Source organism: Streptomyces sp. NPDC031474, from assembly GCF_055581185.1.
In genome coordinates this window covers 250,095-307,765 of sequence record NZ_JBVIJX010000007.1, presented here as the reverse complement: position 1 = coordinate 307,765, position 57,671 = coordinate 250,095, and the positions used below count along the sequence as shown (strand labels likewise).

The 57,671-nt window shown below is 70.3% G+C and carries 35 protein-coding genes and 1 pseudogene (2 of these 36 cut by a window edge); 18 read left to right on the top strand and 18 right to left on the bottom strand.

Features of this window, described 5'->3' with window-relative positions; all coding sequences use genetic code 11:
* Both ACZ5SK_RS16595 and argH read right to left on the bottom strand, forming a co-directional pair.
* Nucleotides 1-112, bottom strand: the beginning of a protein-coding gene (locus ACZ5SK_RS16595; protein WP_334583288.1) for an aldo/keto reductase. 860 nt of this gene lie to the left of the window's left edge; 112 of the gene's 972 nt are visible here — the first part of the coding sequence; the start codon lies at nt 110-112; the stop codon falls past the left edge of the window.
* Nucleotides 113-306: 194 nt separating this feature from the next.
* Nucleotides 307-1,734 carry an argininosuccinate lyase gene (gene argH / locus ACZ5SK_RS16590; RefSeq protein ID WP_334583289.1) on the bottom strand — a complete coding sequence of 476 codons (1,428 nt, stop codon included), beginning with the start codon at nt 1,732-1,734 and terminating at the stop codon, nt 307-309.
* Between the two features lie 201 nt (nt 1,735-1,935).
* Between argH and ACZ5SK_RS16585 the strand changes: the two genes are divergently transcribed.
* Entirely contained in the window at nt 1,936-2,859 is a 924-nt protein-coding gene (locus tag ACZ5SK_RS16585) for a hypothetical protein (protein ID WP_468576213.1), read from the top strand.
* A 120-nt stretch (nt 2,860-2,979) separates the two neighbouring features.
* On the top strand, nt 2,980-3,561 hold the full coding sequence (locus tag ACZ5SK_RS16580; RefSeq protein ID WP_334583291.1) for a pyridoxamine 5'-phosphate oxidase family protein: 582 nt from the start codon (nt 2,980-2,982) through the stop codon (nt 3,559-3,561).
* A gap of 189 nt (nt 3,562-3,750) precedes the next feature.
* Here ACZ5SK_RS16580 and ACZ5SK_RS16575 read toward each other — a convergent pair whose 3' ends face one another.
* Nucleotides 3,751-4,905, bottom strand: a complete 1,155-nt coding sequence (locus tag ACZ5SK_RS16575; protein ID WP_334583292.1) for an RNA-guided endonuclease InsQ/TnpB family protein — start codon at nt 4,903-4,905, stop codon at nt 3,751-3,753.
* Between the two features lie 392 nt (nt 4,906-5,297).
* On the opposite strand from ACZ5SK_RS16575, the gene ACZ5SK_RS16570 reads away from it, so the two are divergent.
* From ACZ5SK_RS16570 to ACZ5SK_RS16540, 7 genes are all read left to right on the top strand, one after another.
* Nucleotides 5,298-6,005, top strand: a complete 708-nt coding sequence (locus ACZ5SK_RS16570) for a L,D-transpeptidase family protein (RefSeq protein ID WP_334583293.1) — start codon at nt 5,298-5,300, stop codon at nt 6,003-6,005.
* A 68-nt stretch (nt 6,006-6,073) separates the two neighbouring features.
* Nucleotides 6,074-11,050, top strand: a complete 4,977-nt coding sequence (locus ACZ5SK_RS16565; RefSeq protein WP_468576210.1) for an HD domain-containing protein — start codon at nt 6,074-6,076, stop codon at nt 11,048-11,050.
* Nucleotides 11,043-11,435, top strand: coding sequence for a hypothetical protein (locus ACZ5SK_RS16560; RefSeq protein ID WP_334583295.1), 393 nt, complete (start codon nt 11,043-11,045; stop codon nt 11,433-11,435). The genes ACZ5SK_RS16565 and ACZ5SK_RS16560 overlap by 8 nt, the downstream gene beginning before the upstream one ends.
* Nucleotides 11,432-11,983 (top strand): hypothetical protein, encoded by a 552-nt coding sequence (locus ACZ5SK_RS16555; RefSeq protein ID WP_468576209.1) that lies wholly within the window; start codon nt 11,432-11,434, stop codon nt 11,981-11,983. Before ACZ5SK_RS16560 ends, ACZ5SK_RS16555 begins: the two co-directional genes overlap by 4 nt.
* A 107-nt stretch (nt 11,984-12,090) precedes the next feature.
* Nucleotides 12,091-13,473 carry a ferredoxin reductase family protein gene (locus ACZ5SK_RS16550; RefSeq protein WP_334583297.1) on the top strand — a complete coding sequence of 461 codons (1,383 nt, stop codon included), beginning with the start codon at nt 12,091-12,093 and terminating at the stop codon, nt 13,471-13,473.
* Between the two features lie 56 nt (nt 13,474-13,529).
* Entirely contained in the window at nt 13,530-14,684 is a 1,155-nt protein-coding gene (locus tag ACZ5SK_RS16545) for an FMN-binding protein (RefSeq protein ID WP_334583298.1), read from the top strand.
* Nucleotides 14,681-15,481, top strand: a complete 801-nt coding sequence (locus tag ACZ5SK_RS16540; protein ID WP_334583299.1) for an FAD:protein FMN transferase — start codon at nt 14,681-14,683, stop codon at nt 15,479-15,481. The genes ACZ5SK_RS16545 and ACZ5SK_RS16540 overlap by 4 nt, the downstream gene beginning before the upstream one ends.
* Before the next feature lie 163 nt (nt 15,482-15,644).
* On the opposite strand, the gene ACZ5SK_RS16535 is transcribed toward ACZ5SK_RS16540, so the two are convergent.
* Genes ACZ5SK_RS16535 through argC form a run of 5 tightly spaced genes read right to left on the bottom strand, consistent with a single transcriptional unit; the run spans nt 15,645 to nt 20,505 of the window.
* Nucleotides 15,645-16,190: an arginine repressor gene (locus ACZ5SK_RS16535; protein ID WP_319334998.1), complete on the bottom strand. Its 546-nt coding sequence runs from the start codon at nt 16,188-16,190 to the stop codon at nt 15,645-15,647.
* A gap of 7 nt (nt 16,191-16,197) precedes the next feature.
* On the bottom strand, nt 16,198-17,391 hold the full coding sequence (locus tag ACZ5SK_RS16530) for an acetylornithine transaminase (protein WP_334583300.1): 1,194 nt from the start codon (nt 17,389-17,391) through the stop codon (nt 16,198-16,200).
* The gene (gene argB / locus ACZ5SK_RS16525) at nt 17,388-18,332 is read right to left on the bottom strand and encodes an acetylglutamate kinase (protein WP_334583301.1); all 945 of its coding nucleotides are present in this window, start codon (nt 18,330-18,332) and stop codon (nt 17,388-17,390) included. Before argB ends, ACZ5SK_RS16530 begins: the two co-directional genes overlap by 4 nt.
* Nucleotides 18,329-19,480 (bottom strand): bifunctional glutamate N-acetyltransferase/amino-acid acetyltransferase ArgJ, encoded by a 1,152-nt coding sequence (gene argJ, locus ACZ5SK_RS16520; RefSeq protein ID WP_361701671.1) that lies wholly within the window; start codon nt 19,478-19,480, stop codon nt 18,329-18,331. The genes argB and argJ overlap by 4 nt, the downstream gene beginning before the upstream one ends.
* A complete protein-coding gene (gene argC / locus ACZ5SK_RS16515) occupies nt 19,477-20,505 on the bottom strand; it encodes an N-acetyl-gamma-glutamyl-phosphate reductase (RefSeq protein WP_079663432.1) in 1,029 nt (342 codons plus the stop codon). The genes argJ and argC overlap by 4 nt, the downstream gene beginning before the upstream one ends.
* A gap of 353 nt (nt 20,506-20,858) precedes the next feature.
* On the opposite strand from argC, the gene ACZ5SK_RS16510 reads away from it, so the two are divergent.
* From ACZ5SK_RS16510 to ACZ5SK_RS16495, 4 genes are read left to right on the top strand one after another with little or no spacing between them, the layout of a single operon-like run.
* Nucleotides 20,859-21,536, top strand: a complete 678-nt coding sequence (locus ACZ5SK_RS16510; protein WP_468576206.1) for a TnsA-like heteromeric transposase endonuclease subunit — start codon at nt 20,859-20,861, stop codon at nt 21,534-21,536.
* The gene (locus tag ACZ5SK_RS16505) at nt 21,536-23,821 is read left to right on the top strand and encodes a transposase (protein ID WP_468576205.1); all 2,286 of its coding nucleotides are present in this window, start codon (nt 21,536-21,538) and stop codon (nt 23,819-23,821) included. The genes ACZ5SK_RS16510 and ACZ5SK_RS16505 overlap by 1 nt, the downstream gene beginning before the upstream one ends.
* Nucleotides 23,818-25,101, top strand: a complete 1,284-nt coding sequence (locus tag ACZ5SK_RS16500) for a TniB family NTP-binding protein (RefSeq protein WP_468576203.1) — start codon at nt 23,818-23,820, stop codon at nt 25,099-25,101. Before ACZ5SK_RS16505 ends, ACZ5SK_RS16500 begins: the two co-directional genes overlap by 4 nt.
* Before the next feature lie 14 nt (nt 25,102-25,115).
* Entirely contained in the window at nt 25,116-26,951 is a 1,836-nt protein-coding gene (locus ACZ5SK_RS16495; protein WP_468576202.1) for a TniQ family protein, read from the top strand.
* A 132-nt stretch (nt 26,952-27,083) separates the two neighbouring features.
* Here the strand turns inward: ACZ5SK_RS16495 and ACZ5SK_RS16490 are convergent, their stop codons facing one another.
* Together ACZ5SK_RS16490 and ACZ5SK_RS16485 are read right to left on the bottom strand one after the other, a co-directional pair.
* A complete protein-coding gene (locus ACZ5SK_RS16490; protein ID WP_468576201.1) occupies nt 27,084-31,784 on the bottom strand; it encodes a DEAD/DEAH box helicase in 4,701 nt (1,566 codons plus the stop codon).
* Nucleotides 31,785-31,866: 82 nt separating this feature from the next.
* Entirely contained in the window at nt 31,867-34,860 is a 2,994-nt protein-coding gene (locus ACZ5SK_RS16485) for a hypothetical protein (RefSeq protein WP_468576199.1), read from the bottom strand.
* A gap of 206 nt (nt 34,861-35,066) precedes the next feature.
* Between ACZ5SK_RS16485 and ACZ5SK_RS16480 the strand changes: the two genes are divergently transcribed.
* Nucleotides 35,067-36,866: a sigma-70 family RNA polymerase sigma factor gene (locus ACZ5SK_RS16480; protein ID WP_468576198.1), complete on the top strand. Its 1,800-nt coding sequence runs from the start codon at nt 35,067-35,069 to the stop codon at nt 36,864-36,866.
* A gap of 10 nt (nt 36,867-36,876) precedes the next feature.
* Here ACZ5SK_RS16480 and ACZ5SK_RS16475 read toward each other — a convergent pair whose 3' ends face one another.
* Entirely contained in the window at nt 36,877-39,051 is a 2,175-nt protein-coding gene (locus ACZ5SK_RS16475) for a UvrD-helicase domain-containing protein (RefSeq protein ID WP_468576196.1), read from the bottom strand.
* 127 nt (nt 39,052-39,178) lie between these two features.
* Here ACZ5SK_RS16475 and ACZ5SK_RS16470 point away from each other — a divergent pair, with 127 nt between their 5' ends.
* Both ACZ5SK_RS16470 and ACZ5SK_RS16465 read left to right on the top strand, forming a co-directional pair.
* The gene (locus tag ACZ5SK_RS16470) at nt 39,179-39,877 is read left to right on the top strand and encodes a hypothetical protein (protein WP_468576195.1); all 699 of its coding nucleotides are present in this window, start codon (nt 39,179-39,181) and stop codon (nt 39,875-39,877) included.
* A gap of 78 nt (nt 39,878-39,955) precedes the next feature.
* Nucleotides 39,956-42,583, top strand: a complete 2,628-nt coding sequence (locus tag ACZ5SK_RS16465) for a GmrSD restriction endonuclease domain-containing protein (protein ID WP_468576194.1) — start codon at nt 39,956-39,958, stop codon at nt 42,581-42,583.
* Nucleotides 42,584-42,665: 82 nt separating this feature from the next.
* On the opposite strand, the pseudogene ACZ5SK_RS16460 reads toward ACZ5SK_RS16465, so the two are convergent.
* The 4 genes and pseudogenes from ACZ5SK_RS16460 to ACZ5SK_RS16445 form a co-directional block, all read right to left on the bottom strand.
* Nucleotides 42,666-42,794 (bottom strand): annotated as a pseudogene (locus ACZ5SK_RS16460) (phosphoribosyltransferase family protein); the annotation flags it as partial.
* 60 nt (nt 42,795-42,854) lie between these two features.
* On the bottom strand, nt 42,855-43,403 hold the full coding sequence (locus ACZ5SK_RS16455; protein ID WP_468576193.1) for a hypothetical protein: 549 nt from the start codon (nt 43,401-43,403) through the stop codon (nt 42,855-42,857).
* Nucleotides 43,400-44,272: a ParA family protein gene (locus ACZ5SK_RS16450; protein ID WP_468576191.1), complete on the bottom strand. Its 873-nt coding sequence runs from the start codon at nt 44,270-44,272 to the stop codon at nt 43,400-43,402. The genes ACZ5SK_RS16455 and ACZ5SK_RS16450 overlap by 4 nt, the downstream gene beginning before the upstream one ends.
* A gap of 300 nt (nt 44,273-44,572) precedes the next feature.
* The gene (locus ACZ5SK_RS16445; RefSeq protein WP_468576189.1) at nt 44,573-45,046 is read right to left on the bottom strand and encodes an ATP-binding protein; all 474 of its coding nucleotides are present in this window, start codon (nt 45,044-45,046) and stop codon (nt 44,573-44,575) included.
* Nucleotides 45,047-45,208: 162 nt separating this feature from the next.
* Between ACZ5SK_RS16445 and ACZ5SK_RS16440 the strand changes: the two genes are divergently transcribed.
* Nucleotides 45,209-46,084: a helix-turn-helix domain-containing protein gene (locus ACZ5SK_RS16440; protein WP_468576187.1), complete on the top strand. Its 876-nt coding sequence runs from the start codon at nt 45,209-45,211 to the stop codon at nt 46,082-46,084.
* Complete coding sequence (locus tag ACZ5SK_RS16435) at nt 46,081-46,284, top strand: DUF397 domain-containing protein (protein ID WP_468576186.1); 204 nt, start codon at nt 46,081-46,083, stop codon at nt 46,282-46,284. Before ACZ5SK_RS16440 ends, ACZ5SK_RS16435 begins: the two co-directional genes overlap by 4 nt.
* A 24-nt stretch (nt 46,285-46,308) precedes the next feature.
* Here ACZ5SK_RS16435 and ACZ5SK_RS16430 read toward each other — a convergent pair whose 3' ends face one another.
* The 3 genes from ACZ5SK_RS16430 to ACZ5SK_RS16420 form a co-directional block, all read right to left on the bottom strand.
* A complete protein-coding gene (locus ACZ5SK_RS16430) occupies nt 46,309-50,478 on the bottom strand; it encodes an Eco57I restriction-modification methylase domain-containing protein (protein ID WP_468576185.1) in 4,170 nt (1,389 codons plus the stop codon).
* Nucleotides 50,475-53,441, bottom strand: a complete 2,967-nt coding sequence (locus ACZ5SK_RS16425) for a helicase-related protein (protein WP_468576183.1) — start codon at nt 53,439-53,441, stop codon at nt 50,475-50,477. Before ACZ5SK_RS16425 ends, ACZ5SK_RS16430 begins: the two co-directional genes overlap by 4 nt.
* A gap of 126 nt (nt 53,442-53,567) precedes the next feature.
* Nucleotides 53,568-57,671 carry the 3' portion of a DEAD/DEAH box helicase gene (locus ACZ5SK_RS16420; protein ID WP_468576182.1) on the bottom strand. Its footprint extends 1,176 nt past the window's final position, so only the last 4,104 of its 5,280 coding nucleotides appear in the window; the start codon falls outside the window, past its right edge; the stop codon is at nt 53,568-53,570.

Below are 57,671 nucleotides of genomic sequence, written 5' to 3'. Positions count from 1 at the left end.
CGAGGTCCCGGTCGCGTCCGACGTTGATGTAGCCGGGGCGGCCGACGGCGGCGAGACCCAGGCCGATGTGGCAGGTGGGGGTCGTCGCTGAGGCGAGGCGGGCGAAGGGCATCGCGGGCTCCGTTCGGTGGCTCCTTGCGGCTGCCACCAACCTAACCCGCATGCCGCTGACAAAACGTGAGCCCACCCGCGAGGTGCGGCAACGGTCCGTTTCCGCGCCAGGCTCGACGAGCGACCCCGGGCAGGCGGGCGGGTTCCCGGTGCGGTGTCCGCCACCGGCTCCCCCGCCCCCCTGTCACTTCTTTGTCACTTCTTGGCGTCCGCCCAGCTGTGCTGCGCCGCCACGTCGGCCTTGACCTCGACGAGCTGGACGGCGACCGCGCTGGGCGCCGTACCGCCGCGGCCGTCGCGGGAGGCGAGGGCGCCCTGGACGTTGAGGACGGTGCGGACCTCGGGGGTCAGGTGGGCGGAGATCTTCGCGAACTGCTCGTCCGTCAGCTCGTCCAGTTCCTTGCCCTCGGCCTCCGCGGCCTTGACGCACTCGCCGGCCACCTCGTGCGCCACGCGGAACGGCACGCCCTGCTTGACCAGCCACTCGGCGATGTCGGTGGCGAGGGAGAACCCGGCCGGGGCCAGCTCCTCCATGCGCTCGCGGTGGACGGTGAGGGTGGCGACCATGCCGGTGAAGGCGGGGAGCAGGACCTCCAGCTGGTCGCAGGAGTCGAAGACCGGCTCCTTGTCCTCCTGGAGGTCGCGGTTGTAGGCGAGCGGGAGGGCCTTGAGAGTGGCCATGAGGCCGGTCAGGTTGCCGATCAGGCGGCCCGACTTGCCGCGCGCCAGCTCCGCGATGTCGGGGTTCTTCTTCTGCGGCATGATCGACGAGCCCGTGGAGAACGCGTCGTGCAGCGTCACGAAGGAGAACTCCTTCGTGTTCCAGATGATGATCTCCTCGGAGATCCGGGAGAGGTTGACCCCGATCATCGCGGTGATGAAGGCGAACTCTGCGACGAAGTCGCGGGAGGCCGTGCCGTCGATGGAGTTGCCGACGCTGCCGTGCTCGAAGCCGAGGTCCTTCGCGACCGCCTCCGGGTCCAGGCCGAGGCTGCTGCCCGCGAGGGCTCCCGAGCCATACGGCGAGACGGCCGTGCGCTCGTCCCACTGGCGCAGCCGCTCGGCGTCCCGGGACAGGGACTGCACGTGCGCGAGGACATGGTGGGCGAAGAGCACCGGCTGGGCGTGCTGCAAGTGGGTGCGGCCGGGCATCGCCACGTCCGGGTGGGCCTCCGCCAGGCCGATCAGGGCGTCCTGGAGCTCGGCCACGAGGCCGCCGATGATCCGGGCGTGGTCACGCAGGTACATCCGGAAGAGGGTGGCGACCTGGTCGTTGCGGGAGCGGCCCGCGCGCAGCTTGCCGCCGAGGTCGGGGCCGAGGCGCTCCAGGAGGCCGCGCTCCAGGGCGGTGTGGACGTCCTCGTCGGCGATGGTGCCCACGAAGGAGCCGTCGGCGACGTCCGCCTCCAGCTGGTCGAGCCCGGCGATCATGCGGGTCAGCTCGTCCTCGGTGAGCAGGCCCGCCTTGTGCAGCACGCGCGCGTGGGCGCGCGAACCGGCGATGTCGTAGGGCGCGAGCCGCCAGTCGAAGTGGACGGACGCGGACAGCTTCGCCAGGGCCTCGGCGGGACCGTCGGCGAAACGGCCGCCCCAGAGCCGTACGTCACCGCTGTTGCTGCTCACTTGCGTTGCTCCTCATCGCCGCACTGAACGTCCTGCATGATTATGCAGAGCTATGCATGATTCGTCAATTCTGGGGGCTCCGGCGAAGTTCGGTAAGAGAATTCGAAGCCGCCTTGAACAACAACAACCGCTTACCCGTACTTCACACCGACGCTGGCGCCGCGTTTGTAAACCCACTCCTGACCCAAGTGAGGCATCCCCATGTCCAGGGCTCTTCCGAAGTACAACAAGCGTCGCGTGGCGATCATCGGCGGCGCCGCCGCTCTGGCCCTGACCGGGGCGGTGGTCGTGAACCAGGCCCTCGCCGGGGAGTCGTCCGACAGCGGCAGCACAACCAACGCCAAGACCCTCGCCAGCCCCGGCACCATCACGTGCCCGGACGTGGCCTCCCAGCTGCCCGCGATCCCCGCCACCGCGCAGGCCGAGGTGGACCGGAACCTGGCGCTGCTTCAGACGCAGATCGACGAGGCCAACAAGCGGCTCGTCGACACCGTGGGCCAGGGCGGCCCGAACTTCGTGCAGAACGCGATCCTCGGCCCGCTGAAGGACAAGCGCGTGTCCACGATCGACCGCATCGCCATCTCGATCGGCCGCAAGGGCACCAAGCCGCAGGGTCTCGACGCGCTCGCTCCGTGCGCCCTCAACGCGGGCGGCGTCGCCGACACCGGTGCCGGGGCGGGAGCCGGGGCCGGCGCGGGAGCAGGCGCAGGCGCAGGCGGAGAGGCGGGCGCGGGTGACGCGGCCGCCGGGAACAACGCGGCGGGCGGGGGCGCGGGTGACGCGGCCGCCGGCAACAACGCGGGCGGCAACGCCGCGGGCGACGCGGCCGGCGTCGGCACGATCAGCTGCCCCGACGTCGCCTCGCAGCTGCCCGCGATCCCCGCCACCGCGCAGGCCGAGGTGGACCGGAACCTGGCGCTGCTGCAGACGCAGATCAACGAGGCCAACACCCGGCTCCAGAACACGGTCGGCCAGGGCGGCGCCAACTTCGTGCAGAACGCGATTCTCGGCCCGCTGAAGGACAAGCGCGTGTCCACGATCGACCGCATCGCCATCTCGATCGGCCGCAAGGGCACCAAGCCGCAGGGTCTCGACGCGCTGGCCGCCTGCACGTTGAACAAGTGACGTGACAGGCCCAGCGGCCGCCCCGAGAAGCGCCGGCCGGGGCGGCCGCTGCGGTGTTCCATCGAGGGAATCGCGAATTTCCTTAGACAGCCAAAAGGATTTCCCGGATAATCGTTAGACATGGGAAAGACCTATGAGCGCATCGACGGGCGGCTCCGCACGTTCATCGAGCAGCAGCCCCTGTTCTTCACCGCGACCGCGCCCCTGTCCGGCGACGGCACGGTCAACCTCTCCCCCAAGGGCCTCAAGGGCTCGTTCGCCGTACTCGACGAACACACCGTGGCCTACCTCGACTTCGCGGGCTCCAACGCGGAGACCGTCGCGCACCTGCGGGAGAACGGCCGGATCACGCTGATGTGGTGCGCCTTCCAGGGGCCGCCGAACATCGTGCGGGTGCACGGCCGCGGCGAACCCGTCTTCCGCGACGACCCCCGCTTCCGGGAGCTCCTCGCCCACTTCGCCGGCATCGACCCGACCCCGCACGGGCTGCGCGCGATCATCGTCGTGCACGCCGAACTGGTCCGGGACACATGCGGGTTCGCGGTGCCCTTCATGACCTACGACGAGGACCGCGAGCTGCACGCGAAGCGGTTCGCGCGGGAGGACGACGCGTCGCTCAACGCGTACTTCGAGAGCAAGGAGCACATCGCCACGAGCCTGGACGGACTGCCCGGACTGCCGTTGCCCCTGCGTCCGATTTGACGGAATTCCCCCTTCCGCCGCTCTCGTCCCCTAGCGTGGCCTCACACGTGCGCGCACGTGCGCAGGTGTCACCTTCTCGGCCGTGAACGGCCGAGCTTGTGCGCTCGGTCGTTCACGCTTCGTCGCGCTCCCGACTGTCCCCTACGACAGGACGGTCACGGGTCGCATCCACCCTCTCCCCAAGTGAGCTCAGGGGGAGGGTGCGGGTGCGGTGACAAGCACCCACGCCGAGCGGGCGCGGTTGCGCACGTTGACCCCGGCGACGTGGTCGGCGGGCCCAGCGAGGCCACACCGGCGACAGCAAAAATGTTCCCGGGTCGACCGATTGGCCTTCTCGGTGTGGCCGCAGCGCGGGCAGCGCTGCGAGGTATGGCGCGGATCCACCTCCATAAACGGCACCCCGGCTTGACGGGCCTTGTACCTCAGGTGCTCGCCCAGCTGTTGGAAGGGCCAGGAGGAGAGGGTGGCTCGCTGGTCGCGGCGAAGCCGTACCCGCTCGCGGATCCCGCCGAGTTCCTCGACGGCGATCCCGCGACCGGTGCGTTGCGCGACAGACACGATCTCCTTGGAAATCTTGTGGCTTACGTGAGTGGCATGACGCTGCTCCTTCTGCGTCCGCCGTGCGAGGCGACGGGTGGCCGGGCGGGTCTGCTTCTTTTGCAGTTCGGTGCGTTTGCGGGCCTGCCAGCGCCGGTAGCGCGACAGGCGCCGGCCCTGGTAGTTGGTGCCGTCGGAGGTGGTGGCGAGGTTAACGATGCCGCGGTCCACGCCGACGAAGTCCACCGGCTTGTACACCTCGGGATCGGGCACCTCGCAGGTGGCGATCAGATACCACCTGCCGCTCCGGCAGATGAGATCGCTCTCGCCGCGCCGGTACTGCACCAGTGTCTTGAGCTGGTCGACATGGCCGGTGTAGCGCAGGTTCTTCAGCCGACCCTGAACCGTCCAGATCGACACCGTGCGCGCGTCGTGCTGCCACGACAGACACCGGTCGTCGAACGGCTGGGCTGCCTCGGGCCGGAAGACGATCGGGGTGCCGGTGGCCTTGAGCCAGCGTTTCGAGCCGGGCTTGCCGAGGTTTCCGGCCGTCAGGTTCGCCTGCAGGGTGGCGTAGGCGTCGACGGTCTTCTTGATCGCGCGGACGGCGGGCTGGGCGGAGAGACCAAAGCTCGCCTTGATGTCCGTATACACCAGCTTCTGCAGCTCGTTGCGCCGGTACAGGCCCTGCTCAAAGGCGGTACAGGACACATGGTCGGCCGCGCGGTTGCAGGCGTGCAGGGTCGCCTCTAGTACCGACGCCTGCTCGGGCGTCAGCAGCAGCTTCACCTGCACCACCAGCTTCATGACATCGGACCGTAGTACGACCACCACACGCACAGGCGACACTTCTGCGAGCATCACCGATCTCGGCGACATGAGGAACGACTGTTCGCATAACCCGACTCCGTCGGGCAGCGGTACGGGCGCTCCGCGCCCACAGGGAATCGAAGCGGCGACGCTCCGCGTCGCGGTCGCGGGAGGCGATTCCTCCCCGGCGTGAACGCCGGGGCCTCCTCGCCAGAATCAGGATGATTGACCTGCTGCTGTACGCCTTCGAGGGCCGGTCGGACCAGCTCAACCCGCTGGGTCCGGTGACCTGACCGGCCGGCAGGGACAGGTCCCGGGGGAGGCGGCGCCGCGCACGGTCGGCCCACTCCGGCCTGCCGGCGTCGCCGCTCCCCTCTAGCGTCTGGATCATGCGCCCTCGTGTCGTCGCCGCCGCTGTCGTCTGTGCGTCGCTCCTGCTGCTCGGTGCGGCTGCGGGCACCGGCGCTCACCCGCCGCTGCCCGCGCGGATGGCGGACACCGGCGGCGGCACCCAGTTGATCACCGCCGTGGCCCCGGGGGCGGGCGCCACGGCGGGCACGCTCACCTGGTGGGAACTGCGCCACGGGCGATGGGTGCCGGCCGGTTCCACACCGGCCCGGTTCGGCGCGAACGGCCTGGTCGAGGGAGCCGTGCGCAGGCAGGGCACGAACACCACACCCACCGGCCTGTACGGCCTCCCGTTCGCCTTCGGCATCCGTGGGGCGCCGCGCGGGACGTCGTATCCGTACCGTCCCGTGCGGCAGGGCTCCTGGTGGTGTCAGGACAACGGCTCGCGGGCCTACAACCGGTGGACCGAGCCCCGGCCGGCCGACTGCCGTGCCGCCGAGTCCGAACACCTCGTCACATACCGCACCCAGTACGCGTATGCGCTGGTCATCGGGTTCAACTACCGTGCGCCGGTGCGGGGCCGCGGGGCCGGGATCTTCCTGCATGTCAACGGGCGTGGGGCGACGGCCGGTTGTGTCTCGGTGCCGGTGGGGGCGATGCGGCGGATGCTGGCCTGGGTCCGGCCGTGGGAGCGGCCGCACATCGCGATCGGCACGGCCGGCGGCCCGACGGCGATCAGCCGGTACTGAGCCACCGCGGGGTGGTTGTCGGTGCGCGGTGCCATCATGTTCTCCTGCTCGGGGAGGGGTACGGGGACATGGAAGCGGCACGCAGGGCTCTGTTGATCGGCATCGGGGACGCGCCCTCGGTCACCGACCTGGAGTCACTGGCCGAACCGGTCGAGGCAGACCTTCGGCTGCTGAGCACCGCGCTGAAGGCCTCGGGCTACGAGGTGGAGACCCTCCACGACGCCGGGCGCAGCCAGATCAGGTCGACGATCTACGAGGCGGCCCGGGAGTGCCCGCCGGGCGGGACCCTGCTGCTCTACTTCACCGGGCACGGCATGCGCGTCAACCGCACCGACTACCTCGTCCCCGCGGACGCCGTTCCCCCGACCGACGGCAACTGGCGGGAGCCGTACCTGGAGTCGCTGCTGCCCGTCAACATCAACCCGCTCCTCGGCGACTGCGCCGCGGGGACCGTGCTGTGGTTCATCGACGCCTGCCGGACGGACACCGCGAGCGACGGCGAGGCGTTCGCCAACCGGGCCGACACCGGCCCGCCGAACGGCGGGTTCGCGGTGATGGCCGGCTGCTCGGCGGGCCAGCGCAGCAGCTACACCGGGGAGGGAAGCTTCTTCGCCCGCGGCCTGGCCGACGCCCTGGGCCCGCTCACGCCCGCCCGCACGGTCGAGGACGTGCTCGCCGCCGCCCGCGCGAGAACCACCGAGGCGGCCTGGCGCCACCGGGTGACGCAGGTCCCCTGGTTCCACTACGGCAGCCACGCCGAGGAGCAGACGAAGAAGACGGAGATCTGCGAGGGCCGTCCCCTCCTCGAGGCGTGGCTGGACGCCGCCCGCACCACCCCGCTGTGGCGGCGCCTGACGCCCGGGGCCACCGTCCACGTGGACGCTCTGCAGGACGCGCTGAGCGGGTTCGTGGAGAGCTGCGCGCGCACGGTCCATCTGGCCCAGCGCCGCATGCCCTGCCCGGACCCGTGGGCCGACGACGCCTTCCCGGTCAGGCTGCTGTGCGACCGGCTGCCGCTGCTGCTGCCCGAGGGGGCCACGCTGTCCCCCGTCGAGGTGGTCACCCTCGTCGCCGCGCCGTTCCTGCACGAGGTGGCCTGGGCCGAGCGGCTCAGCCAGGCGGCGGAGCTCGGCCCGGACACGCTCGGGCGGCGCACGCCCGCGAACGCCCATCGACGGCACTACGAGCAGATCGTCGAACAGTACGGCCGCGTGGCACGCAAACTCGCCGACTGCCAGGCCCGCGACCGCACGCAGGACACCGCGGCCCTCACGATGTGGCTGGTGCACCGCTGGATCGCGGACCGCTTCCAGACCGACGACGAGGTCGTGCCCGCGCCGCCGGCCGAGGCCCTGGCCGCACGGCTGGGCATCGCCGACGGCAGGGTGCAGGATCTCGCGGAGCTGCTGCGGGCGGCGGCCTCCGCGGTCGGCCCCGACGAACCTCTCGACGAACTGGCCGGCTGGACGCCGCGCAAGGTGCTGCTGCCCGGTGGGCACCAACAGCTGCGCATCCGCCCGCTGGCCGCGCTGCTGCGCCTGGCCTCGACCCTGGCACTGGACGTACGCGCCCTCGCGGACATCGTGGCGGAGCATCTCGCCGTCTCCGACCCGGTGCTGCCGCAGCAGACGGTGGCGATCGCGCACGAGCTGAGCTGGCACCGCGAAGGCAGCGCCCTGCATCTGGACGCGCCCTGTCCGCATCAGGCGGTCCACGCCGCCCTCCTGGAAACGGTCGACGCGGCCGACCAACTAGCCGCCCGCATCGGGGAGATGGCCGACCGGATGCCGGAGTCCGAGGCCGGGCTGCTGGCCGCCGTGCCCGGCCGGGTCACCGACCGCGATCTGCAGCCGCAGCGCAGCGGCGGGCAACCGGCGTACGAAGTGCCCCTGTTGCGCTTCCATCTGGCGCAGACCGAAGTGCGGGACCTGCTGATGGGCGAGCAACTCTACGGCGGCGAACCTCAGCTGGCGCTGCGGGAGCTGTACCAGAACGCCATGGACGCCTGCCGCTACCGGGCGATGCGCTGGGACTACCTGGAGAGCACCGGCCGCCGGCCGGCCGACTGGACCGGACGGATCGTCTTCACCCAGGGCCGGGACGAGCGCGGCCGGTACGTGGAGTGCCGGGACAACGGTGTGGGCATGAGCGCCGAGCAGCTCAAGCAGACCTTCACGCGGGCCGGCAGCCGCTTCGAGCGGTCCGCGTCGTTCCGCAAGGAGCAGTCCCGGTGGCTGCGCCACGACCCGGCCCTGCGGCTGTACCCCAACAGCCGTTTCGGCATCGGCGTGTTCAGCTACTTCATGCTGGCCGACGAGATGACCATCGTGACCCGGCAGGTCAGCCCGGACGGCATCCCCGCGGAGCACGCGTTCCGGGTCGAGATCCCCAGCAGCGGAAGCCTCTTCCGCATCCAGCAGCACGACGGCTCCGACGACGGCGTCGCCGAGGGCGGCACCCGGGTACGGCTGTATCTGCGGGACGACGACAGCAGGAATCGGCGGCTGTCGTGCGTGACGGTGCTCCGGGAGCTGGTCCGGGTCAGCGAGTTCGCTCTGGAGGTGAGGGAAGGGCCGGGACACGAGCACGTGTGGGAGCCGGGAGTGCTCCAGCAGGCCCTGGGAGGTGGCCTCTCCGACGCCCTGGAGGCCGTAACGGGAGCGCTGTGGTGGGTAAACGGGGAGGGCGCGATCCTGTGCGACGGCATCGTGACGGACCAGAAGCCGTTCGGGTACGTGGTCAACCTGACGGGGCCCCACGCGGGAAAGCTCAGCGTGAGCCGGAAGGAGTTGCAGGAGTTCGACTCGGAATGGGTCGAGACGCTGTGGCGGCAGGGATCGGCGGAGCTGGTCGAGTGGCCGGTGCTGTCCCTGGCGTGGGTGGGGCAACTCGACCAGGAGAGCAGGGCGGCGGCGCGGGTTCTGGACGCGGAGTGGCGCGGAAAGGGCGTTCACGTTCAGGACTGGGACGGCGAACCCGTGGACTTCGACCACGTGGGCTGGTTCCACCTGGACCAGCCCATCGTCGGCGACGTTCGCCTGACGGCCCGTCAGGCCCTGTGCGTGCCCTGGCGGGCCGTGGTCCTCGGGCTGCCGCACGACAACCGTCGCGCGGCAGGCCCCGTGGATCTCTCCGGGTACCCGGTTCCCGCCGCCGGTGACGCTGAACTGGTGAAGTCAGCGCTGAACTCCTGGTGCGACGTGGTGACCCACGCGGCGACACAGCGAACGAGTGTCGAGGAGGTTCAGCGTCGGCGCAGGGCGTTGCGCGTCGTACACCGCGACTTCGCGCCGCTGCCCCGCGGAGTCGAGCCGTTGACCTGGATACCCGACGACAGCGACCGTGCCCTGATGACGGCCCTGTCGGGTGGCAACGGGACGCAGGTGTCGGACGGCGACGGCTCCCGTCACTGGGGTGGTCTGATCCTGGCGTCGCTCCAGCTCTCGGCGCCGCTGGGCGAACTGGTGGAACGGCTGGGCCGCTTCGCTCCCCTGCTGCCGTCTCCCGTTCCGGAGGTCCCCCAGGCCTTCCAGGACCACGTGTGCACGCAGGACGACCTGCAGAGCGTTTTCCACCGCTCGTCCCCGACCAGATCCCAGATCCTCTGGTCTCTGGCCGACGAGCCGTTGCTCGTGTGCGACGTCGCCGAGCAGTCCGGCCGTCCCGTGGCGGAGGTGCTGCGTCGACTGGCCGACCTCTCCTGGCTGGGCTGGACCGCTCCGACGAGTGAGGCGGTGGCTCCATGGACCCGCCTCGCCGACGACGAGATTCTCGATGAAGTGATCCGTCTCTTCACCAGAAGGCTCCCGGCGGGTGAGCGCGAGCTGCTCTGGGCGGCGACCGTGGACTTCGCCGAGGGTATGGACACCGATCTCGCGCACGCCGAGCGGCAACTCGCACGGGAAGCCGACAGGCTCGGCCTGCGGTACGAGCGGCGGTACGAGCGGAACACCGCGGCGAGCCGGGTCGAGCCGTCCTTGGACGCGGCACTGTCGGTCCGCCGCCTACAAGACATGGGGTGCGTCCTGGAACAGGGTCTGGACCTGGAGTCGCTGTCGATAGCGCGCACCGCCTCCAGCCACGAGTGGGTGACTTCCACCGCTGTCTCGGACCTGCGCAACGCGGGGATCCGAGTCCCGAAGAACACCGCGCTCGTCACCGAATGGGGCCGTCTGCCGCTGCGAGACCGCTACATCCTTTCGGGCAAGGAGCCCTCCCTGGACGAGGAGGACCACCCCGCCGCGGACATCACCGCCGGGGCCCTCTTCTACTCGGCGGAACGCCTCAACGAGACACTCCGCGAAGTCTGGTCGACGGTGGACAGGTACGCGAAGGGCTACGGACTCACCACGCCGTCGTTGCCCAGAGCCCTTGTCGGCCTGCGTCCCACCAGAGGCATGGCAGCCGCTCTCGTCGAACACCCCATCGACGAGCGCACCGGCTCCACCGGCACTGCGCGGTGGACCCGTCTCACCCCCCGGGGCCTGGCCGCCTACGCCCGCCGACGCGCGTCCGACGCAGCCGCCGCCTACGAGCGTCTGCTGCCCCTGCGCTCGATCGGCGCTCTGGTCCCTGAACTCCCCGCCGAAGCACTGGCCACGCTCCAAGGCCTCATGCCGGACGAGCACGACCTCGTCGCGCTGGGGAACGACCACCGGGTTACCGGCGAGGACGACCCCTACTGCGCGCTCGATCTGGTGAGCATCGCCGGCCGGCTGGGCGAGCCGCTGCCCCTGACCGTCGAGCGCATCACCCCGTACCTACCCCTGTGCCCGGAGCCGCGTGTCCTGCCGCCCGTGCCCGACGTCCTCCCGCGCTGGCAGGACCTGGCCCTGCTCACCGAGAACCTGGACGGCATGCTGCCCGCGCTCCATGGGCGGGTGAGCCGAAGTCATGTCCGGCGGGCCGCCGCGGCCACCGGTGAGAGCGAGGAGTGGATCACGGAGCGGCTGCGGTTGTACACGACGATGTTCGACCTGGTCGTCGACGAGAACGAGAAGGGCATCGAGAAGGACATCGAGGGGGACGGTGACGGCGATGAGTGAGGCACCGCGCGTGAACCATGGCCACGACCACGGCACGGCGTATCTGGAGACCTATGTGGGCGTGGTCACGGGCGTCTTCGTCCGGCGGGCCGCCGAGGGCGGGCCGGGGCTGCGGATCGAGGGCACCTGCCCGCGCTGCCAGGGAGGCACCGTCTCCGAGTACCCGTACGGGCTCGCCGGGACCGGCGCCAAGGGCGGCTTCTCCTGGCGACGGGGGACGGACCCGACGCAGGCGCAAGCGCAGAGCGAGGAGGCGGCGCTGCTCCGTGAGGTGCACTACTGCGAGTGCGGCCACCCGCATCCCGACCTGCCCGCCGAGGCCCCGTTCGTGGGCTGCGGGGCGAGTTGGCGGGTGACGGCGCTGAGCGTGGCGGACGGCGGATGAGCGCACAGTCGGACCGGCGCTGGGCGCAGCTCGCCCGGGAGCTGGAGTTCCACCAGCTGCCGGAGCTGAGGCGGCAGGCCGAAGGGTGGCGGGCGGGCCTCACCGGGCTGACGGCGCTGGTGGCCGTCCTGGTGACGCTCAAGGGGCGGGACGACCTCAACCAGGTTCCCGCCACGGCGCGGGAGACCGCCGGCGCCCTGGTGGGGCTCGCGTTCCTGCTGCTGGTGGCCGGTTCGGTCCTGGCGGTGCGGGCCGCCCACGGCAGTCCCGGCGAGCAGGTGCTGCTGGCCGGGCAGGCGCTGCGCGCGTGGACCCGGCGGGAGATCGCGCGAGTGACGCGTTCGCTGCGCTGGGCCGCCGTGTGCTGTGTGTGCGGGGTGGCGCTGGTGACCGCCGCCGTGGTCGTCGTCTGGACCACGACCGAGGCTCAGCCCGACCACCTGGTCCGGGTCGTGACGACGAGCGGGGAACGCTGCGGGGAGTTGCTGGGCTCGGGACGCTGCGGACGGAGGGCGAGAAGCGGACGCTGCTGCCCGTTCGGATGGTGACGAAGATGGTGCCCGTGGCCGCGTGCACGTCCTCCGGGTGATCGGCTGAACACTCCGCGGCTTGCGCCCGTATCTGTGGGCCAAGGGTCAAGTCCCACGGAGGAACCGTGACCACCACGATCGCAGGCGGACGCGCCGCCCGCCGCCAGACGATGCGCCGCATCCGCCCGCGCCGATCCCCGGCCGTCCCGCTGTTGCTCGCCGTATGGGCGGGCGCGGCAGGCGTGCTGTGGCTGTGGTGGGCCAACACGCCGAACATCGCGGACACCAACAGCAAGATCCTCAACGCGGGACGGATCACCGGTCTGCTCGCCGGGTACCTGATGGCGCTCGTCGTGCTGCAGATGGCGCGGGTGCCGGCGCTGGAGCGGCGGGTGGGCTCGGACCGGGTCGCTCGCTGGCACGCGATGAGCGGCCGGTACACGCTCTGCCTGGTCTTCGCGCACGTGTTCCTCATCATGTGGGGGTACGCGCTGCAGGCCGGCAAGTCGCTCGGCGACATCGTCCAGCAGACGATCGACTCCGTGAACCAGCTGCCGGACATGGGCAAGGCCGCCATCGGCACCGGCTTGTTCCTGCTCATCGGCCTGGTGTCGATCGGCCCGGTGCGGCGCAAGGTGCCGTACGACACCTGGTACCACATCCACCTGCTGACGTACGGGGCCGTGTTCCTGACGTTCTGGCACCAGATCACCACCGGCAACGACTTCGCGATCGAGCCGACCGCGAAGACCGTCTGGTACGCGCTGTACGGGTCGGTCACCGCGCTGGTCGTCTGGTACCGCGTCGTCACCCCGCTCCGGCTGAACCTGCGTCACCGCATGTACGTCGAGGCGGTCATCGAGGAGACGCCCGGCATCGTGTCCGTGCTGATCGGCGGCCGCAAGCTGCACCGCATCGGCGCGGAGGCCGGGCAGTTCTTCCGCTGGCGGTTCCTCGCGCCGGGGATGCGGTTCAGCTCCCACCCGTACTCGCTGTCGGCGAACCCTCGCCCCGAGCTGCTGCGGATCACGGTCAAGGCGATCGGCGACCACACCGCGGCGCTGCGCGAGCTGCGGCCCGGCACGAAGGTGTGGGCCGAGGGCCCGTACGGCGCGATGACCGCCTCCCGGCGCAGCCAGGGCAAGGTGCTGCTGGTCGCCGGCGGTGTGGGCATCACCCCGATGCGGACGCTGTTCGAGACGCTGCCGGGCGCGCCCGGTGACATCACCCTTCTCTACCGGGCCAACAGCACCCAGGACCTGGCCCTGTGGGACGAGCTGGCGAAGATCGCCGACGAGCGCGGGGCACGGCTGATGTACGCCGTCAACAGCCCCGACGGGGAGCGCCCCGACATCTCGGCGGAGTCCCTGCAGCGGAAGATCCCCGACATCGACAGCCACGACGTCTTCATGTGCGGACCGAACGGCTTCGCCCAAGGGGTGTTCGAGGCACTGCGCGGCGCCGGGGTCCCCGCCCGCCGTATCCACCACGAGTCGTTCGAGATGTGAGCGACCCGCACTTACGGGAACCTCGCCACCAACGGGAATCAGGAGCTCAGGAAGAGATGAGGAAGAGCCACCCTCTTCGACGCGTCGTGCTGGCCACCGCCGCCACCGTGTCCGGGATCGTGCTGCTGCTGTCGCTGAAGCCGTCCTCCGACCCGGCCTCCGCGCAGGCGGCGGGCTCGGGCTCGGGCACGGCGCAGGAGGCGGCCCAGGGCGGGGCCGGGGCGCCCGTGACGGGGACGATGACCGGGGACGCGGTCCAGACGCAGTACGGCAACGTGCAGGTCCGCATCACCGTCGTCAACAACAAGATCACCAAGGCGGAGGCCGTCCAGGCGCCCAAGGGGGGCACCAGCGACGAGAAGACCAAGCTGGCGGTCCCCCAGCTGAACGCGGCCGTGGTCGCCAAGCAGAGCCCGAACATCGACACGGTGTCGGGCGCGACCTACACCAGCGAGGGCTACAAGAAGTCCCTGCAGTCGGCGATCGACAAGGCGAACGCGAGCGCGGGCTCCTCCCAGGGTTCCGGTTCCGGTTCTGGTGCCGGTTCCGGTTCTGGTGCCGGCAGCGCGCAGGCCGCCGGCGCCTTCACCGGGGACGCGGTCCAGACGCAGTACGGCAACGTGCAGGTGCGGATCACCGTCGCCGGCGGGAAGATCACCAAGGCGGAGGCCGTCCAGGCGCCCAAGGGCGGCACCAGCGACCAGAAGACCGCACTCTCCGTCCCCAAGCTCAACCAGGAAGCCGTGGCCGCCGGCAGCGCGGACATCGACTCGGTGTCCAGCGCGACCTACACCAGCGAGGGCTACAAGAAGTCCCTGCAGTCGGCGCTGGACAAGGCGAAGGCGAGCGCGGGTTCGGCGTCGGGTTCGGCGTCCGGCTCAGGGTCGGGGTCGTCCGGCTCGGGGTCGTCCGGCTCAGGGTCCGCTTCGGGTGCCGCGCAGGCCAAGACCGTCACCGGCAGCGTCCAGCAGACGCAGTACGGTCCCGTCCAGGTGCGGATCACCGTCGCCGGCGGGAAGATCACCAAGGCGGAGGCCGTCCAGGCGCCCAAGGGCGGCACCAGCGACCAGAAGACCGCACTCTCCGTCCCCAAGCTCAACCAGGAAGCCGTGGCCGCCGGCAGCGCGGACATCGACTCGGTGTCCGGCGCCACCTACACCAGCGAGGGCTACAAGAAGTCCCTGCAGTCGGCGCTGGACCAGGCCCGGTGACGGACACCGTGGCCGAGTCGGCGCAGGCTCCCGCCGTGGTCCGTCATGCGGAAGAGGTCATGGGGACCGTCTTCTCCTTCGACGTCCGCGGCGGCGAGGCCGGGGCGGTGCGGGCGGCGCTGGGGGAGGCGATCGCCTCGCTGCACCGGGTGAACGAGGTGTTCAGCACCTACCGCGAGGACAGCCAGGTCTCCCGGCTGGTGCGCGGTGAGCTGACCGTCGAGCAGTGCGATCCCGAAGTGGCCGAGGTGCTGGAGCTGGGCGCCGAGGCGGAGCGGATCAGCGACGGCTGGTTCAGCATGCGTTACGAGGGCCGGCTCGACCCGACCGGCATCGTGAAGGGCTGGGCCGCCGAGCGTGCGGCCCGGCTGGTCGCGGCGGCGGGGGTGAGCGGGGTGAGCGTCAACGGCGGCGGCGATGTGCAGCTGCTGGGCGTTCCCGGGCCCGAGCGGCCGTGGCGGGTCGGGGTGTCCGATCCGCTGCGGCCGGGCGGACTGGCCGCGGTCGTGTCGGCGGCGGGCGCGGACGAACTGGCGGTGGCCACGTCGGGTACGGCGGAGCGGGGCGCGCATATCGTCGACCCGCGCACGGGGCGCTCCGCGGTGACGGACCTTGTGGCCGTCACGGTGGTCGCCCCTCACCTGACCTGGGCGGACTGCTGGGCCACGGCGGCCTTCGCGATGGGGTCGCGGGAGGCGTTGGGGTGGCTCGAGTCGCTGCCCGACGTGGAGGCGCTGCTCATCACCGCGGGCGACGAGGTGCGCTGCACCGGAGGATTGGCGGGACGCCTCGGGTGAGCCGAGGCCGGCCGGGGGTGGGTTCACTCACCGCGTTGGCGGGGTGCCGCTGCGCCCACCCGTGCCGCCTGGGCCCACCTCCCAGGGCCCCACGCACCCGCAGTCGGCCTACCCGCGTGACCGTCCCTCTCTCGGTGACCGTCCCTCTCGGTGACCGTCCCTCTCAGTGGCCGTTCTGAGCCAGCCGCAGCAAGTGGTCCGCCAGCGCCTGGCCACCGGTCGGCTCCCGGCTGATCAGCAGCAACGTGTCGTCGCCCGCGATCGTGCCGAGGATGTCGTGCAGCTCGGCCTGGTCGATCGCCGAGGCAAGGAACTGGGCCGCCCCCGGCGGCGTACGCAGGACCACGAGGTTGGCGGAGGCCTCCGCGGAGATCAGCAGCTCCTGCGACAGCCGCCGCATCCGCTCCTCCTTCGCCGACTCCCCCAGCGGCGCCCGGGGAGTCCGGAAACCCCCCTCGCTGGGCACCGCGTAGATGAGGTCGCCGTCGGTGTTGCGGATCTTCACCGCGTTCAGCTCGTCCAGGTCCCGCGACAGCGTCGCCTGGGTGACGCTCAACCCGTCGTCGGCCAACAGCTTCGCCAACTGGCTCTGCGACCGCACCGGTTGCCGGTTGAGGATGTCCACGATCCGGCGGTGACGCGCGGTGCGGGTCTGTGGCACGGCGGGCCCGTTGACCCCGGCCTGCTCATGGTCCTGCGCCTGACTCATCGTCGTCTCATTCTCCGGATCGGTCCCCGTTCACTGCGTCGAGGATGCCGGGCAGTGCCTCGAGGAACGCCTCCGCCTCGTCGTCGCCGAGGTTCAGCGGCGGCATCAGCCGGACGACGTCGGGAGCGGGCGCGTTCACCAGGAAGCCGGCCTCCTGAGCCGCCGCGCGCACCTGGGGCGCGAGGGGCTCGGTGAGCACGATACCCAGCAGGAGGCCCGCGCCCCGGACATAATCGATCAACGGGTGGCCCGTACCCTCGATTCCGTCCCGCAGCCTCTCGCTCTGCTGCTTGACGTTCTCCAGCAACCCCTCGTTCTCGATGGTGTCGAGGACGGCGAGTCCGGCGGCGCAGGCGACCGGGTTGCCGCCGAAGGTCGTGCCGTGGTGCCCGGGCTGCAGCAGCTCGGCGGCCCGCCCGAAGGCGACGGTCGCGCCCAGCGGCAGCCCGCCGCCGAGGCCCTTCGCCAGCGTCACGACGTCGGGCAGCACACCTTCGTGGGCCTGGTACTCGAACCAGTGCCCGGTCCGGCCGATGCCGGTCTGCACCTCGTCCAGGACCAGCAGCGCGCCGGTCGCCGCGGTGATCGCCCGGGCGGCCTTGAGGTAGCCGACGGGCGGCACGACGACACCCAGTTCGCCCTGGATGGGCTCGAGGACGACGAGCGCGGTGTCCTCGGTGACCGCGGCGGCCAGCGCCTGCGCGTCGCCGAACGGCACATGGGTCACGTCGCCGGGCAGCGGCAGGAACGGGTCCCGCTTGCCGGGCTGGCCGGTGAGCGCGAGGGCGCCCATGGTGCGGCCGTGGAAGGCGCCTTCGGTGGCGACGACGTGGGTGCGCCCGGTCAGCCGGCCGATCTTGAAGGCGGTCTCGTTGGCCTCGGCGCCCGAGTTGCAGAAGAAGACCCTGCCGTCCCGGCCGAAGTGCGTCAGGAGCCGTTCGGCGAGCGTGACGGTCGGCTCGGCCATGAAGAAGTTGGAGATGTGGCCGAGGGAGCCGATCTGCCGGCTCACGGCGTCTACGACGGCCGGGTGGGCGTGCCCGAGCGCGTTGACGGCGATGCCTCCGACGAAGTCGAGGTACTCCTTGCCGTCGGCGTCCCAGACCTTGGCGCCCGCGCCGCGCACCAGGGGCAGCAGCGGCGTGCCGTAGTTGTTCATGAGCGCGGTCTGCCACCGCGCGGTCAGTTCCTCGTTGCTCATGACGGCTCCCCCTGCGCGTGCGACTGTGCCTGCGGCTGTGCGTCCGGCTTCTCGTCGGCCACGACCATCGTGCCGATGCCCTCGTCGGTGAAGATCTCCAGCAGGATCGAGTGCTGGACCCGCCCGTCGATGACCCGGGCCGTGTTCACTCCGCCTCGCACGGCGTGCAGGCAGCCCTCCATCTTCGGGACCATGCCGGAGCTCAACTCCGGCAGCAGCTTCTCCAGTTGGGAGGCGGTGAGCCGGCTGATCACCTCGTCGGAGTTGGGCCAGTCCTCGTAGAGGCCCTCGACGTCCGTGAGGACCATGAGGGTTTCGGCGCCCAGCGCGGCAGCGAGTGCCGCAGCCGCCGTATCAGCATTGACGTTGTAGACATGTCCGTCGTCCTGGCTACGGGCGATCGAGGAGACGACCGGGATGCGGCCGTCGGCGAGCAGTGCCTCGATGGCGCCCGTGTCGATCGCGGTGATCTCGCCCACCCGCCCGATGTCGACCAACTCGCCGTCGATCTCGGGCCGGTGCTTGGTGGCGGTGATGGTGTGCGCGTCCTCGCCGGTGAGACCCACGGCGAGCGGTCCGTGCTGGTTGAGCAGGCCGACCAGCTCGCGCTGGACCTGCCCGGCCAGCACCATCCGTACCACGTCCATGGCGTCCTCGGTGGTGACGCGCAGGCCGGCCTTGAACTCGCTGACGATGCCGTGCTTGTCGAGCGCGGCGCTGATCTGCGGGCCGCCGCCGTGCACGACGACGACGTTGAGGCCGGCGTGCCGCAGGAAGACGACGTCCTGCGCGAAGGCGGCCTTCAGCTCCTCGTCGATCATGGCGTTGCCGCCGAACTTGATGACGACGGTCTTGCCGTTGTGGCGGGTCAGCCAGGGCAGCGCCTCGATGAGGATCTGGGCCTTGGGCAGCGCGGTGTGCTTTCGCGTGACGTTGCTCATGAGGCGTACGCGCTGTTCTCGTGGACGTATTCGGCGGTGAGGTCGTTGGTCCAGATGGTGGCGGTCTCGGAGCCGGCGGCGAGGTCGGCGACGATGTGCACCTCGCGGTAACGCATGTCGACCTTCTCGCGGTCCTCGCCGACGCTGCCGTTCTTGCACACCCAGACGCCGTTGATGGCGACGTTGAGCCGGTCCGGCTCGAAGGCGGCCTTCGTGGTGCCGATCGCGGAGAGCACGCGGCCCCAGTTGGGGTCCTCGCCGTGGATGGCGCACTTGAGGAGGTTGTTGCGGGCGATGGAGCGACCCACCTCCACGGCGTCGTCCTCGCTCGCCGCGTTGACGACCTCGACCTTGATGTCCTTGCCGGCGCCCTCGGCGTCGCGGATCAGCTGCCGGCCGAGGTCGTCGCAGACGGTGCGCACGGCGGCGGCGAACTCCTCGTACCCGGGGGTGACCTCGGAGGCGCCGGAGGCGAGCAGCAGCACGGTGTCATTGGTGGACATGCAGCCGTCGGAGTCGACCCGGTCGAAGGTGACCCTGGTGGCGGCGCGCAGCGCCCGGTCCAGGGTCGCGCTGTCGAGGTCGGCGTCGGTGGTGAGGACGACCAGCATGGTGGCGAGGCCGGGGGCGAGCATGCCCGCGCCCTTGGCCATGCCGCCGACGGTCCAGCCGTCCTGGGTGACGACGGACGTCTTGTGGACGGTGTCGGTGGTCTTGATGGCGATGGCGGCCTTCTCGCCGCCGTGCTCGGAGAGCTGGGCCGCGGCGGTCCCGACTCCCGGGAGCAGCTTGTCCATCGGGAGCAGGACGCCGATGAGGCCGGTGGAGGCGACGGCGACCTCGGCCGCGTTGTGGCCCAGCACGTCGGCGGCCTTCTCGGCGGTCGCGTGGGTGTCCTGGAAGCCCTTCGGCCCCGTGCAGGCGTTGGCGCCGCCGGAGTTGAGGATCACCGCGGACACCCGGCCGCCCTTGAGGACCTGCTCGGACCACAGGACCGGCGCGGCCTTCACGCGGTTGGAGGTGAAGACGCCCGCGGCGGACAGACGTGGCCCGGTGTTGACCACGAGGGCCAGGTCCGGGTTGCCGTTCTCCTTGATTCCGGCGGCGATGCCCGCAGCCTGGAATCCCTTGGCTGCCGTGACGCTCACGGTGCGACTCCGATCGTGGAAAGCCCGGTGGTCTCGTCGAGTCCGAGGGCGATGTTCATGCTCTGCAGGGCGCCGCCCGCGGTGCCCTTGGTCAGGTTGTCGATGGCGCTGATCGCGATGATGCGGCCCGCCGCCTCGTCGTGGGCGACCTGTACCTGAACGGCGTTGGAACCGTGGACGGACGCCGTGGCCGGCCACTGGCCCTCGGGAAGCAGGTGGACGAAGGGCTCGTCGGCGAAGGCCTTCTCGTAGGCGGCGCGGACGGACTCGGCGGTGACGCCGGGCTTCGCCTTGGCGGTGCAGGTGGCGAGGATCCCGCGGGACATCGGCGCGAGGGTCGGGGTGAAGGAGACCGTGACCGGCTCCCCGGCCGCCGCGCTGAGGTTCTGGATCATCTCGGGGGTGTGCCGGTGGCCGCCGCCGACGCCGTACGGGGACATGGAGCCCATGACCTCGGAGCCCAGCAGGTGCGGCTTGGGCGCCTTGCCGGCGCCGGAGGTGCCGGAGGCGGCGACGATCACGGCCTCCTGCTCGGCCAGCCCCGCCGCGTACGCGGGGAACAGGGCCAGCGAGACGGCCGTGGGGTAGCAACCGGGGACCGCGATGCGCTTGGACCCCTCCAGCGCCGCGCGGCCGCCCGGCAGTTCGGGGAGGCCGTAGGGCCAGGTCCCGGCGTGCGCGGAGCCGTAGAACCGCTCCCAGTCGGCCGGGTTCTTCAGCCGGAAGTCGGCGCCCATGTCGACGACGAGCACGTCCGGGCCGAGCTGCTCGGCGACCGCGGCGGACTGGCCGTGCGGGAGGGCGAGGAAGACGACGTCGTGTCCGGCGAGGACCTCGGGGGTGGTCTCGTCGAGCACCCGGCCGGCCAGCGGCAGCAGGTGCGGCTGGAGCGTGCCCAGTTTCTGGCCCGCGTTGGAATTGCCGGTCAGGGCGCCGATCTCGATCTCGGGGTGCGCGAGGAGCAGGCGCAGCACCTCTCCGCCCGCGTACCCGCTCGCTCCGGCCACCGCCGCACGTACCGCCATGTCCACCCTCCTCTTGGATGGCATGACTATACGTCGCTATGCACGTTTATACAATCTGGTGCGGGCGCATAAGATCACGTGCTGCGACGGAGAATTTTAGTTGGCACATGGAGAACGCTGGTTGGCAAATCTTGGTCCCGTCACGCTGTGTTGCGGGCAGTACCGGCGAAACGCCCCCGTCGCCGGTCGAGTGGTGCTTCTCTGGATGAGTGGGCGAGGCAGCGAGAGCGAAGATCCCGTCGGATTCAAGTCAGCTGGACCACCTTGTCACGGCGTACGACGGGGACGCCGGACTGCGGGATCGGCTGCGGCTCGGGGATGACTGGCCGCGTCGGTGGAGTTCGACGTGGCAGGTGGGCGCCGACGAGGTCTGCTGGCCGGTCCGGGACATGGCTCACGTACCGGTGATGTCGTCCCGGCCGATGCGGGGGTTCACGTGGCGGGCGAAGCAGCGGCACCGCCCGGGCCTGGAGGCGATGGCCTCAGCGGGCGGGAAGCATGGCTTCGAGTCGCTGAAGGAAGTGAGCCTGCTGGTCGCGCTGGACTTCTTGGGGGCATCGGAAGTGCTGTCGCAGCCGTTCCGGCTGGACTTCGAGCATGCGGGCGGGCATGCCTGGCACATCCCGGACTTCCTGGCCGTGATCGGCGGTGGGATGTGGTTGCTGGACGTCCGCCCGATGGAGCTGATCAAGGAAGAGGACGCGCTGAAGTTCGCGGCGGCCAGGGAAGTGGCGGCTGCTTGCGGCTGGCGGTACTCGGTGGTCGCGGGCTGGCGACCGCATGTCTGGAGCGTCCTTGACCATCTGTCCTCGCGCCGGCGGCCGGCGAGGGACCTTCTCGGTATGCGCGAGCAGCTGCTCACCGCTATCAGCGGGCAGCAGGGGCAAGCGATGACGTTCTCCGACCTGGCGGAGGCAACCAGCGTGCCTTCCGTTGGCCGGGCGAACATCGTCCGGCTGCTCTGGCACCGCGAGCTCGGCGTTGACCTGGGCAGTCCCTTGCGCCAAGGCTCACTGATCTGGGCGGTGTGATGGCAGCGAGGGGGTTCTTGCAGATCGCGCCGGGTAGGCGGGTCGCGCTCAATGGCGTCGAGTGGACGGTTGACGACGTCCACGGCCAACTCGGCCGGCTCGTCCTCGTGGATGACGACGGCCGCGCGGAGACCCGCTCGTTCCGTTGGCTCATCAACCATGCTGACCTCCGGCTTCTTCCGGCAGTCGAGTCAGGGCGGCCGCCGCCGGTCGCCCGGCAGCCAAGGACACTGGCCGACTTGACCAAGGACCAGTTAGAGCTGGTCCGGCTGCGGGCGGCGCACGTGCTGGAGGCTGAGACGGGGTTCCGGGAGGGCCACCCGGCTCGGGCCCTGCCGGGTGAGCCCCGGCCGGCCTACGACCCGGACCGCACGACGTTGACTCAGCGTCGGTACGCGAAGGCTGCGGAGATAGAGGCGATGCCCCGTCCGGAGGCGGTCCGGTGCGGTCTGCAGCACCTCAGCTACCGGACGCTAGTACGTCTGTCGGGACTGGCGGGCGACAGTCTCCTGCAGGCCTGCGCGGACGGGCGCTGGACGCGGCGACGCAGCGGGCACCGCACCATCACGAAGGAGGTCCGGGAGGCGATCTTCGCAGTAAAGGCCGAGTGCGGCCCACGCGCCCGCCTGAGCCAGGGTGCCAAGCACCGGTTGGTGCACCAATACATGCGTGAGCGGTTCCCGACGTTTCCCACTGAGAAGATCCCTTCCCGCTGGACGCTCGCGGCCGTCTGGAAGGAGTGGTTCGGACCCGGCGGAGCCCGGCCGCGTTACGGGCGGACGGCGGAGGCGGCCGCGGAGGCCGGGGTCTCCGGCCGGATGGTGGTCCACCGGCCGGGCCAGGTTCTGGTGCTGGACTCGACCCCGATGCCGGTGAAGCTGCGCGAGACCGTGTTCGGCGACGCGATCACCGCGACGCTGACCCTCACACTCGATCTCTACACGCACGGGCTGCCGGCCTTCCGGCTCACGCTCCAGTCCGACACCTCGGTCGACATCGCGATGCTGCTGCGGGACGTGATGCTGCCGCTTCCGATGCGGGACGGCTGGGGCGAGGACATGGAATGGCCCTACGCAGGGGTGCCGGCCGAGGTGATCGCCGAGTTCACCGGGCACCGGGTCGCCGCTCTGCCGTTCTTCGCCCCGGAGACGGTCACCACCGACCACGGGAGCCCCTACAAGAATCACGACCTGGTGGAAGCCGAAACGGAGATCGGCTGCCGGATCCTGCCTGCTCGCGTCCTGCGGCAGACCGACAAGTTCGCGGTCGAGCGTCAGTTCCTCACCATCCAGACCATGCTCTTCGAGCACCTGCTGGGATTCACCGGCGGTGACGTCGCGGACCGCGGGGCCGACCCGGAACGCGATGCGAGCCTCACGCTCGCGCAAGCCGAGCACATCATCGCGACCTGGATCGTCCAGATCTGGCAGAACCGTAAACTAGGTGAATACGCCCCGAGTTGGGCGCCGGGTGAAGACCACAGCCCCAACACCCTGTTCGCTGCCGCGATGGAACAGGGCGGCTTCGACCTGGACTTCCCCGAACCGAGCTTCTACTACAAGGTCCTGCGCAAACACCACGTGAAGATCCATCCTCGTCGCGGGGTGAAGATCCTCGGGCTCTGGTATCACCATCCAGTCTTCGACGAGCCGCGCTTCCAACAGCCCTCCGCCCGGGGCGGCAAACACGCGGGCAAGTGGGTTGTCCGCAGCGACCGGAGGGACCGTCGGCAGGTGTTCTTCCAGGACCCTGCCGACCACGAGACCTGGCACATTCTGCGCTGGAGAGGACTGCCGCCCGAAGGTGAGATCCCTGCGTTCTCGGACAAGACTGCCGACGCCCTGCTGACACGCGTGAGGGCGAACAAGATCAGGATCCATTCCGAGAGCGAGCTCCTGGAACATCTGCTCGGGATCCTCGGCTCGGTCACCCCAGTCGACCAATGGCCCAGCCAGGCCAAGAGGAAGGCCGGAAAGAAGCAGCGCGTCGCCCAAGCCCGCGAGATCACCCGCGCACAGGCTGCGGCCGCTGACCGCCCCGCCGCACCCGCCATCGCGGATGAGCCAGCTCCGGCTGAGATGCCCGCGGCCTGGACCGAGCACGCCCGCACGATCGACCATGCGGTCGACGCCGACCGCCGTCGACGACGCGAAGAAGCCCTCGCCGACGTCAAGCCCGTGGTCCCGGCAATGCTGCACGAGGCCCTGAACCGGCGTCCCATGTTTCGGCTTCCGCCCCCCGACGACTTGGAAGCCGATACACCTGTCCAGGAGGACGACACGTGACCCGAGCCGTCTCTCACGATGATCCGCTGGACGGTCTGCCTTCACGAGCCAGGATCGCCGAGCTGATCCTGGGCAGCCGCCCGCCCCTCGACACCTACGCCGGCTGGCAGCACTACCGCACCCACTACGACCTACTCGTCCCCGCTCCGACGATCTCCCCGCAGCAGTGGTCGATGCTCCCTGAGAGCCGCCAGTACGACTACGACCTCTACCGGGAGCTGACGAACGCGAACCTCCCGCTGCAGGACACCCCCATGCACGACAAGGTCGGCAAGCTGATCCGGCGCCGGTTGAGCGGCAACACGAGGAAGAAGAACGACCCGACCCGCGCCGGCGTCATGATCAGCGGCTGGGGCAACTACGGCAAGACCGCGTCTGTCTGCTCAGCCGGGGCGGTCTTCGAAAAGCAGTGGCTGGAACTCCACAGCCACCTCAACCCCCAGGCTCTGCCGGGCACCCGTGATCTCCACGCGCCGGTTGTCTATGTCTCGACCCCGGTGACGGCGACCCCGAGGAGCCTTTGCACGTCGATCTTGGGCTTCTTCCGGGCCCCGACCCGCAAGTCGGCCACGCTGCCGGAACTGGTGCGGCAGGTCGCCGACTCCCTTTATGACCATGGCGTCAAGGCTCTGATTCTGGACGACATCAGCCGGCTGCGGATGCACAGGGCCGACGACCAGGACGTCCTCGACCTGATGCGGGCCTTTATGAGCCTAGACGTCACTCTGATCCTGACCGGCGTCAACATCTCCGGCATCGGGCTGCTGCGTGAGGCTAAGTGGAACAAGAAGACCCGGCAGTGGGAGATGCCACAGCTGGAGTCGACCCGCATCCACGGTTTGGAAGTCACCCAGACGGAACACCGCTTCGAGCTCATCGAGATCGACCGGTTCCGCTACACCACCCCGAAACAGATCGCGGCCTTCGTCAATCATCTGAACGGAATCGAGAAGCACCTGCGGCTGATGAACGCGACGCAGGGCATGCTCACCGGCGGCGGCATGCCGGAGTACTTGATGCGTCGCACCGGCGGTGTCATCGGCCTGCTGGGACGCCTGCTCGAAGACGGCGCCCAGGAAGCCATGGAGTCCGGGAAGGAAATGATCGACGAGATGCTGCTGGACGAGATCGTGCTCCGGCGGGACGAGCCCGAGCAGCCGCCGGACGAGCCCGTCATCCCGGCCGCCCCGCGGACCGCCGTCAAGAAGGCCACGCAGGCGAAACGACCCCGGAACACCGTTTTCGATGACCCTGGTCCGGCTGCCCGCGCGGGCGCCTGACGGATGGAGCCGTGATGCATCCACTGCCCCGGAGTCTCGAACCGCTATCGGGAGAATCCCTGGTCAGCTATCTGCTTCGGCTCGGGCACCGTCTCGGCCTCTCGCCTCTGCGCCTGATCCGCGAAGCGGACTGGATCAAGCAAGACAGCAACCCAAATCACTTCCCCGGCAGTCTGTTGCTGGACCTTCCCAAGCCTCAGGCCGAAGCATTCGCCCGTCTCACGGGACAGACGGCCAGAGAAGTCTCCGCTCTGACGCTGGCGCAGTGGCGGGACCGCTATCCTCCGATCGCCCGGTCCCTGCCCAAACCAGGGCGCTTGATGAGACCAGACGCATGGCTCTATGTCGGCTCACCACGCTTCTGCCCCTCCTGTCTGGCAGGCGACGGCACTGCAGCCCAGCAACTGCACGGCGGGCCCTGGCTCAAGCTCTGGCACCTGCCCATCGTCTTCGCCTGCACAGAGCATCGGCTCTACCTTGAATCCGCATGCCCGCACTGCGGTCAGCCGCACGACACGCAAGGACCACTGGTCCAGCGAGCCAACGACCATACGCTGCATCCAGCGCAATGCAGGTGGACGGTCGACGCTCAGACGCCGAGGAGGAAGTCTTTCGCCTGCGCCGGCAGACTCGACCACCGCACCGCCCGGGCACGTGACCGGCCACAACCGACTGCGGACCTCCTCCGCTTCCAGAAATACCTCCGCGGCCGCCTGAAATCGCCCACTCGAACCACGGAGGCGTCCGAGTACTTCACCGATCTGCGGCTGGCCACCGCGCTGATCAGCACGGCATGGCCTCATAGCCGGGACCTCCTGGATACCGAGACCGCTGAGCGAATCGACTCCAATTCGCAGAAAATGCACGCCGATTCAGGCGGAAGGCGCAACCAACAAGTCCGCGACACGCCACCGCGCGACCCCGTTGCGTGCGGAGCTCTACTGATGGCCGCAGATCGCCTTCTTTCGAGAGACGACCTGCCTGACCTCCTGTCGGAGGTCACGCGCGCCGCCTTCGGTAGCCCTTCAAGCCTGACACCGTGGGCAGTTCTCTATGACAGGCACAAAAACGACTGCTCTGAGCGACTTCGGCAGGTCGCTGAGCCCGCGACCCGGGTGTTTCCCCGAGTCAGCGGCCGCGGGGGCACACGAGCACCGCTCCGAATCGGCTACCAAGCCGAGCACATTCCGGCGTTCCTGGAGCCGGACTGGTATCAGCGCTACTTGGCCAGCTGCGCGGGTTCGGCATCCAAGGCCGTGCGGAGGGCCGCCGCCGTCCGACTCGTCCAGTGGGCCATGGGCGGAGCGTACGACGACGCCGCGGAGTTCCTCGGGATCACACCCGTCCAGACCCACCTGCTCACTGGACGCGAGACTCGGCGCTCAGTGCGGGCAGGCTGCAACCCTCTTGAGCTCGACAGAGCCTTCCGCGCTCTTGCCTCAGAACTGCAATCACCACGTCAACCACCAGTTGACTACCGGCGCAGGCGACAAGCACTTCACGAGTGGGTACTCAGCATCGACGCCTGGAACGCCCTGGTCGGAGAACTCCCGCCCCCCCTCGGCCAGTTCCGCGCACTGACCAACGACCGGAAGCGTCAGGACGCCTCGGTGTTCATCTGGACGTTGGTCACGCGAGGCGAGCATCTTTTCGCTCCGCGCCCGCTCGAAGCCACGCAACCCACCGAAATCCAGCAACACTGGGCGGCACGGCGAAACACCGCATGGTTCCAGTACTCCCGCCCCGATCCGCTGCGCCACTACGCCGACCTGCGCCACGTTCTCTCCGAGTACGCGCAGCGACTCGCCCGGGACATCGACTCAGGCGCTCGCCCAACGTCGCTCGGCTAGTACTCCAGCAGGATTTCGCTGTCTGACCTGGTCTTTTCGCTGGGTAGCGGGAGTATAGCGGGACTTCGATCTTGCGGGGCGGTCTCACGGGGACCGCCCTCGATCGTGCGACAACGCCGCAGGAAGTGCATCTCATCCCTTCAGCCCACGGCCAGTCAGGGCATCAAGGAGTGCGATGGCCTCGCGGCGGCTCAGCAGCTCGTGGAAGCGCTCGTTGCGGAAGTTCCGCAGGCACGCGTAGCAGCTGCTCTCCGGGCCGCACTCGCAGGCCGCCACCCGGGCAAGCGCGGCAGAGACAACCGGTTCGAGCCGCTCGCCCATGGACACAGCGTTGCCCGCGCCCCCCGGAGTGGTGTCGAAGAGCAGCAGGGACGGCATGCCGTCGGTGCCGGTGTGAACCGTGCCGTCGATGTCGTCGCGGCTGATCTCCAGGCGCGCGGCGGCGCCTTCGAGCAGTGCGTACAAGCCGGAGCGCAGACGGGCCGGGGTGGCGGTCAGGGCTGTGAGCGGGTCCAGATGGATCTGGAGGAAGTCGGTCTGGTACCGGTGAGCGAGGGAGACGACCCGGAGAGGGCCCGTGCACTGGGTGTCCTTCAGCAGGTGCGGGTGGCCGCCGCGCAAAGGCCCGGCCTGAGCGTGCGGACGGCCCCAGCCGCACCAGTCGCAGATCTGGTATCCGGCACCGGCCGGTCCCTCGGAGACGACCACCATCTCTCCCCGAGTGCCCGCCGACCAGAGCGTGGTGTGGCCGGAGACGAAGGTGATCGCGCCTTCCTGGAGGTCGGCGGTGTCGGTGGACATGTGGACGTCGCCGTACCAGGACCGTCGTGGCGGGGTCTGCCCCGGGCGGCGCTGTGGTCCGCGCGCAGCGACGAAACCGTAGACCGGTTCGACGTACCGGCGTTGCGCGGCCGCGGACTGCGTGCCGCAGGCGGCGCAGACGGGGTCCACGGGTTCGGTGGCCTCCCGGTAGCGGCCGCAGGCCGCGCACACGGCGTAGTGGCGGCTGACCAGTTCGCGGTCCGGCAGCCGGTAGACGCCGGCGGACGCCCACAGGTGGCCGCCCGCCACGATCTCGGCCCCCGGGGCGTACTCGTGGACGGCGGCGCTCAGGTCACGGGTGAGTTCGAGTTGCCCCGAGACGGCGCCACCCTCCTGGGGGATGCGCAGTTCGACGGTGTCCACGGGGAAGCCGTACTTGGGCAGCACGTTGCGGTTGGCGAGGACGCCGAGCAGTTCGCGTTGGGTGAGGTTACGGATGACCTTCTCGTACATCTCCGCCTGCCGGTACTTGCGGGCGACCGCCGCTTGGTCGCGGCGTTCGCTGTACGAGGTGACGTCCTGGTCGAGGATCTGCTGCGCGGCCCGCAGGAGCCGGTCCAGTTCGGCGACCCAGTCGCCGGAGTCGATGCCGATCTCTTTCTGGACCTGGTCGGGGAGAACCCGGCGCAGGGAGGCCATGACGCTGTCCGGAACGGGGGTCAGCCAGTCGCGCACCGTGTGGGCGGCGATCTCGCCGGTGGTGTCGTCGGGAAGGAAGAACTCTCCCGCCTTGCGCCAGATCCGGCCCCGCTCGTCCTTCATGGCACGAAAGAAGGCGGCGAGCGCGATGGAGTGGGCGTGGCGGCGGTCGATCCGGACGTTGTCGACGGGGACGATCGGGGCCCGTACCTCTCCGGCGATCATCCGCTCGGGCTCCGCGAACCGGGCAAGGTCGTGGGGCCGCCGCTGCGCGTAGGTGAGGACCAGCGCGGCCGAGTCGGCGCGGCGGCCGGCGCGGCCAGCACGCTGGACGTAGTTGGCGGTGGAGGGCGGCATGTTGCGCAGAACGACGGCCTGGAGTTCACCGACGTCGACGCCGAGTTCGAAGGTGGTGGAGCAGGACAGGGCGTTGACCTGCCCTCGGACGAACTCCCCCTGGATCTCGGCGGCCTTCTCCCCGGTCCACTGCGCGGTGTGCTCCTGGGCGCGCAGAGGAACGGGGTCGAAGGTCAAGTAGAGGCGCCGCAGGTGCTCGTCCGTCTCGGGCGACGGCTTGAAGTCCTCCAGGCATCCTGTGCAGCGCAGCGTCGGGCACACACCGCGCACGGACAGCGCGGTGATGCGGCGGCAGCGGTCGCAGGCGTACAGCCGACCGCTGTCCGCCGTCACCGGTCGCAACCGCAGCCAGGCGTGGTCGAGTCGGCGGACGACGCCGATCCCCGGTTGGCTTTCGGACGGCAGCCAGTCGGCGAGGTGGCCTGTCGTGAGGTCGGTCCACAGGCGGTTCAGGACATCGAGGGCGGTGGCCCGTCGTTCGCCCTGGTGGCCGAGGGCGTCGAGTACGCGTACGAGGTAGTCGACGCGTCGGTTCGAGGCGCTCGCGGCGCTGGGCAGCCAGCTGATCACCCTGCGCTTGGCCTCGGAGCCCTGGGAGCGGACCCAGATGGGCCCCTTGCGCGGGGCGAACGCCTCGTCGCCCGCGTCGACGTCCTCGGGCATGGTGAGCGCGCCCTGGTTGCGCAGGGTGCGCAGGAGTTCCTGCAGCAGCAGCCATGCCTCGTCGTCCGTGAGGCCGAGTGAGGTGAGGGCGGCGGGCGGCTGCCAGAACGGCTCGCGGTCGATATCGATGCGGAGCAGGCCTAGGCCTTCGAGTGACTGGCGGTCGTCGAGGCTGAGCACTTCCTGCATCACCCACAGGGCCACTTCGCGCTGCTTGGCCTGGCGGGAGTCGTTGCGGCGGAAGACTCCGGCGCGGTCGGCGGCGCGGATGGTGTGGGCGACGAGGTCGTCGATGTGCAGGGGCTCGTCGGGGGCGGGGCAGCCCTGCCGGACGGCCTGGGTGATCAGGCGCCGGTGTTGGATGCGGGTGTAGGAGTCCTCCAGGTAGGGCGCGAAGTACGCGGCGGCCTGCCGGCTGTCGCTGAAGAACAGCAGCTTGCGGCCCTGTCCGGGCAGTGCGGCGGCCGGGCCGTCGGTCACCGGAGGCAGCGCCTGGTAGAGGGCGGTGCTGAGGACGGCGGCCGAAGCCTCGTTGCCCGCCTCGAACAGGCGGATCATGCCGTGACCGCGCGCTCCGCAGGCGAGGCATGCGGCCGGGGTCCCCTCGTGGGTGTCGAGCTGGTGGACGCGGCGCAGTTCGGTGCCACCGCATCCGGGAGCGGTGCAGGATGCCGTGGCCGCGGGGTGCACGGCCGCACAGCGTGTGCACAGTCTGCGTTCCTTGAGGCCGCCCTTGGCACTGTCGCCGAGTGTCTCGTCGTCCTCGTCGGCACCGGTGTCCGAGCCGTCCCCGTCGAGGAGCAGCCAGGTGTGGGGGCTGTCGGGAGACTTGCGGTGCGTGAGGCGGGCTTGTGCCCCCTTGCCGGTGAAGGTGCCGTGCAGGTGTACGGCACCGCAGCGGCGGCAGGCGCCCAGCTCGAAGGAGGGGCGGGCACACCGCGCGCAGGTCTCGTGGCGGGCCAGGTCGAGGTGGGGACCTGCCGGGTCGAGGCAGGTGAAGGCGCCTTCCGTGGCGCGTGCGAAGAGGTGGTAGCGGGCGGAGAGCACGGGAGCGCCGTCGGTGTCGGTCACCTGGCTGGCGAGTTGGATGAGCGCGGTGACCGCCGCAGGTCCGACGGGGTCACCGGGGAAGACGTCGCGGGCGATCTCGTTCACGGGCCGGGGCCCGTCGGCGAGGGCCCGGCGCAGAGCCGCGGTTCCGGTCTCGGCTGCGAGGGCGGTGGCCGCGGTCGTGCCGGCGGGCAGGCCGTGCATGCGCGCGGCCGACACGATCTCCGGTTCGGGGTCGGCGGTCGTGGCCAGGCGCAGGTACTCGGTGGTCGGCAGCGGCCCCCAGTGCGGGCCGTCGGGTGTGGCGACCCGGGTCGCGGTGACCAGGTCCTGGGCGGCCGGGTCGCTCGCGTCCCAGCGGAAGGGGACGTCGAAGAGGGCCTGGGCGAAGGCGGTGACGGCAGCCGGGTTCTCCTCCGCGCCGACGGTTGCACTGGTGGCGATGGCCTGGATCTCCCGCCCCCACCCCACACGGTCCTTCAAGCGGCGCAGCAGCATGGCGAGTTCCGCGCCGCGCGCTCCGTCGTAGACGTGGGCCTCGTCGACGACGACGAACCGCCAGGAACCCGCCTGCTCTCCCTCGAAGAGGTCCATGTCCTGGGGGCGGAGCAGCAGGTACTCCAGCATGGCGTAGTTGGTGAGGAGGATGTGGGGCGGTGTCGCGCGCATCTCGCGTCGGCTGAGCAGTTCGTTGGGCAGGCGCGGTTCGCCGGGGTTGAGCTGCTCGAAGGTGTCGGCGGCGCGCTGCGGATCATCCTTGGTGTCGCCGGTGTAGCGGCCGAAGGTGATGTGGGGGGTGTCGGCGAGCAGTCGGCGCAGTCGCTTCATCTGGTCGTTGGCCAGGGCGTTCATCGGGTAGAGCAGCAGGGCGCGGACGCCGGGTCCGAGGGTGCCGCAGGCGTGTTCGGTGGCGAGGGCGTTGAGGACGGGCAGGAGGAAGCTCTCAGTCTTGCCGGAGCCGGTGCCGGTGGCCACGACGAGGTTGTGTCCGGCGACGGCCTTGCGCAGCGCCTGTTCCTGGTGCCGGTACAGGGGACGGTCGGCGGGCAGTGCGGGGCCGGTCAGCTGCCGGAACGCGGAGTCGAGTACGCCCTCTGCGACGAGCTCGTTCAGGGTGGCGCCCGGCGCGTAGGCGGGGGTGGCCTCCAGCAGGGGCCCCTTGGTGAGCAGCGGGCTGGTGTCGATGGCGTGGGCGAGGGCCTCGGCCAGGCGGGGCTCGCGCAGGGGCAGCAGGGAACGCAGGTAGCGGCGGTAGGTGTCGCTGATCATGGTGGAGGTGGCGAGCGGGTCAAGGCTGGGCACGGGTTGGCTCCGATGTGACGGTTGGCTTCGGACGAGCGGTGGGGCGGTACCGCTGCGGGACGGGCTGGACGCGAACCGGTGGTCAGCCGGTGCTGTGCACGGCCTCTGCGGTGACCAGGCATTCCGCGAGGGCGATGTCGACGGCGGTGAGATCCGGTGCGTGGGAGGCGACGGGCGTCCACAGGTGGCGAAGCCCCCGTTCCAGACCGGCGGCACGGGCGTCACCGGCGGCGGCGAGCCTCGCGATCAGCGCGCATCCCAGAGACAGTTGAGGGACCCGCATCCAGGCTTCGCCCGGCCCGTGCAACTGGCCTGGGTCCCGTCCACGGAATGCCTGGGCCAGGTCGGGGTGTCCGTCGTCCAGGAAGATCGATACGGCGTCCAGGCCGTCGCGGAACTCCTCACGCGTGGCGTGGTACTGCAGGTCCCTGCGGGCACGGAACGCCTGCCAGGCCGCGTCGGCACGGGTGTCGGGGTCCAGAAGGCCGCGCGGGACGACACGGGCACTGCGCCATACGGCCTGTTGCTGGAGTTCGGGGAGCTGGTCGAGGGCACGGGTCTGGGCGTCGAACCGGCCGACCGTGCGGCTCGGGTCCGCGTGCCCGGCTAGCAACGCCATGGCGGCGTCGCCCAGGAACTGGCTCACTTCGCCGAGGAGTTCCTCCTCCTCCTGGTACAACTCGCCGACGTCATAGGCGAGGTCACCGGAGAGATACGGCAGCAACGGGGCCGTGAGCAGCAGCGCGCACAAGGGCGCCTGCCGCCAGACGTGACGTACTGCGGCCGGGTCCGCCACCTCCCGTATCCGCAGGGCGGCAAGACCGCTGCCCGCGAGCACGGAGGCGAGTTCGCCGGAGCGCAGCGCGCTGTCGGCCGCTCCCGTGAGGGCGGTGGGCCCGGCGTCCGCGAGGGCGCTGCGGCATTCCGCCGGTGCCGTCTCTCTGGCTCCGCACGCCTGCAGGTCACGTCCGCGGGCGGCCACGATCCACTGGTAGGGGATCGCGTCGGTGCCACGCGGCAGCTCGCCGCGTCCGGCCAGGTACTCCGAGACCCCGGCGCCGGTTCCGTGGCCGGCGGCGGAGGTCCATTGGGCCCGGCGCAGCACGAGGGTGTCACGGTCCCGGAGGCGGGGCCATCCGGGAGTGGGGGGTGTGGGGGCGCCCGCGTTCAGGTGCACGATCAGGGGGCCGAGCGACCGCCAGGCCGAGGGCAGCGGGATACGGTCGCTCTGGTCGACCGTGGCTGTCAACGGCTGCTCCCACGGGGCGAAGACCGCGTACAGGCGGGCGGTCAGTTCGCCGGGGTGGCGCAGGCCCCGCAGCAGGAGTCCGCCGCCGTCCGGTACGACGTCCTCCGCGATGGGCTGGGTTCGCACGGTCCCGACATGGATGCTCTCCCCCGCGACCAGCAGCCGTATCTCGGCTTTCACGCAGTCGCGCACGGTGTCCATCAAGGCAGCCAGTGAGTACCGGAGGTCTCCTCTGCGCGTGCGAGTGCGACGTTCCGGACGCAGCGTGTGCAGGGTCGTCCCCTCGACGACCAGTGCCAGCAAGGGGGTCACCGCCACAGCCTGTTCCGGCAGACGGACGGTCAGGGCGCTCTCTCCGGCCAGGTCCGCCGCGTCGATGTCGAGCGGCCTGATGTACCAGGTCAGAGGCCTGCCGCCGAGTTCGAGGCGGACCTCGGAGTGCGGGATGCGCACCTCGACGGCGAACTGACGGACCCCGTCGTCCAGCACCAGTCTCTTGGCGATCTCGTACGGAGAGAACGCGACGGCGTGCGCGGAGGCGGTGACCGGTCCGCCGGTGCCGAGGGTCAGCCGGGCGGGGGCCAGGCCTCCGTGCGGGGCGAGCAGACGCCACTCGGCGGTCGGTTCGGCCGTGAGGCCCTCGGCGAGGAAGGCCGCCAGTCTGCGCCTGCGCCGGGAGCCGACGCGGTGGACGAGGATCTCGTACGGTCCCAGAAGCGGGCGGGGTACGTCCTTCCAGGGGTCGAGGAGCACCCCGGGGGAGCCGGTGTGACCGGCGAGAGGCTCCTCGTGGCCGGGGCGGCGCACGTCGGCCTGCCAGAGTCGCGCGTCCGGCTCGCCGGCGCGCCGCGGGAGCCGGAGAGCGGGCGGACGGTGCCACACGGGTGCCCCGTCGTCGCCCGTGATCCAGGGCAGCGTCGCACCGCCCTCCCAGCCGAGCGGCCGTCCGGCGGCGACGTCCAGCCAGCTTCCCGGGACCGCGGCGGAGGCCCGCACCCGCGTCACCCCGGTCAGCGAAACCCTGCTCAGGGTCCAGCCGTTCCAGCCGTACGGGGTGGGCAGTTCCACGACGCCGAAGTCGGTGCCCTCGGTCTGCAGGGCGCCCGCGTGCAGGAGGCTGATCTCGGCGGCGGGCAGGGGCTCGTCCGGGGTGATGCGGTGGCCGTCGGCGTCGAAGGCCAGCAGGGCGGCATCCGGGTCCACGACGGCCGAGAGATGGGTGGTTCCCGTCGGATCCGTCGCCTCGACACGGCGCACGGGGCCAGGCAGCACCCAGTAGGGCGGCTGGACCGCGAACACCTCACCGTCGGCGGACAGTTGCCAGTCCCCCGCGTCCGGCTCGCCGGGCAGGGTCAGCAGCACGCTGCCCGCGCCGGGGCCGAGACGGAGCTCGGGGGGAGGGGCAGGCATGCGAGACGGGGCGACCGAATCGTCCACCGCGGTCGGGGCGCGCCATGTCCAGCCCAGCGAGCGGGCGGCCTCGTGCGCGGCGCGGCTCCACTCGCCGGCACTCTCCGGGGCGGCTCCGTGTGACCCCAGGTCGGGGCGCGCCGCGAGCACGCGCGCGTGTGCTTCGGCCACCAGACGCGGCAGTTCCGGACCGTCGGCCAGGGCCACGGTGTGGACCGCGCAGGCGGGCCAGCGTGTGAACACTGTGTCGCGCGGGAGGTCGGAGTGGTCCGCGAGCAGCCGGTACGCCACCAGCGCCTCCAGGACGAGCGCGGTCCGTACGGCGGCGTCCGGCTCTACTCCGCCAGCGGACGGCTCCCCCACCTCGCGCCAGGCCCGCTCGCAGTCGTCCAGCAGCTGCGTGGGATCAACCAGCATGTCCCGCCCCTCCCCGCCTCGGACGTACGCGATCTCGCCCGGGACCGACCATCGTTGTACGTTCTACCATTCCTTCACATAAGGAGCATGGGGAGTCCGCAGGTGAACGGTGCGCTCTCCACCCAGGCGTAACTGATTGTCAGTGGCGGGTGGTGCAATGCGAGAAGGCTCGTCGCACCGCTGTAGGGCACATGGGGGGCACGCTGATGACGACGGACATCGAGGCCGGGGCACAGGCCGTGCTGCATGAGGCGCTGGTGACTGCTGCGGGGCCACAGCGAGCCCTGACTCCGGTGGCCTTGCGGGGACTGCTGGTCGGCGCGGATCCCACGGTGGTGGCCGAGGTGCTGAGCCGGGTGATGGCGGAGGGGGTCGCACTGCCTCCGGCCGCGGTGGCCGCGTTCGGTCTGCAAGGCGGTTCCGCAGCCCCGACCGCGCCAGAACTTCCCGCAACCACAGAGACGTTGAGCGACACGCAGAGTGAACTCCGGGTTCCAGCGGGGCCGAAGCCGGAACCACGCAGACCGCCGCGCTTCACTCTTGAGCTGCATCAGGACAGCAGGCTGGACCTTTCCGCGTTGACCGTTCGAGCGCTCCGTCTCGACGTTTCACCCGCGTCCCGGCCGCCGCTGTGGGCCGAGAAGCCATACGAGATGCTCGTCGATCCTGCGGCTGCACCTGCCAACCCGCCTTCGCCGAGCCTCCGCCTCGAGCCCACCGCCGAGGCCCCGCTGGAAGACGCCTCCCCACAGCAGCCTGTGTTCGACTCTCTGAAGCACTACCGCAAGGAGATCGGCAGGTTCCCGCTGCTCTCCCGGCAGCAGGAGGCGGAGCTGGCGAGAGCCATCGAGGCGGGAGTGCTGGCATGGGACAAGCTGGATGAGGGCGGCAGGAAGCTGGCCCCCAGGCTGCGCCGCGAACTCCAGGAGATCACGCGGCGCGGGGAACAGGCCTTCACGGAGTTCGCCGAAGCGAATCTCCGGCTGGTGATGAGCATCGCCGCCAAGTACACCGGGCGCGGTCTGGACCTCCTGGACCTGGTCCAGGAGGGCAACCTCGGGATGGTCCACGCCATCGAGATGTTCGACCACCGCAAGGGCTTCAAGTTCTCGACGTACGCCGTGCCATGGATCCGTCAGGCGGTAACGCGCGCGATAGCCGATCAGAGCCGCACCATCCGGCTCCCTGTGCACGCGCATGACACCGTCACCGCGCTCCACCGGGCCGCCCGCGACCTGGCACTGAACTCGCCCCACGACGACCTTCCCGCAGTCGCCGCGCGCGTGGGGACACCGGTGGACGAGGCACGAGCCCTGTTGTCGCGGGTTCGCACCACGGTCCCCCTGGAGGCACTGACCGAGGCGATCGGCGACGAGCTGCTGCACGAGGAGTTCGACCGTACGACGCGGGAAGCACGGAGCCTCGAAGACGAACCGGACTATCTGGGACTGGCGTCGGACGAGGTGCTTCTCCTACTCGACCACCTGTCCCCGCGCGAGGCTCGGGTCCTCGCACTGCGCCACGGTGTGGTCGACGGCGGCCACGGCCTGACCCTCGATGCCATCGGCCGGCAGCTCGGGGTCACCAGGGAACGGGTGCGCCAGATCGAGAAGCAGGCCACCGGGGTGCTGCGCGACCTGGTCGTCGCCTATGGGATGTCCCGCTCCGTTCTCCCGGCGCGACCCGCCGAGCCGCGCCGCACCCGCCCCGCATGGGTGAAGACCGCGCCCACGGCATCAAAGTCCACGTGCCTTCCCGAGGCCGCAGCTTCTTCCGAGTCCGCTGTCCCGCTGGTTTTCACCAGCAAGCGACACCGCGTGAGCTCCTCCGGGCACATCACGGTCGAGGGCCAAGCGATCAGCGTCGGAGCCGCTCTGAGAGGGGTAACAGTCGTGGTGCTGGTGGAGGAGGAACTGCTCCGGGTCATCCACGACGGCCGCCAGCTCACCACCGCGCCCCGGCAGCGCATCGGTCCCGGTGGCAAGACCGACGGAGCGGAGGCCTGAGCCGAGGCCGTCACTTCAAGGTGCCGGTCCACCCATCGAGGAACTCGCTGGCCCGCCCGCTGTACGACACATACAGCGCCTCCCGCGCCCGGGTACAGGCCACGAACAGCAGGCATCGCTCGGCGGCCAGGTCGGTGGTGTGCTGGATGCGGTCCACCTCGGCCGGGGTGACGGCCGGCGCGAACGGGAAGGCGGAGCGGGTGACCCCGGCGACGGCGACGCACCGGTACTCCAGGCCCTTCATGCTGTGCAGCGTCGACACCCGTACCCCGACCGCGCTCTCCGGTTCCCCGTCCCGCACCCGCACCACGGGGATGCCGGCCGCGGCGAGGCGGTCGCCGAGCTTGCCTGCCAGGGTGTTGAAGCGGGCGCAGACGGCGATGTCCGAGGGGGCGACACCGGCGTCCATCCAGTCGCGCACCCGGCGCACGACGGCGTCGGCCTCCTCGTTCTCACTCCCGTGCCCTTCGCACACGGGCTGTGCGCCGTGCAGCAGCGAGCGGTATCCGGTGAGGGCGTCGTGGGCGTCGCCGGTCAGGTCGGCGACGGGCTCGCTGTCGAGCAGGCCGCGGGCCCAGCGCAGGATCTCCTCGGTGGAGCGGTAGTTGACGCGCAGTCGTCCGCTGCGTCCCGCGACGGAGATGCCGAGGGAGCGCAGCGAGACCCGGGCGTCGTAGATCCGCTGGTGCGGGTCGCCGGTGACGAACAGGTCGTCGGAGCCTTCGGCCGCCAGGACGCGCAGCAGGCGCCATTGCGCCGGGTGCAGGTCCTGCGCCTCGTCCACGACGACATGGTCGTACGCCGGTCCCGCACCCGGCTTGTCGCGCAGCAGCCGGGTGGCCTCGGCGCAGACCTGGAGCCAGGTGTGCGCCCGGTCACGGGTCAGGCCGTCCTCGAACAGGGTCACGGCCTGCCAGACGCGCCGCCGCTGGGTCTGCCCGAGCGCGCTGCCGCGTCCACGCCGTTCGCACGCCAGGTACTCCTCCTCGCCCCGCAGGTCCTGGGCGAGGACCACGTGCCGGTACTCCTGGGACAGGAACGCCTCGTTCCACGACAGTTCGAGGCGGCGGGCCACGCGCTGCCAGCGGGTGCGCTCGTCCCGGTCGCCGAGCGCGGTCCCCGGGTTGCCGCGCAGTTGCCGTACGACGCGGTGGGCGACGGCGTCGACGGTGGTGACGTCGACACGGGCGAGCAGCGCCGGGTCGTGGTCGAGCAGCAGGGCGAGGCTGCTCTGCAGGGAGCGGGCCAGGGCTCCGGTGTAGGTGGTGAGGAGGACGCGCGTGTCGGGTGCCCGGTCCAGGAGGTGCTTGACCCGGTGCAGGGCGACGACCGTCTTTCCGGTGCCGGGGCCGCCGGTGATCTGGGCGGGTCCGGCATAGCCGGGCCGGTAGGCGATGCGCCGCTGGGTGGGGTGGAGAAAGATCCGCCAGGCGGCGAAGGGCTTGGTCAGGATGTCGGCGAGTTCGTCGGGGCCGGTGACGAGCGCGATGCGGCTGCGGGTGCGGGTGACGGCGGCGGCCAGGTCGTCCCCGGCGGTGTCCTCCCCCGCCGCGCTCTGGGCGACGGTCGTCTTCTGGCGTACGGCGACGAGGTCCCGGTAGATGTCGTCCGGGTCGAGGCCCTCGGCGAGCAGCCACAGCGCCTCGTACTGGTCCTCCGGCATCAGCGACCCGAACGCCTCCAACTGCGCCTTGCCCGTGACGGTGCGTGCGGCGCGCAGGGTGACGTCGTCGACGCCGAGGTGCCGCAGGACGGTGTCCGACCAGGGGGCGAACAGGAGTTGGGGGGCCGCGGCGGCCTCCTGAGCGAAGAGCGGGGTGATCTGCTCCATGGCGGTCAGGTCGCGTACTTCGAGGCAGCGGGTCACGGAGTTGACCGTGTAGAGCCGTCGGCGGGCCCAGGAGTAGGCCTTGTCGTGGGGGACGACGTGGACGAAGACGAAGACGTCGCTGCCGTCGTCGGGCGCGAGCAGCACGATCCGCAGCCCGTCGTCGACGCGGATGGTCCGCATCCGCGGGTCACGCGAGCTGACCACCGACTCCAGGTGCAGCCCCTTGTCCGCGTGGAGTTGCGGGACCGTCAACTGCTGGAACTTGGCCATCGCCTTGTGAACGCGGGCGCGGGCCGGTTTGTCCAGCCGGTCGACGCCCTCCCAGAACGTGTTGGTGATCGCGATCTGCGGCATGTTCCCCACCCTCCGACAACACCGACCGACAGAGTATCTGTTGACTCAGTTCACGAAAACCTTCATGATTCGTCGCAGGAGTTGCGGACGACACAGGGGCATCGCGAGCGCGGGGGTTGTTGGGGAGATGACACTGCTGGAACCGGATACGGACGGCCAACTCGCCCTGGAAGACGACTGCGTGGACCTCTTCGATCTGGCCGGCGACCCTCTGGACGCGGCCGTGGCCCGGCTGAAGGCGGGCGTGAAGCCGACCGCCGAGGACATCGCCCTGCTCACCGAGGCGGCCCGCACCGCGCAGCGCGCTTTCGAGGAGGTCGGCGCGGCGAACGACGTACTGGACGACGCCTCGGACCTGGGCGAGGACCTGACGACCGCACTCGCGGAGACCCTGCGGCGCCGGGCCCGGGCCGAGGTCCCGGCACTGCTCGGCGCCCTGCGGGCCCAGGCGGCGCGTGTCGAGCGCTCTGAGGCCGTCCGTACGATCGCCAACCGCATCCTCGGCAACGGCGGACCGGACGAGCCGGCCGCCCTGGACTCCGTCCCCGCTCTCACCGCCGACCTGCTGCCACGCGTGCCGTCCGTGTACGACGACGAGGAGGAGCCGGGCGCGAGCCTCGCCGACCTGTGGGAGCGTCAGGAACGCCTGGAGCGAGTTCAGGACCGGGTGCGCGGGGAGCGGGTGGAGCACGTCGCGGTGCACCTGGTCGCACTCGCGGAACGGCTCGTTGACCGAGCCTTCGTGGACGCCCGGTTCACCCGGGCGGCACTGGACGAGATGGAGCGGGGCTACGCGCTGTGGTGTGCGTGCCTGGACGAGGGCTGAAGCGCCCCTGACTGTCAGCGGGAAGCCCTAAGGTCCTTCCCACGCGCTACGACCGGACCGATCACCGAGGGGGACGCCGTGCAGGCGAAGGAGACGCTGTTCGCCGATCTCGTCCAGGGCAGGGCACAGCAGTTCCAGGTGCCGCTCTATCAGCGGACGTACTCCTGGACGGAGAAGCAGCTCAGACAGCTGTGGACCGACATCCTGGAGCAGGCCGAGCTGCTGGAGTCCGGGGAGAAGGCGAGCACACACTTCCTGGGATCCGTGGTGCTCGCGCCGTCGCCGCAGAACGAGGCGACGTTCCCCCGCTGGCTCGTCGTCGACGGTCAGCAGCGGCTGACCACGCTGTCGCTCGCCCTGGCCGCGATCCGCGACCACATAGCGGACGGCGAGCCGGACGAGGCCGAGCGCATCGACGAGGAATACCTCATCAACAAGCGCAAGAACGGCAGCGATCGCTTCCGGCTGCTGCCGACCCAGGCTGACCGGGCGCAGTTCGCGGCATACGTTCGCGGGCCGCTCTCGGAGCAGGCCGCCGACGGAGCCGTCGCCGCCGCCTACGGCTTCTTCCGCCGCAAGCTCGTCGAGGCCGCCGATCCGGCCGCCCCACAGGACGTGCTTCGCATCGAGGAGGCCATCACCTCCCGGCTCACGCTGGTGGCGGTGACAGCCGAGCGCGCGGACAACGTGCACCGCATCTTCGAGTCCCTCAACAACACCGGCCTCAAGCTGAGCCAGGCCGACCTGCTGCGCAACTACCTGTTCATGCGGCTGCCCACCCGCGGTGAGCGCATTTACGAGACCTACTGGCTTCCGCTGCAGGACAGTCTGAGCAACGACGAGCTGGAACAGCTCATGTGGTTGCAGCTGGTGCTCGACGGAGACGACCGGGTCCGCCGCCAGGACCTCTACGCTGCTCAGCAGCAGCGCTTCGAGCGGGGTGAGGTCAGCGAGGCGGAGATCGAGGCGTACATCAAGGAGTTGTACCGGCGCGGCGCCCTCTTCCGTCGGCTGCTCCACCCCGAGGAGGAGGCGAACGAAGCGGTTCGCGCCCATTTGCACCGGCTGGACACCTGGCAGGCCCAGGTCACCTATCCCGCGCTGATGCTGCTGCTCGACCGGCGTCAGCGCGGGGAGCTGAACTCTGCGGACACGGCCCGCGCGATGTCGTACATCGAGAGCTTCCTGGTGCGCCGGATGATGTGCCGGGTGCCGACGAATAACCTCAACAGGATTTTCCAGGCAGTGCCTGGGCAGCTCCCGCTGGACGTGGCTGTCGCCGACGGGCTGCACCAGCTCCTCTCCGCAGAGAACCGCTTCTGGCCCGATGACGACGAGCTGCGCGAGAAGGTCCGGACGGCGCCCTTCTATAAGTTCGGCCGCGGGCACCAGCGCAAGATGGTGCTCCAGCGGCTGGAGGAAAGCTACGAGCATCCCGAACCGGTCGACTTCGCCACTGCGCAGCTCACCATCGAGCATGTCATGCCGCAGTCGCCGGGCGACGAGTGGCTCCGGATGCTGAGCGAGGACGTGGTCGACGGCGAGAGCGCGGAGGACCTGCACTCCCGGCTTCAGCACACGCTTGGGAACCTGACGCTCACCGCGGTCAACTCGGAGCTGTCCAATCACCCATTCGAGCGCAAGCAGGGCCTGCTCCAGGGCAGCCATCTGGAGATGAACCGCCGCATCGCCACCACAGAGCGGTGGGGCGCGGACGAGATCCACGCCCGTGCCGACGAACTCGCCGACCGCGCGATCGCGCTGTGGCCGGCCCCGCTGCGCGGAGTCGGCCGAGCGGAGCGGAGCCGGGACTGGAACCTGGCCCACCAGGTGCTCGCCGCGCTCCCCCACGGCACCTGGACGTCCTACGGCGATCTCGCGGCGTTCATCGGCTCTGGCGCCCAAGCCGTGGGCAATCATCTGGCTAATACGCCAGGGGTGGCCAACGCGTACCGGGTGCTCACCTCCGAGGGCAAGGTCTCCGACGGCTTCCGCTGGGCGCCTCAGGACGCGGGAGGAGACGTCCGCGCCCGGCTGAGCGACGACGGCGTGCGCTTCACGGCCGGCGGGGCAGCCGATCCGGCGCAGCGCCTCTCCGCCGACGAGCTTGCGTCGCTGGTCAGCGAAGCCGACGACCCGGCCGACAGCGAGGAGGACACTGCGCAGAGCGCCCCGGAGAGCCAGGGTGAGGAGACGGACGCCGACTCGTTCTACCTGCAGCTCGTGGCGGAGAACTCCCCCGAGAGGCGGTTCTTCCGTGAGCTCGCGGAGGACAATTCGCCGGGGACGGTGGAGGCGGTGCGCGGCCTCCTCGCACGCTGGGAAGAAATCGGCGGCACCGTGTACCACCCCGGCGGCACGAAGGCCAGCGGCAGCGGTGCGGCACTCACCCTGGAGGAGGCGGGCGCCCCAGACAGTGCGATCTCACCGATGGGCTTCACCCCTGGCTGCGGACTGGGCGGCACAGCCTATCTCAACTTCCAGTGGCTGTCGGTAACGGAGCAGTTCGCCCGCCCCGCACTGCGTGCCGAATTCCTCCGGCTTCTCAACGAGCTTGAAGGTGTCGACCTTCAGGAGAGAGAGCCGGGCCGGGGACCGGCCCCCAGCTTCCCGCTGTCCGTTCTGGAGAAGGATCGCAATCGAGAGCTGCTCGTCGAGGCTCTGATGTGGGTCCGGGACCGCTGGGAAAGCCGGGACAGGGTCTGAGTCGGGGACCCAGGGGCACCAGTCGATCGTCACAAATCGAAGAGCGTCCCTGGCGGTCCGCCCCTCGCCAAGGGGCGCGAGCGAGGGCCAAGCCCCTCACCTCGGTCGCGCCCGCCTCCCGCAACAGGCGGGCAACGGCCTGCATCTGCTGACCGGTGGTGAACAGGTCGTCGAACAGCAGGACGGTGCGGTCCTGTACGCGCCGCTCGATGCGGATGGCCTTGGCCTGGGCGGCGGACGCGAGGCGTTTGCCGCGTCGCGCCCAGTTGCCTCAGGGCGACGAGTCCTCGGCCGCCGGGCCAACGGCCTCATCGTGCCGCAGAGCGGGCTGTTCCGGCCGTCCCCGGAAGGCGGCTCCCTTGGCTGTCCGCGATTCGACGCGTTCCACGATGCGGTCGATGACCCGTTGAGGGTCCTTCCACTTCAGCGCCAGCCGGTCGTGGTCCATCCCGTGTTCGGAGACGATGTCCCGCAATTGTTCGAGGCCGAGCTCGCTCAGGCTCGAACGGAGTCCCGTCTCGCCGGATTCGGCGAGCACCGCGAACGGGTCGATCACTCCCGGAGCTCGTCGGCTACGCCTCGGGCGTTCTGCCGGCCGAGGTACGGTCTGCGCATCGGGAGGCGTCAGCGCCTTGGCCAGTGCTCGGGCGAAGCGTGTCGTGCGTGCGGCTTCGGACGCCACCACGCCGAGGACACGTGCGAGCGTCGCCGCGAGCTCCGGGTCGGAGGCGCCGAGCTTGGTCAGGGCTTCTTCGGCCTCCCGCACCTGGGCATTCAGGAGACCGTTGTCGTCGGGCCGACTGTCGCTCTGCTCGGTCACGCCTTCTCCTCGACCAGTTCGATGAACTCCTGCGTCATGCCACGGAAAGCGTCGAACCCGCCCTGGTAGCCGTACTTCTGCCGCAGGGTACCGCGACCGACGAACTCCGCCGAACCGGCGATGTCGTTCTTCTCGGGGATGAAGGTCGGCAGCACGGCGGGGAGCTTCTTGTCGCCCTGAAGTCGCCTGACGGTGTTCCAGTGGACCGTCGAATTGGCCTTGTATTTCGTGATGACGATGCCGATCTCCTTGATGGTCTCCCCCAGGTCGTCCGCGAAGGCCCGCACCCGCCGCTGGATCTGAGGGATGCCGTAGGTGGACAGTACGTCGGGAATGGTAGGGATGATGTATCCCTCGGAGATGCGCAGACCGTTCAAAGTGACGATGCCGAGGTTGGGAGGGCAGTCAACGAGGACGTAGTCATAGTCATCAATGATCTTCCGGATCGCCTTGCGCAGGAGGTCGGTGGGGTTGTTGGCGTGGAAACGCCCCCTGGGCATGGACGCCAGGCGGTCCTGGACGTCGATGAGGTCCAGCGAAGAAGGCAGGAGGTCCACCTTCGTCACCGCATCCACCGAAGAGACATTCCGCTGGAGAGTCTTCTCCAGGTCGAACTCCAGAGGCTCGTCCTCGGGCCGGAGGGCATCCTTGAACAGGGTCGCCAGGGTGTATCCCTCGTCGTTGAGCTCCTCCCACTTCTCCTCCCCGATCAGGACCGTGGTCAGATTGGTCTGCGGGTCGAGATCGACCACCAGGACCCGCTTGCGGAACTCCACGGAGAGGAACTCCGCGAGTCCGGCCGTGGTGGTGGTCTTCCCGACTCCGCCCTTCAGATTGATGGTCGAGATGACATGGGCTTTGGGTGCCATGTGCTTCTTCCTCCGTTTGAGGTAGCGCTGAATCTGACTCGCCCGGAAAACCGGACCGCTCCGCAGGTCCGCGACGGGAGCGGGGAAGTGTTGGTCGCGGGCGCGCCAATTCGCTACGACCGTCCGGCCGACCCCCGCCATCTCCGCCACTTCGAACAGTCCGACGAGTTGGTCTTCCGCCTCGGGCGTGCCTGCCATGACATCTCCCCGTGAACGGCCTTCACGATTACCCGTTAAGCGTGAAGGCCGTTCACAACCACCGTCAATCCCCAACTCCGTTGGTTGGGAGCACAGTTGAGCTCACGCGCCCCCCTTGCGCGCGGGTTTGCGCCGGGCGTACTCCGCCCACACCGTCTTCCCTCCAGGGTGGTGGGGCTCGCAGCCCCAGGCGTCTGCGAGCGAGGCGACGAGGAGCAGACCGCGTCCGGACTCGCCGTCCGCGTCAGGCGTCGGTGCGGGGAGACGGTCGCCTCGGGCGTCCGTGACCTCGATGCGCAGGGTGCCGGACGTGAGGGTCAGGGCGAGGCGGGCGTGGCGACCCCGTACGCGGCCGTGCAGGGCGGCGTTCGCGGTGAGTTCCGCGATGAGGAGGGAGGCCGTGGCCGCGTCCTCGTCGCCGGCCGCGACCTCCGGACAGTCCCGCTGGTCGGCGAGCCAGCGTTCGGCGGCATGGCGGGCGGTGTGGGCGCCGTGTCTGCTGGTGGGGAACGTGAGGCGGAAGTGGTGGGTGGTGGCGGTCGGTTCACCGGTGACGGTGACGGTTTGCTGGATCACCTCACCGAGAGTGACGGAGTGCTTCTACTGTGTGGAGGGTGCGGGGCGGTACGGAGGGTGACTGTCCCGGGGCGGAGGGCGGGATGTACGGGCGTACGGCCGTGACCTGGCCGGCGTTCGGCGGTTCGCCCCTGGTGCGACGGAAGTGGGCGGTGGTACGGGATGGCGGCACAGGCGGGCGGTTCGGGGGTTCCCACCGGCGGCGAGGCGGACGGTACGGACGAGGTGGCCGACCTGTTCCGGGCGCTCGGGCGGCAGATCAAGGTCGCGCGGGTACGGGCCGGGATGAGCCAGAAGGAGCTGGGTGACCGGCTCGGGTACGGGGAGGAGACCATCTCGTCCGTGGAGCGGGGGCGGCGGACGCCTCAGCCCGAACTGCTGGTCGCGGTGGATGAGTTGCTGGAGTGCGGGGGGCTGCTGGCTTCGGCTGCGGAGGATGTGGAGCGGGCAAGGGCAAGGAGGAGGGTTCGGCATCCGGAGTGGTTTCGGGATTATGCGCGGTTGGAGCGGGACGCGGTTGAGATCAACTTCTACAACAACCATGACATTCCCGGCCTGCTGCAAACCGAGCGGCGAACCCGCGCCCTGTACGAGATGCGTAAGCCGCTGCTGGATGAGGAGACGATCGAGCACCGGGTGATCTCTCGGATGAGCCGTCAGGAGATCTTGACCAGTTGGCCTCCGCCCATGATCAGCGCCGTCGTCGAGGAGACCGTGTTGCGGCGCCCTCTCGGCGGGCAAGAAGTCCACGGGGAGCAGCTGGAGCAGCTGCTCAAACTCGGGCGACTGCGCAATGTGGAGCTGCAAGTGATGCCGACCGACCGCAGCGAGCACGCGGGGATGGGCGGTGCGTTCGTACTCCTCACGCCCAAGGGGAAAGCACAGTTGGCATACACCGAGGCACAGAACTCCAGCCGGTTGATCACGGACCCGGAGGAAGTCCGTATCCTGGCCGCACGGTACGGCAGCATCAGGGGACAAGCGCTCACCATGCGCGAGTCCCTTTCCCTGATCGAGAACTTGCTGGGGGAACGATGAACACTGCGGAACCCGCGCGACTTGTTTGGTTCAAGAGCAGCTACAGCGGCAACGAGGGCGGCGAATGCCTGGAGGTCGCCGCCGATGGGACCGCCGTCCGCGTGCGGGACTCCAAGGAACGGGGCGACGGTCCGCGACTCGCGTTCACGCGGGGCGCGTGGGCCGGGTTCGTCGCGGACCTCGGGCGGGACGGGCTCTGACCCACCCGCCCGAGGCTACGGCACTCAGGACGCGTGACGCGGCCCTTTCCCCGGCGGCGGGTCCAGCACGGTTCGGTACTCGTCGCCTGTGACTCGGGCCTCTTCCATGCGGTCGTAGAGGTCGAGGATGAGGTCCTTGGTGCGGTAACTGCCATGGGCGGCTTCCTCATCGCTCTTGAGACGGGAGAACGCGTCCATGACGTACTCCGCGTCATCGCGAGCCAGTCCGTAGAGGTGGAAAAAGGCAGCGTCCAGCTCTGCACGCAGCAATCCACGCCGTTCCTCATCCCACCGGAACGGGCGTCCCGCCACACCGATCGCTCTGGCGAAGGCCTCCATGTCGCCAGCGGTGTAAGCAAGTTCAGCCACTCTTGCGGCAATCCACTCCGCCACGGTCTCGCCGCCGCTCCATGGACACGGCTGGTCGCCTGTCTCCGGGCCGGGCACTGGAAGCTGGTGGGCCGTGAAGAACTTCAGGTGTGTACCGCTGAACTTCTGACGTGCCACGAAGTCGAGCACGTACGAGGACAGCGCCGCCTGGAGCAGCGCAGGATTGCCGAAGGAAGGCAACATCAACAACGTGCCGTCAGGAACGGCAGTGCGACGCAGAGCCGTGTTGATCATGGTCCGACGGTCCGAGGTCCGGCAGATGTCACGCCACCCCAACAGCCAGTCCTCGTACCACTCCTTGTCCGCCAGCCGCGTCTTAACTCCGGGCCACATGATCGGGTTCAGCTTCTTATCCCGCTTACCAGAGTCCACGTCGAACTCCGGCGCCCAGTACCGGGGCAGCGGCGCGAAGTCGGGGTCGTCGTGCTGTTCCGGGGTCACGCGCGGGAGGGTGCCGACGTTGGCCTGGGCCTGGGTCTGGCCCTCGTACGTGCCGAGGCGGTGGTCGAAGTGGTGGAGCATCTTCGCCTCGTACAGCGGGAGATAGCGGCGCGTCTTCCCCTCTTCATCGATGCGGGTGAAGACGTTGCCAGTCAACTGCCAGCCCTCGTCCGCCAGTTCCTGCTTGCCCTTGAACAGGTGAGAGTCGGAGGCCATGTTGAACAGGCCCTGCCGGAAGGTCAGCCCCCACGGGTTGCTGCCGCCCCTGCCGTATTCGTCCGGCTCCTTGAGCAGAACCGGGACTCGGCTGTAGACGCCGAAGGTGATCTCCGCGTCGCGCCGGGTCTCGAAGACCGGCAGGGTCCCGGTGTTCGGGTTGACCAGCAGGATCTCCTCCAGCGGCATGGCGAAGCGACGCTCCGGCAGATCCTCCATGTACCAGGTCCCGAACGCGAAGGAAGCCTCATCAACCCGCGCCGCCGGGCCTGTGACCGTAAGCAGGCAGAAGCGAACGCGATGGTCCACGTCCCGGCTCAGTACGAACGCCTCGTTCTTGAAGTCCAAGAACGACACCAGCCGCTTCGACCGCACCAGATCGGAGAAGAACGGTGCCGTCGTCGCGTCCGTGGCGATGCCCGTCTGCAGGACCAGCCCGAACCGCCCTCGCGGCGCGATCCCGTGCGACGCCGCCTCCGCGAACAGCGGGTACGTGTTCAGCTTGCCGCGCGCGGCCAGCGGGAACCGGGCCGACCAGCGCGCGAGATGCGAGAAGCCGTCGGTCAGCCGCTTGTCGGCGATGTACTCGGCGTGCAGCTCCCGGTCGGCCTCGTCCTCGCTCTCCGCGAGTTCGTCGATCAGGGCCTGCCGTGCCGCCTGGTTCTCGGCCTTGGCAATCTTCGGGGCGACAGTGGCGAAGTGCTCCTCGGTCTTGAACTCAAGGGTCTCCCACGGCGGATTCCCCAGCACACAACTGAACCCGCCCTTCCACCCGGTGCGCTCGTCCACCCCCGGCGCCCCCGCATCCGCCGGAACCCGGAACACCTCCGGGAACTCCAGGTGCCAGTGGAAGAACCGGTACTCCTCCCGCAGATCCTTGATGTGCTTCAACGTACCGTCCGGCAAGCTCGCGCCGCCGTCCTCGGAGTGCAGCGTGAGCAGCGACTTCATGGTCAGCGCGGGCGGCGTCGCCGTCTTCGTCTTCTTCCAGACGAACGCCGCGCACCACGCGTCGGCCAGCTCCAGCGCCCGGATGTAGTCCGGGGACGTGGTCAGCTCGCGGTACGCCTTGGCCTGGTTCCGGACGTCCTCCAGTTCCTGCGAGTCCGTCCCGGTGATCGCCGAAACCTTCTCACCGAACGCCGAGTTGGACGCGGTCAACACCTCCTCCTCAGCGAACAGCGCGTCCTGGTTCGCCCCGTGGCGCAGCGCGACCTTCCACGCCGTCCGCTCCGCGGCGTTGCGCTTCTTCAGGTCGGTGACGTGCTTCGGCTCGTCGCCCTCCAGCGGCTTGAACGCGTCGTCGGGCAGGCCCCCGGCCAGCAGCTTCGGCGTCGTGCCCAGCAACCCGTTGCCGTGCTTGATGTGGGCGTCGAGGAAGGTGAGCGGCCGGCCCGGCTCCATGGCCTCGATCCACAGCGACACCTTGGCCAGCTCCACAGCCATCTTGTTGAGGTCGACGCCGTACACGCACTTCGCGATGACGTCACGCAACGAGTGCCGTACGTCCTCGGCGCTCGGCTCGGGGTCGTCCTTGCGAATCTCGGCGTGGCGGCGGGCGATGCGGCGGGCCGCGGCGACCAGGAAGTGGCCGGAGCCGCAAGCGGGGTCGCACACCGTCAGGGCGAGCAGCGCGTCCTCGCGCTCCTTCTTCCTCGTACCGGACTTGACGGCCTGTTCGATGACCGGGTCGAGGGTGGAGTCGAGGAGGCAGTCGATGAGGGGGGACGGGGTGTAGTAGGAGCCGGAGGTCTTGCGGTCGTTGCCGTCCAGCTTGGCCAGGACGTACTCGTTGCCCTCGCCGAGGCGCGGCTCCAGTTCGAGCAGGGACTCGTAGACCGAGCCTAGCTCGTCGGCGCCGAGGTGGCGGTAGTCGACCTTGCGGGGGCGGCCCAGCTTGGCGTCGTACACCTCGGACAGGGCGCGTACGGCCTCGTAGAGGGACTGATTGGTGAGGCTGAGGCCGTCCAGGATCGCGTCCGTGGCGGTGGGCTCGAACAGGCCGCCCAGCGCCGGGAGTCCGAGTTCGGGACGGCCGCCCGGCGTGCCGAGACCCTCGATGACCAGCCGCAGCGCCTGCCACTGGTCGCCGTGGAGGGTGCCGGTGCGGCGGGCGACGCGGCGCAGGCGGGCCGTGGAGAAGTACTTCTCGTACGTCTCGCGGGCCTGCCCGGTGGCGTCGGGGTGCAGGAGCAGGTCTCGGTCCTCGGTGACGAAGAGGAACAGCAGGCGGTAGGCGAGGCGGAGCAGAGCGGGGTGGAGGTCGTCGCGGACGTTCTTGTCGCGGCTGCGGAGCAGAGCCTCTCGCAGGTCGACGTTGTCGGGGTGGGCGATCAGGCCCGTGCCGATCACCGCCAGGGCCTTCTCAACGCCCTTGCGGAGCTCCTTCAGGGCGCGGGTGCCGCTGTCGATGGCCTCGGTGCGCCACTTCTCCAGGAGGCAGGTCGCGGCCAGCTCGCCCTCGGCGCGGGGCTCGAAGCGGGTGCGGTGCAGCAGGCGCCACAGGAGGACGAAGTCGTCGGAGCGGTCGCCCGCGAAGATGGCCCGGAGATCGAACTCGATGAACGCGGCGCCGGTGAGGGAGGCGGACTCACGCAGCAGGCGCAGCTGGCGGCCGTTGGAGAGGACGCCCCAGAGGGTGGAGTCCGCCGAGCGGTTGAGGTACTCCTGCACCATCGACTGGGGGGCCTGCTTGGCCAGTTCGGTGGTGCGCGTGTCGAGGGGGACGTTCCAGCCGGTGAGGTGGACGGGGACGTGCGCCCAGTGGTGGCTGACCTCGAAGTCCTTCTCGCCGTCGTGGGAGGGCAGGCCGGGCGCGGGGACGGGGGTGAGGGCGCCGAAGCCGAGCTGCTCGAAGAGGGGCAGCAGCCAGCGTTCGGTGGTCACGCCCACCGCGTGCACGCCGGGGTCGGCATCGGCTCCGTCGCGGGCCAGGGCATCCTGGTAGGCGGCCCACACGCCGCGCAGATAACCCCAGGAGCGCTCGGCGGCGTCCCGTACCGAGTCGCCCTTGGCGTACAGACGGTAGTCGGCGGGCTTGGAGCCGGTCTGCTCCTTGCCCTCCTTGATCCGGACCAGGAGGTCGTACGGCAGGAGGCCGCCGACGGTGGCGACGGTGTCGGTGACGAGGGTCCTGGCGGTGCTCATGCGCCCACTCCCTGGGGGAACGTCGGGGCCGGGCGGTAGTGGTACACGCCCAGGATGTCCGGGTCGCCCTGGGGGACGACCTTCAGGCCCGCGAGGCGGGCGCGGGAGGCGGTGCGGACCCGGCGGTGCGAGGCCTCCAGGGTCCGGCCCAACTCGGCCGACTGGTCTCGCAGTTCCGGCATGAGGGCAGGCAGGGCGGCCAGGATCTCGGCGATGTGCTCGGTGGCGAACTTCGGGTCGGTGTTCTGCGTCGCGCGGGCTTCGAGGAGGGCCACGGCCTCGTCCTCCGGCAGCCAGTCGGGGGCGTCGGGCCTGCCTCGGTAGGCGACCACGCGGGCGTCCTCGGCGAGCTGCTCGCGCACCGAGCCGTCGCGGGCGGGCAGGTTCAACTGGAAGCGGTGGCGCACCAGCAGGAGCGTGGTGTTCCGCTCCACGGCCTTCGTACGGACGACTCCGCAGCGGCGGGCCGGGCGCTGCCACTCGGGCACCTTGCCGGCGTCGTCGAGGGCCGCGTCCAGGACGAAGCGGGCGACGGCGGCGACCACCGGGTCGGTGCGGGTGAGGGCGGCCTCGCCGCGCGGGGCGCTGGGGGCGTCGTGGAAGACGACCGGGCGGGGGTGGCGGGGGCCGAGCGCGTGCGAGACGGTGTCGCGCAGGCCCTGCGGGAGGGCGTCGGTGTGCGCGGTGAAGCCGCCCTGCTTCGTCGCCGCGGGCATGCCGCGCAGGGCGCCCAGGGCGCGGCGGGTGAAGTCCCGTACCTCCTCGCCGGTACCGAGCGCGGCACGAACCTCGTCGACCTCGGCGGCGACCTCGTCCTTCTTGATGGTGAGCTGGGCGTAGCGGGAGCGGTAGCGCTTCTCCCGCTCGGCGGAGGACTGCCAGGCGATCTCCAGCTGCTCGGCCACCTCCTCTTGCGCGAACAGCCCCTCCTGCTCGTACGCCGACCGCTCACCGCGCAGGATCAGGCCCTCGAACACGGCCTGCATGGCGCTCTCGGACTCCTGCGGTACGGGCACGGAGATGCCGGTGACGCGGCGGATGCGCTCGTGCTTGCGGAGCAGGACGTTGAGGACGATGCCGTCGACGGGGTTGTCGGCGCCGTAGAGAGTGAGCGCCTTGACGACGTCGGTGCGCTGGCCGAAGCGGTCGACGCGGCCCTCGCGCTGCTCGTGGCGGGTCGGGTTCCAGGCGAGGTCGTAGTGGACGACGGCGTCGAAGGACTCCTGGAGGTTGACGCCCTCGGACAGGCAGTCGGTGGCGACCAGGACGCGGCGCTCGGGCGCGGGATTGCCCTCCTCGTCGGTGCCGGTCAGCTCGGCGATGCGGGTGACACGCTGGTCGGGCGAGAGTTCGCCGGTCACGGAGGCGACCGCGATTGGGTGTTCGGTGCCCTTCTTGTTGAGGATTTTCGTGAGGTGGTTGGCCACGTAGTCGGCTGTCGCGATATAGCGGCAGAAGACGATGGGCCGGTAGCCCTTGTCGAGGAGGTCGGAGACGGTGGTGATCAGCTTCTTCAGCTTGGCGTCGCGGGTGGGGCCGTAGAGCTTCTTGGCCGATTCGGCCATCGCGACCAGGCGGGCCTTCTCCTCGTCGTCGGCCTCGGCGTCGACCTCGGTGCTGGTGGCCTCGATGCCGGTCGCCTTGGGGAGACGAGTGCCCGGTACCGCGTCCGCGGACTCGGGGGTCTCGCTGTCGGCCGGGTCGGAGACGGTGCGCTCTCCGGTGCGGTCCGCCTCGGCGGGGGTGTCCGCCTCCTCGACGCCGGCGCGGGTGTTCAGGGACTGCACGGCGGCGGCCGGGGAGGAGGACAGGGTGCGCAGCAGGGCGAGGGTGGACCACCAGCGCTGGCGCTGCTGGAGGGCGCCGTCGGCCGCGCGTACGGTCTCGCGGGCGTACGACAGGACCTCGTCGAGGAGCTTCTTGTAGTCGCGGTGCAGGGTGTAGGCGGTCTCGGCGGTGTCCCGGGAGGACGGGAAGTGCGCGCCGTCCTGGAAGTCCTCGCGGATGTCGGCGCGGCGGCGCTGCACGAAGAACTCGGCGAGCAGCCTACGGCCCGCGTCGGTGTCGAAGGGGACGGAGGCCAGACGGTCGTCGAGCAGACCGATCAGGCGGCGGAAGGGCTCCTCCTTGCCGCTGTGTGGGGTGGCCGTGACCAGCAGGAGGTGCCGGTCGGTCCGGTCGGCGAGGGCGCGCAGCAGCGCGTACCGCTGCTGGGAGGAGCGGGCGGACGCGCCGACCGTGGAGTCGGAGACGCAGGAGTGCGCCTCGTCGACGATCACCAGGTCGGGGCAGTTGCGCAGGAAGTCCTCCCGGTGGCGGGGGGACTTGATGAAGTCGGTGGAGACGACGTAAGCGCCGTCGGGGCGGAACACCGACTGGCCGTACGGGGTCTCGCGCTCCAGGCGGCCGATCGTGGACGGCAGCACGAGGCGGGCGTCGACGCCGAACTTGCCGTACAGCTCGGCCCGCCACTGCTCGGCCAGGGCGGGCGAGCACAGCACGACCAGGCCTCGGGCGTCGCCCTGCGCCAGCAGCTCGGCGGCGATCAGCCCGGCCTCCACCGTCTTGCCGATGCCGACGTCGTCGGCGATCAGCAGCCGGACGGTGTCCTGACGCAGCGCCATCAGCAGCGGGACCAACTGGTAGGGGCGGGGGTCGACGGCGATCGAGGCGAGAGACCGGAAGGGGCCCGCGCCGGAGCGGAAGCCGATGCGCAGGGCGGTGCGCAGCAGCCCGGCGGCCTGCTGGTCGCCGAGGTCGGAGGGGGTGGGCGGGGCGAAGGTGGCGAGGACGACGGTCTCCAGGCCGGGCAGGACGCCCGCGATGTCGTCGTCGGCGCCGCCGAGCGGGCGCAGGACCAGCAGGTCGGGTGTGGAGTCGGGCAGCACGACCCACTCACGGCCCCGGACGTGGACGAGGGAGCCGACAGCGTACTGCCGGGTCGGCTGGGCGGCGGTGGTCATGCGGGCCTTCCGGGGTCGGGGCGGTAAGGGGTCGTTCGGACGGGTCAGCCGGGGCGGTGGCCGGGCTGATCGCGTGCGGGCCGTGGGACCGGGGCGGACCGAAGGGGTCCGCCCCGGACCCGGAGATCAGCGGCGCGCCTCGCCGAACACCGAAGGGTAGTCGGCCACGGCCTTCGACCAGTCGTCGTCGTAGCGGATGCGGACGACCTCCCAGCCGATCTCCTTCAGCCGCTCGGCGGCCTCCTCGTCGCGCAGCGTCGTCTCGGCGTGGTCGTGGTGCGGGCCGTCGACGAAGACCGCGACGGGCCCGAAGGAGGTGTCGTAGACGAAGTCCGGCTTGGACAGGGCCGCGCTCAGCCTGACCTGCTGGTGGTCGGGCAGGCGGTGGCCGTGGGTCCTGAGGTAGGCGACGAACCGCTCCTCCAGGGAGGAGTCGGCGCCCTCGATGAGCGCGTCGGCGTGCTCGTCGCGGGTGCGGCCCGCGTGGCTGGAGCCGACCTCGCCGCCCGCGAAGTCCATCAGCAGCTGCTTGACCAGGTGGCGGTCGATCATCCGGTGGTGGCGCTGGTTGCCGAAGGAGAGCAGGCAGTCGTAGCAGCCCTTCTCGCACGGGTCGCCATTGCGCTTCTCGGCTCCCCGGTCGCGCCCGACCTGGTCGAAGTGCGCGATCTCCAGGGCCCTGCGGGCGGCGCGGGCGAGCGCGTCGGGCTCGGCCTGGAGGCGGCGCAGGACGCCCGCGCCGCCCTCGGCGCTCTCGATGAACAGCAGCCGCTCGCGGGGACCGTCGTGCGGTGGCAGCTCCTCGGTGTCCAGCTCGGAGTCCTCCAGCTGGAACTCGGCCTCGATGCCCCGCTCCAGCGCGTACTGGAGGGTGATCGCGGTGTCCTTGTCGACGGGGGCCGCGAGCTTGAGGACGAGGATGTTGCGGGTGTCCTGGACGTACGGGATGACGGGGATCTTGCGCACGACCTTCTCCGCGTCGGCGAGGCCCTCGTCCTCCACCGGGGTCTCCCGGCCGGGCGCGCTCGTGCTCGGCCTGCCGGTGGAGCCGGCCAGCCACTGGCCGGTGACCGGGTCGAGCCAGAAGCCGATGTCACCCTTGGCGACCGAGCGGCGGTAGCCCAGGTTGGTGAGCCGGACGGTGGCGCTGTCGCCGTAGACCAAGTCGGCGAGGAGGCGGCCGGCCGCGGCCTTCGCCTCGGCGCGCAGCGAACCGTCCCGGCCGCCCTCGTGCTGCTTGAAACGGTAGGAGATCTCCACCGCGTAGCCCGTGCGCTGGCGCTCCTCCTCGTCGGAGGAGATCCGGTCGCGGCGGTGGGTGAAGACGGTGTGCAGGTGCAGCAGCCCGGTGCGGGGGTCGCCGTACGAGCTGCCGCAGCCCAGACAGGTGTCCTCGCGCCGCTCCTCGGGGGACAGATAGCCGCAGCCCTGGCACACCTTGGCGCTCTCGGTGGTCAGTTCGCCGCTGGTGTCCGGGGGCAGTTGCACCCGGTCCACCTTGAACCGGCTGCCCTCGTGGTAGATCAGCGCGCCCGGCCCGAACTCGCGGATCGCGATGAAGCGGGACCGCTGGAGGTAGTCGCCGTCGTAGCCGCGGCTGGTGCGGCCGGTGCCGGGGATGTACGCGGCGAGCGGCAGCCGGGGGAAGGAGTAGCCGGGCAGGAAGCCCTCGGAGGCGAAGTAGCGGTACGGGTAGAAGTCGGACAGCACCGTGCGCTCGCCTCCCTGCCTGTTCTCCAGGAGGGCGATCTGGTTCTCCGCCTGGGCGCGGCGGCGGACGGCCTGGGCCTGGGAGCGGCCGGTCGCCGTGCGGTTGCGAATGTTGTCGTGCTGGATCTCTCGCTCCTCCAGGGCCTTGCGGTAGAGGTTCCGCCAGCGTCCGCACTTCTCGTCGAAACGCCCGGGGGCCTTGGCGACGGTGTCCTCCAGCCACTGCTCGTGCCACCAGGACGTCTCGCGCAGGGCGTCGACGCAGCCGGCGAGGACGGTGCGGGCCCGCACGAGGGCGCGCTGCTGGGCGGCCGGGCCGCCGATCTGCTCCCGCACCTCGGGCAGCAGCTCCAGCGAGGGGGTCTTCCCGTCGGTGTCGAGGATCTTGGTCATGGTGCGGCCGAGTTCCAGGCGGGTCTCGGCGAGCCAGATGGCGTGCACGTGGGAGGCGAGCAGGTCCTCGTTGGCCAAGTCGAGGCGGGGCGCGGCGACGGTGCCCGCGACCATCTGGTCGGAGCGGGTGAAGTAGTACTGGTCATGGCTGTTGCCGGTCGCGCAGTACGTGGTGACCAGCGCGGGCTGGCCCGAGCGGCCAGCGCGGCCCGAGCGCTGGGCGTAGTTCGCGGGGGTCGGCGGGACGTTGCGGAGGTTGACGGCGTTGAGGCTGGCGATGTCGACGCCGAGCTCCATCGTGGGCGAGCAGTACAGCAGGGGCAGCGGCAGCCCCTTGCTGAACAGCTTCTCCCGCTCCTCGCGGACGTCGGGGTGGACCTGGGCGGTGTGCTCGGAGGCGTGCAGTCCGGCGAAGGTGGACGCGACCTCCTTGTAGAGACCCTTGAAGAAGGCGTTGACGCGCGGGCCCCGGCCGGTGCGGTAGGTGCGGCGCAGCCGGTCCACCGCGCCGTGCTCGTCGTCGCGGGCGTGCCAGCGGATCACCGGGTGGTGGATCTGGTAGCCGGGGTCCTCGCCACGGCCCTGGGTGATCCGGCTCAGTACGCCGCCGTCGGCCAGGATTTCGAGCAGGTCGCGGATCACGTCCTGGGCGTCGTCGAGGGAGAGGTCGTGACTCCAGTGCGGGAAGGTCTCCGGCTTGCGGACGTGGCGGCCGAAGGCGGTGCGGCCGGTGAGGTTCAGCTCGCTGCGGGTGCGCCCGGAGCGGCCGGGCCGGCCGGAGCGGGCCACCGCGACACCGGGCGCGGGCGGCGCGGACTCGGTCTCCGCGATGGCCCAGGCGTCGTTGAGCTTGGCGGACTCCTTGCCCAGTTCGTTGAACTTGGCCTCGGTGAAGTACGGGGTGTCCACGGCGCGCTGGCGGCGCAGCTCGTCCATGAGGACGCGGGCCAGGTCGAGCCGGGTGGCCGGGGTCGCGGCGCGCAGCGGCCCGGCAGCACGCTGCCACCGCTCCTCGTCCTGGGCGATCTGGTCGAGCCCCGCGTACTCCAGGCCCAGCAGACCGGTCTGCTCCAGGTTGGGCATGGTGATCCGCCAGCCGCGCTCCAGGTCGAGGAAGAGCCGGTACTCGGCCACCTGGGCCAGGGCGCTCAGCGTCTCCTCGGCGAGCGCCTCCACCTCGGTGGGGTTGTTGGCGTACTCGTGACGGGCCAGCCCCATGGCGGCCACGACCTCTTCGCCCAGCCGCTTCCAGCGCAGGCCCACCTCTCCCGCCTTCAGCATGGCGCGGTAGAGGGCGCCGCGCAGCTGGGTGACCATGACGAAGTCGTTGAAGTGCCCCGACTGCAGGCTGGCGTCCTGCCGGTTGTCGACGAACGTGAGCAACTTGCGTGCGTCCTCGCCGAGTTCGTCTGCGGGCAGGCTCTTGAGGTGGCGGACGATGGAGGCGCTGACGACGGAGGTGGCGGTGGAGCGGCCCTCCTGGTCGAGCGTCATCAGCTTGGCAAAGTCGCGCTCCCTAACCTGCTCGTAGCTGACCCCGCACTCCAGGCAGAACAGGAACGGGGCGGGCACGTAGGTGGCGTACAGGCCGTCTGCGTCCTTGTTCACCGCCGTGCCGTCGGGCCTCACCCACACGGGCTGCGGGGCGCGCTTCTTGCGGCTCGCGGTGAGGACGGGCGTGCCCTTCTTCGGGTCGAGGGTGAGCCAGCTGTCGGGGAAGCGGCGCTGGTCGATCGCGTCCGTTACACGCTCGGGCCACGGGTTGGCGGCCGAGAGGTAGAGGTAGCCCTGTTCGTCGTCCGCGTCCTCACGGGTCCGGAAGGCGACCCTGCCGTCGTCGCTCTGCTCGCGGGCCACGGTGAGGTACTCCTGGCCGCACTCGCGACAGAAGGACAGCGGCAGCAGGAGCTTCTCCGGCTCTCCGGGCACCCGCTGCTGGTAGGTGCGGGTGATGTGGCGGCTGTCCGCCGGCTCCAGAGAGACGTACGCCGAGCCGCCCTTGGAGAGGAACTGGTGGAGGCGGAACGCGAACAGCGCGCGGTCGTCGGCGTCGCGGACCTGCGTGCCGGCCCGGAGGGTGGACCGGATGGCCTTGGCGCAGACGGTGTACGGCTCGTCCTCGGGTGC

Bases quoted from the DNA above. Each gene is read 5' to 3' on its own strand.
- ACZ5SK_RS16535 (WP_319334998.1), bottom strand. From the start codon at position 16,190: ATGAGTCAGGCGCAGGACCATGAGCAGGCCGGGGTCAACGGGCCCGCC.
- ACZ5SK_RS16425 (WP_468576183.1), bottom strand. From the start codon at position 53,441: ATGACCACCGCCGCCCAGCCGACCCGGCAGTACGCTGTCGGCTCCCTC.
- argC (WP_079663432.1), bottom strand. From the start codon at position 20,505: ATGGCGGTACGTGCGGCGGTGGCCGGAGCGAGCGGGTACGCGGGCGGA.
- ACZ5SK_RS16495 (WP_468576202.1), top strand. From the start codon at position 25,116: ATGCATCCACTGCCCCGGAGTCTCGAACCGCTATCGGGAGAATCCCTG.
- ACZ5SK_RS16545 (WP_334583298.1), top strand. From the start codon at position 13,530: ATGAGGAAGAGCCACCCTCTTCGACGCGTCGTGCTGGCCACCGCCGCC.
- ACZ5SK_RS16575 (WP_334583292.1), bottom strand. From the start codon at position 4,905: ATGAAGCTGGTGGTGCAGGTGAAGCTGCTGCTGACGCCCGAGCAGGCG.
- ACZ5SK_RS16440 (WP_468576187.1), top strand. From the start codon at position 45,209: ATGGCGGCACAGGCGGGCGGTTCGGGGGTTCCCACCGGCGGCGAGGCG.
- ACZ5SK_RS16480 (WP_468576198.1), top strand. From the start codon at position 35,067: ATGACGACGGACATCGAGGCCGGGGCACAGGCCGTGCTGCATGAGGCG.
- ACZ5SK_RS16470 (WP_468576195.1), top strand. From the start codon at position 39,179: ATGACACTGCTGGAACCGGATACGGACGGCCAACTCGCCCTGGAAGAC.
- ACZ5SK_RS16505 (WP_468576205.1), top strand. From the start codon at position 21,536: ATGGCAGCGAGGGGGTTCTTGCAGATCGCGCCGGGTAGGCGGGTCGCG.
- ACZ5SK_RS16530 (WP_334583300.1), bottom strand. From the start codon at position 17,391: ATGAGCAACGAGGAACTGACCGCGCGGTGGCAGACCGCGCTCATGAAC.
- ACZ5SK_RS16560 (WP_334583295.1), top strand. From the start codon at position 11,043: ATGAGTGAGGCACCGCGCGTGAACCATGGCCACGACCACGGCACGGCG.
- ACZ5SK_RS16565 (WP_468576210.1), top strand. From the start codon at position 6,074: ATGGAAGCGGCACGCAGGGCTCTGTTGATCGGCATCGGGGACGCGCCC.
- ACZ5SK_RS16430 (WP_468576185.1), bottom strand. From the start codon at position 50,478: ATGAGCACCGCCAGGACCCTCGTCACCGACACCGTCGCCACCGTCGGC.
- ACZ5SK_RS16435 (WP_468576186.1), top strand. From the start codon at position 46,081: ATGAACACTGCGGAACCCGCGCGACTTGTTTGGTTCAAGAGCAGCTAC.
- ACZ5SK_RS16475 (WP_468576196.1), bottom strand. From the start codon at position 39,051: ATGCCGCAGATCGCGATCACCAACACGTTCTGGGAGGGCGTCGACCGG.
- ACZ5SK_RS16570 (WP_334583293.1), top strand. From the start codon at position 5,298: ATGCGCCCTCGTGTCGTCGCCGCCGCTGTCGTCTGTGCGTCGCTCCTG.
- ACZ5SK_RS16555 (WP_468576209.1), top strand. From the start codon at position 11,432: ATGAGCGCACAGTCGGACCGGCGCTGGGCGCAGCTCGCCCGGGAGCTG.
- ACZ5SK_RS16450 (WP_468576191.1), bottom strand. From the start codon at position 44,272: ATGGCACCCAAAGCCCATGTCATCTCGACCATCAATCTGAAGGGCGGA.
- ACZ5SK_RS16485 (WP_468576199.1), bottom strand. From the start codon at position 34,860: ATGCTGGTTGATCCCACGCAGCTGCTGGACGACTGCGAGCGGGCCTGG.
- argB (WP_334583301.1), bottom strand. From the start codon at position 18,332: ATGAGCAACGTCACGCGAAAGCACACCGCGCTGCCCAAGGCCCAGATC.
- ACZ5SK_RS16585 (WP_468576213.1), top strand. From the start codon at position 1,936: ATGTCCAGGGCTCTTCCGAAGTACAACAAGCGTCGCGTGGCGATCATC.
- ACZ5SK_RS16580 (WP_334583291.1), top strand. From the start codon at position 2,980: ATGGGAAAGACCTATGAGCGCATCGACGGGCGGCTCCGCACGTTCATC.